The organism is Pseudomonas sp. AK-TSAG1-1, assembly GCF_056821665.1.
Map to the genome: position 1 here is coordinate 286375 of NZ_CM165965.1, position 56402 is coordinate 342776.

At 60.7% G+C, this 56402-nt stretch carries 52 protein-coding genes (1 of these 52 running past the window's edge); 25 read left to right on the top strand and 27 right to left on the bottom strand.

Annotation, left to right across the window (positions count from 1 at the left end; genetic code table 11):
- The 9 genes from AC1UK9_RS01230 to AC1UK9_RS01270 all read left to right on the top strand — a co-directional run.
- Positions 1-341 carry the final stretch of a MotA/TolQ/ExbB proton channel family protein gene (locus AC1UK9_RS01230; protein ID WP_025111020.1) on the top strand. The gene continues 385 nt to the left of window position 1, outside the view, so 341 of the gene's 726 nt are visible here — the last part of the coding sequence; its start codon lies beyond the left edge, outside the window; it ends in the stop codon at positions 339-341.
- Between the two features lies 1 nt (position 342).
- On the top strand, positions 343-744 hold the full coding sequence (locus AC1UK9_RS01235) for an ExbD/TolR family protein (RefSeq protein ID WP_003220570.1): 402 nt from the start codon (positions 343-345) through the stop codon (positions 742-744).
- 291 nt (positions 745-1035) lie between these two features.
- The gene (locus tag AC1UK9_RS01240) at positions 1036-1617 is read left to right on the top strand and encodes an alpha/beta hydrolase (RefSeq protein WP_473014138.1); all 582 of its coding nucleotides are present in this window, start codon (positions 1036-1038) and stop codon (positions 1615-1617) included.
- Between the two features lie 59 nt (positions 1618-1676).
- Positions 1677-2609: a sigma 54-interacting transcriptional regulator gene (locus AC1UK9_RS01245; protein WP_482579080.1), complete on the top strand. Its 933-nt coding sequence runs from the start codon at positions 1677-1679 to the stop codon at positions 2607-2609.
- Positions 2610-2776: 167 nt separating this feature from the next.
- Positions 2777-3574: a MetQ/NlpA family ABC transporter substrate-binding protein gene (locus AC1UK9_RS01250; protein ID WP_025111017.1), complete on the top strand. Its 798-nt coding sequence runs from the start codon at positions 2777-2779 to the stop codon at positions 3572-3574.
- A 524-nt stretch (positions 3575-4098) separates the two neighbouring features.
- Positions 4099-4764, top strand: a complete 666-nt coding sequence (locus tag AC1UK9_RS01255) for an amino acid ABC transporter permease (RefSeq protein ID WP_473014139.1) — start codon at positions 4099-4101, stop codon at positions 4762-4764.
- On the top strand, positions 4745-5404 hold the full coding sequence (locus AC1UK9_RS01260) for an amino acid ABC transporter permease (RefSeq protein ID WP_473014140.1): 660 nt from the start codon (positions 4745-4747) through the stop codon (positions 5402-5404). Before AC1UK9_RS01255 ends, AC1UK9_RS01260 begins: the two co-directional genes overlap by 20 nt.
- The gene (locus AC1UK9_RS01265; RefSeq protein ID WP_482579081.1) at positions 5401-6183 is read left to right on the top strand and encodes an amino acid ABC transporter ATP-binding protein; all 783 of its coding nucleotides are present in this window, start codon (positions 5401-5403) and stop codon (positions 6181-6183) included. Before AC1UK9_RS01260 ends, AC1UK9_RS01265 begins: the two co-directional genes overlap by 4 nt.
- Positions 6180-7061, top strand: a complete 882-nt coding sequence (locus AC1UK9_RS01270) for a transporter substrate-binding domain-containing protein (RefSeq protein ID WP_025111013.1) — start codon at positions 6180-6182, stop codon at positions 7059-7061. The genes AC1UK9_RS01265 and AC1UK9_RS01270 overlap by 4 nt, the downstream gene beginning before the upstream one ends.
- A 111-nt stretch (positions 7062-7172) precedes the next feature.
- On the opposite strand, the gene AC1UK9_RS01275 is transcribed toward AC1UK9_RS01270, so the two are convergent.
- On the bottom strand, positions 7173-8333 hold the full coding sequence (locus AC1UK9_RS01275) for an AAA family ATPase (protein ID WP_482579082.1): 1161 nt from the start codon (positions 8331-8333) through the stop codon (positions 7173-7175).
- 179 nt (positions 8334-8512) lie between these two features.
- Here AC1UK9_RS01275 and AC1UK9_RS01280 point away from each other — a divergent pair, with 179 nt between their 5' ends.
- From AC1UK9_RS01280 to AC1UK9_RS01290, 3 genes are read left to right on the top strand one after another with little or no spacing between them, the layout of a single operon-like run.
- Positions 8513-9616, top strand: coding sequence for an efflux RND transporter periplasmic adaptor subunit (locus AC1UK9_RS01280; RefSeq protein ID WP_025111011.1), 1104 nt, complete (start codon positions 8513-8515; stop codon positions 9614-9616).
- Positions 9613-10677: an efflux RND transporter periplasmic adaptor subunit gene (locus tag AC1UK9_RS01285; protein WP_025111010.1), complete on the top strand. Its 1065-nt coding sequence runs from the start codon at positions 9613-9615 to the stop codon at positions 10675-10677. The genes AC1UK9_RS01280 and AC1UK9_RS01285 overlap by 4 nt, the downstream gene beginning before the upstream one ends.
- Positions 10674-13727, top strand: a complete 3054-nt coding sequence (locus tag AC1UK9_RS01290; RefSeq protein WP_473014142.1) for an efflux RND transporter permease subunit — start codon at positions 10674-10676, stop codon at positions 13725-13727. Before AC1UK9_RS01285 ends, AC1UK9_RS01290 begins: the two co-directional genes overlap by 4 nt.
- 78 nt (positions 13728-13805) lie before the next feature.
- On the opposite strand, the gene AC1UK9_RS01295 is transcribed toward AC1UK9_RS01290, so the two are convergent.
- The 12 genes from AC1UK9_RS01295 to AC1UK9_RS01350 all read right to left on the bottom strand — a co-directional run bounded on the left by AC1UK9_RS01295 (position 13806) and on the right by AC1UK9_RS01350 (position 26069).
- Entirely contained in the window at positions 13806-14435 is a 630-nt protein-coding gene (locus tag AC1UK9_RS01295; RefSeq protein ID WP_473014143.1) for a class I SAM-dependent methyltransferase, read from the bottom strand.
- Between the two features lie 172 nt (positions 14436-14607).
- Positions 14608-15252 (bottom strand): methionine ABC transporter permease, encoded by a 645-nt coding sequence (locus AC1UK9_RS01300; RefSeq protein ID WP_025111007.1) that lies wholly within the window; start codon positions 15250-15252, stop codon positions 14608-14610.
- On the bottom strand, positions 15242-16363 hold the full coding sequence (locus AC1UK9_RS01305) for a methionine ABC transporter ATP-binding protein (protein ID WP_482579083.1): 1122 nt from the start codon (positions 16361-16363) through the stop codon (positions 15242-15244). Before AC1UK9_RS01305 ends, AC1UK9_RS01300 begins: the two co-directional genes overlap by 11 nt.
- 2 nt (positions 16364-16365) lie before the next feature.
- Positions 16366-17175 (bottom strand): MetQ/NlpA family ABC transporter substrate-binding protein, encoded by an 810-nt coding sequence (locus tag AC1UK9_RS01310; protein WP_473014145.1) that lies wholly within the window; start codon positions 17173-17175, stop codon positions 16366-16368.
- A gap of 105 nt (positions 17176-17280) precedes the next feature.
- A complete protein-coding gene (locus tag AC1UK9_RS01315) occupies positions 17281-18633 on the bottom strand; it encodes an LLM class flavin-dependent oxidoreductase (RefSeq protein WP_473014146.1) in 1353 nt (450 codons plus the stop codon).
- The gene (locus AC1UK9_RS01320) at positions 18633-19826 is read right to left on the bottom strand and encodes an SfnB family sulfur acquisition oxidoreductase (protein ID WP_482579085.1); all 1194 of its coding nucleotides are present in this window, start codon (positions 19824-19826) and stop codon (positions 18633-18635) included. The genes AC1UK9_RS01315 and AC1UK9_RS01320 overlap by 1 nt, the downstream gene beginning before the upstream one ends.
- Before the next feature lie 36 nt (positions 19827-19862).
- On the bottom strand, positions 19863-21104 hold the full coding sequence (locus AC1UK9_RS01325) for an SfnB family sulfur acquisition oxidoreductase (RefSeq protein ID WP_025111002.1): 1242 nt from the start codon (positions 21102-21104) through the stop codon (positions 19863-19865).
- 233 nt (positions 21105-21337) lie between these two features.
- On the bottom strand, positions 21338-22102 hold the full coding sequence (locus AC1UK9_RS01330; RefSeq protein ID WP_473014149.1) for a hypothetical protein: 765 nt from the start codon (positions 22100-22102) through the stop codon (positions 21338-21340).
- A 463-nt stretch (positions 22103-22565) separates the two neighbouring features.
- Positions 22566-23315 carry an L-cystine ABC transporter ATP-binding protein TcyN gene (gene tcyN / locus AC1UK9_RS01335; RefSeq protein WP_025111000.1) on the bottom strand — a complete coding sequence of 250 codons (750 nt, stop codon included), beginning with the start codon at positions 23313-23315 and terminating at the stop codon, positions 22566-22568.
- A gap of 4 nt (positions 23316-23319) precedes the next feature.
- On the bottom strand, positions 23320-23985 hold the full coding sequence (gene tcyL / locus AC1UK9_RS01340; RefSeq protein WP_025110999.1) for a cystine ABC transporter permease: 666 nt from the start codon (positions 23983-23985) through the stop codon (positions 23320-23322).
- Entirely contained in the window at positions 23985-24785 is an 801-nt protein-coding gene (tcyJ, locus tag AC1UK9_RS01345) for a cystine ABC transporter substrate-binding protein (protein WP_025110998.1), read from the bottom strand. The genes tcyL and tcyJ overlap by 1 nt, the downstream gene beginning before the upstream one ends.
- A 291-nt stretch (positions 24786-25076) precedes the next feature.
- Positions 25077-26069 (bottom strand): D-cysteine desulfhydrase, encoded by a 993-nt coding sequence (locus AC1UK9_RS01350; protein ID WP_482579088.1) that lies wholly within the window; start codon positions 26067-26069, stop codon positions 25077-25079.
- Between the two features lie 189 nt (positions 26070-26258).
- On the opposite strand from AC1UK9_RS01350, the gene epsC reads away from it, so the two are divergent.
- Together epsC and betT are read left to right on the top strand one after the other, a co-directional pair.
- Entirely contained in the window at positions 26259-27185 is a 927-nt protein-coding gene (gene epsC / locus AC1UK9_RS01355; RefSeq protein ID WP_482579090.1) for a serine O-acetyltransferase EpsC, read from the top strand.
- Positions 27186-27597: 412 nt separating this feature from the next.
- Positions 27598-29559 (top strand): choline transporter BetT, encoded by a 1962-nt coding sequence (gene betT, locus AC1UK9_RS01360; RefSeq protein WP_177327341.1) that lies wholly within the window; start codon positions 27598-27600, stop codon positions 29557-29559.
- A gap of 24 nt (positions 29560-29583) precedes the next feature.
- Here betT and AC1UK9_RS01365 read toward each other — a convergent pair whose 3' ends face one another.
- Positions 29584-29844, bottom strand: coding sequence for a hypothetical protein (locus AC1UK9_RS01365; RefSeq protein WP_025110994.1), 261 nt, complete (start codon positions 29842-29844; stop codon positions 29584-29586).
- Positions 29845-30241: 397 nt separating this feature from the next.
- On the opposite strand from AC1UK9_RS01365, the gene AC1UK9_RS01370 reads away from it, so the two are divergent.
- Positions 30242-30424: a type II toxin-antitoxin system HicA family toxin gene (locus AC1UK9_RS01370; RefSeq protein WP_482579092.1), complete on the top strand. Its 183-nt coding sequence runs from the start codon at positions 30242-30244 to the stop codon at positions 30422-30424.
- Positions 30421-30885: a type II toxin-antitoxin system HicB family antitoxin gene (locus AC1UK9_RS01375; RefSeq protein WP_025110993.1), complete on the top strand. Its 465-nt coding sequence runs from the start codon at positions 30421-30423 to the stop codon at positions 30883-30885. Before AC1UK9_RS01370 ends, AC1UK9_RS01375 begins: the two co-directional genes overlap by 4 nt.
- 93 nt (positions 30886-30978) lie before the next feature.
- Here AC1UK9_RS01375 and AC1UK9_RS01380 read toward each other — a convergent pair whose 3' ends face one another.
- Positions 30979-32016, bottom strand: coding sequence for a LacI family DNA-binding transcriptional regulator (locus tag AC1UK9_RS01380; protein WP_482579094.1), 1038 nt, complete (start codon positions 32014-32016; stop codon positions 30979-30981).
- Positions 32017-32221: 205 nt separating this feature from the next.
- Between AC1UK9_RS01380 and AC1UK9_RS01385 the strand changes: the two genes are divergently transcribed.
- The 3 genes from AC1UK9_RS01385 (at position 32222) to mgrA (ending at position 36915) form a co-directional block, all read left to right on the top strand.
- A complete protein-coding gene (locus tag AC1UK9_RS01385; RefSeq protein WP_473014153.1) occupies positions 32222-34447 on the top strand; it encodes a TonB-dependent receptor in 2226 nt (741 codons plus the stop codon).
- A gap of 1 nt (position 34448) precedes the next feature.
- Positions 34449-35768 (top strand): LLM class flavin-dependent oxidoreductase, encoded by a 1320-nt coding sequence (locus AC1UK9_RS01390; RefSeq protein WP_473014154.1) that lies wholly within the window; start codon positions 34449-34451, stop codon positions 35766-35768.
- Between the two features lie 109 nt (positions 35769-35877).
- On the top strand, positions 35878-36915 hold the full coding sequence (gene mgrA, locus AC1UK9_RS01395) for an L-glyceraldehyde 3-phosphate reductase (protein ID WP_135294741.1): 1038 nt from the start codon (positions 35878-35880) through the stop codon (positions 36913-36915).
- A gap of 117 nt (positions 36916-37032) precedes the next feature.
- On the opposite strand, the gene tauD is transcribed toward mgrA, so the two are convergent.
- The 7 genes from tauD to AC1UK9_RS01430 form a co-directional block, all read right to left on the bottom strand.
- Complete coding sequence (gene tauD, locus AC1UK9_RS01400; RefSeq protein WP_482579097.1) at positions 37033-37875, bottom strand: taurine dioxygenase; 843 nt, start codon at positions 37873-37875, stop codon at positions 37033-37035.
- Positions 37876-38018: 143 nt separating this feature from the next.
- Positions 38019-38852, bottom strand: coding sequence for a taurine ABC transporter permease TauC (gene tauC / locus AC1UK9_RS01405; RefSeq protein ID WP_025110987.1), 834 nt, complete (start codon positions 38850-38852; stop codon positions 38019-38021).
- A complete protein-coding gene (gene tauB, locus AC1UK9_RS01410) occupies positions 38849-39643 on the bottom strand; it encodes a taurine ABC transporter ATP-binding subunit (protein ID WP_025110986.1) in 795 nt (264 codons plus the stop codon). Before tauB ends, tauC begins: the two co-directional genes overlap by 4 nt.
- Positions 39644-39659: 16 nt before the next feature.
- Entirely contained in the window at positions 39660-40637 is a 978-nt protein-coding gene (gene tauA, locus AC1UK9_RS01415) for a taurine ABC transporter substrate-binding protein (protein ID WP_473014157.1), read from the bottom strand.
- 218 nt (positions 40638-40855) lie between these two features.
- Positions 40856-42439 (bottom strand): glutamate--cysteine ligase, encoded by a 1584-nt coding sequence (gene gshA / locus AC1UK9_RS01420; protein WP_482579099.1) that lies wholly within the window; start codon positions 42437-42439, stop codon positions 40856-40858.
- A 318-nt stretch (positions 42440-42757) separates the two neighbouring features.
- Entirely contained in the window at positions 42758-43141 is a 384-nt protein-coding gene (locus AC1UK9_RS01425) for a PaaI family thioesterase (protein ID WP_473014159.1), read from the bottom strand.
- Positions 43141-45465 (bottom strand): Tex family protein, encoded by a 2325-nt coding sequence (locus AC1UK9_RS01430; RefSeq protein ID WP_025110983.1) that lies wholly within the window; start codon positions 45463-45465, stop codon positions 43141-43143. The genes AC1UK9_RS01425 and AC1UK9_RS01430 overlap by 1 nt, the downstream gene beginning before the upstream one ends.
- 358 nt (positions 45466-45823) lie before the next feature.
- Between AC1UK9_RS01430 and ompR the strand changes: the two genes are divergently transcribed.
- Together ompR and AC1UK9_RS01440 are read left to right on the top strand one after the other, a co-directional pair.
- A complete protein-coding gene (ompR, locus tag AC1UK9_RS01435; protein ID WP_007964700.1) occupies positions 45824-46564 on the top strand; it encodes an osmolarity response regulator transcription factor OmpR in 741 nt (246 codons plus the stop codon).
- 114 nt (positions 46565-46678) lie between these two features.
- Positions 46679-47992 carry an ATP-binding protein gene (locus AC1UK9_RS01440; RefSeq protein ID WP_003220639.1) on the top strand — a complete coding sequence of 438 codons (1314 nt, stop codon included), beginning with the start codon at positions 46679-46681 and terminating at the stop codon, positions 47990-47992.
- Positions 47993-48121: 129 nt separating this feature from the next.
- On the opposite strand, the gene rimK is transcribed toward AC1UK9_RS01440, so the two are convergent.
- Both rimK and rimB read right to left on the bottom strand, forming a co-directional pair.
- Positions 48122-49027: a 30S ribosomal protein S6--L-glutamate ligase gene (gene rimK, locus AC1UK9_RS01445; protein ID WP_007949201.1), complete on the bottom strand. Its 906-nt coding sequence runs from the start codon at positions 49025-49027 to the stop codon at positions 48122-48124.
- Positions 49024-49503 carry a retropepsin-like aspartic endopeptidase RimB gene (rimB, locus tag AC1UK9_RS01450; RefSeq protein ID WP_003220644.1) on the bottom strand — a complete coding sequence of 160 codons (480 nt, stop codon included), beginning with the start codon at positions 49501-49503 and terminating at the stop codon, positions 49024-49026. The genes rimK and rimB overlap by 4 nt, the downstream gene beginning before the upstream one ends.
- A gap of 217 nt (positions 49504-49720) precedes the next feature.
- Between rimB and AC1UK9_RS01455 the strand changes: the two genes are divergently transcribed.
- On the top strand, positions 49721-50128 hold the full coding sequence (locus tag AC1UK9_RS01455) for an RNA-binding S4 domain-containing protein (RefSeq protein WP_025110981.1): 408 nt from the start codon (positions 49721-49723) through the stop codon (positions 50126-50128).
- Positions 50129-50279: 151 nt separating this feature from the next.
- Here AC1UK9_RS01455 and AC1UK9_RS01460 read toward each other — a convergent pair whose 3' ends face one another.
- The gene (locus tag AC1UK9_RS01460) at positions 50280-51080 is read right to left on the bottom strand and encodes a phosphatase PAP2 family protein (protein WP_473014161.1); all 801 of its coding nucleotides are present in this window, start codon (positions 51078-51080) and stop codon (positions 50280-50282) included.
- Between the two features lie 104 nt (positions 51081-51184).
- Here AC1UK9_RS01460 and hslO point away from each other — a divergent pair, with 104 nt between their 5' ends.
- Together hslO and AC1UK9_RS01470 are read left to right on the top strand one after the other, a co-directional pair.
- Positions 51185-52087 (top strand): Hsp33 family molecular chaperone HslO, encoded by a 903-nt coding sequence (hslO, locus tag AC1UK9_RS01465; RefSeq protein ID WP_025110979.1) that lies wholly within the window; start codon positions 51185-51187, stop codon positions 52085-52087.
- A 181-nt stretch (positions 52088-52268) separates the two neighbouring features.
- On the top strand, positions 52269-53810 hold the full coding sequence (locus AC1UK9_RS01470) for a phosphoenolpyruvate carboxykinase (protein ID WP_025110978.1): 1542 nt from the start codon (positions 52269-52271) through the stop codon (positions 53808-53810).
- Positions 53811-54089: 279 nt separating this feature from the next.
- On the opposite strand, the gene AC1UK9_RS01475 is transcribed toward AC1UK9_RS01470, so the two are convergent.
- Together AC1UK9_RS01475 and AC1UK9_RS01480 are read right to left on the bottom strand one after the other, a co-directional pair.
- On the bottom strand, positions 54090-55217 hold the full coding sequence (locus AC1UK9_RS01475; RefSeq protein ID WP_482579104.1) for a lipase family protein: 1128 nt from the start codon (positions 55215-55217) through the stop codon (positions 54090-54092).
- Between the two features lie 95 nt (positions 55218-55312).
- Positions 55313-55600 carry a hypothetical protein gene (locus tag AC1UK9_RS01480; RefSeq protein ID WP_482579106.1) on the bottom strand — a complete coding sequence of 96 codons (288 nt, stop codon included), beginning with the start codon at positions 55598-55600 and terminating at the stop codon, positions 55313-55315.
- 290 nt (positions 55601-55890) lie between these two features.
- Here AC1UK9_RS01480 and AC1UK9_RS01485 point away from each other — a divergent pair, with 290 nt between their 5' ends.
- Positions 55891-56394 carry a polysaccharide deacetylase gene (locus tag AC1UK9_RS01485; RefSeq protein WP_482579108.1) on the top strand — a complete coding sequence of 168 codons (504 nt, stop codon included), beginning with the start codon at positions 55891-55893 and terminating at the stop codon, positions 56392-56394.
- Positions 56395-56402: the final 8 nt, after the last annotated feature.

Consider the following 56402-nt stretch of genomic DNA (forward strand, 5'->3'; position numbering starts at 1 on the left):
GCAGTACCTCGCCGTTCATAGGTCTGTTCGGCACGGTGTGGGGGATCATGGAAGCGTTGAAAGGCATCAGTGCAGCCGGCTCGGCGAGCCTGGAAACCGTGGCCGGCCCGATTGGCGCGGCACTGGTCGCCACGGGTGTGGGGATCGCCGTCGCGGTGCCGGCGGTGCTGGTTTACAACTACTTTTTGCGGCGTCTGAAACTGACCGCCGCGGATCTGGATGACTTCGCCCACGACTTCTACAGCCTGGCGCAGAAGAGTGCGTTCCGCGTGCTGATCCACCCGACTGCAAACAAGGTGGCGGCACCTGGCAACGCGGCAAAAGTGAAGGAGGCGTCCTGATATGGCCTTCTCCACGCAAGACAGCGACGAGGTGCTGAGCGAGATCAACGTGACGCCGTTGGTGGATGTGATGCTGGTGCTGCTGGTGGTGTTCATCGTCACCGCGCCGCTGCTGACCAACGCGATTCCGATCAACCTGCCCAAGACCGAAGCGGTAGCACCGGTGGAGCAGAAAGATCCGCTGGTGGTGAGCATCGACGGCGCCGGCAAACTGTTTATCAACAAGGATGAAATTCAGCCGGATCTGCTGGAATTCAATCTTAAGTCAGCCAAGGCGAAAGACCCGGAAGTGCGTGTGCAACTGCAGGCCGACGATGGCGTGAACTACGGCGAAGTGGCACGGGCCATGGCTTCGATTGAACGGGCGGGGATTACCAAGCTGTCGGTGATCACTGCGCGGTGAAAAGATTTTCGTTTTTCCGGGGCCGTCTCCTTGGCAGGGTGCGGCCCTTTTTTTATCCCGCAAAAAGACCTTCACCACCCAGCGACTGTGGGAGCGAGCCTGCTCGCGAAGGCGTTTTGTCAGTTGCAGTCAAATTGACTGATCCGCCGCTTTCGCGAGCAAGCCCGCTCCCACAGGTTGGGCGTTACATATGCATTATGAGTCTTAACAAATAGCTTCTTATTCCTTAACGAATATAAATCCCGTCCCTATACTCGATCAGGAACAGACACGACGCAGGAGAGCTCCCCCATGCGCAACGAATCAATCCGCTATCTGATTGTGCCGGGCTGGCAAGGATCGCCAGAAGATCATTGGCAAACCCACTGGCAAAACAGCCTGCCCAACAGTGCTCGGGTGGAGCAGGCCGACTGGCTGACGCCGCGCCGTGAGGACTGGGTTGCCGCGCTGGCCGAGGCGATTGCCGCCGACAGCGCGCCAGTGATCCTGATCGCCCACAGCCTGGGTTGCGTCACCGTTGCGCATTGGGCTGCCACCGCGCCCGTGCAATACCTGCGTCAGGTGCGCGGTGCGTTGCTGGTCGCGCCGGCAGATGTCGAGCGCCCGACCTGCGTGCCGGCGCTGCGCAATTTCGCACCGATCCCGAGCGATCTGCTGCCGTTCCCCAGCCAGGTCGTGGCCTCCGACAACGACGCCGCCGTCAGCGCCCCGCGCGCGTTGGAACTGGCGCGTCACTGGGGCGCCGAGGCGGGGATTCTTGCCGGGGCCGGGCACATCAACGTCAAGTCCGGGCATCAGCGTTGGGAGCAGGGGTTCGCTTATCTCTATCGCCTGCAAAACCGCCTGGAACACCACGCCCGGCGTCGCGCTTGAGTTGTATTTTTTCTTTTTGATCGCCCCCGTCTCCCGGCGGTTCTGGGCGGGAGTCTGCCATGAGTGTTGAAACGTTCGGTCAGCCGTTGCTGACCTTTCCCGATGCGGAAAAAAGTCCCCTGAGCATCCGCGCCAAGGCGCTGGTCTTCGTCGATCCACGTTCGCGCCAGTTGCGCGAGGAGCTGGAGCACCTGGCGCCGCGAGCAATCTCGGTGTTGATCCGTGGCGAGACCGGTACCGGTAAAGAGTTGCTCGCCCGCCACATCCACCGCGCCAGTGATCGCAGCGGGCTGTTCGTCTCGGTCAATTGCGGCGCGATCAGCCCGACTTACGCCGATGCCGAACTGTTTGGCTATGCTGCCGGCAGTTACACAGGCTCGGCCAGCAGCCGCGCCGGCTGGTTCGGTTCGGCCAACGGCGGCACCCTGTATCTGGACGAGATTGGCGACCTGCCGCTGCCGATCCAGATAAAATTGCTAGCCGCCCTGGAAAACCACGAAGTCACCCGCGTTGGCGCCCATCAGCCGAGCCCGGTGGATGTGCGGCTGGTGGCGGCGACCAGTATCGATCTGGCGCAAGCGGTGGACGCAGGGAAATTCCACGAACGGCTTTACCATTACCTCAGCGAAGGGCAACTGGAACTGCCGGCGCTGCGTGAGCGGATCGGCGACATCCTGTCGCTGGCCGAATATTTCCTCGGCATCTACAGCCAGCGCCTCGACCTGCCTGTGCCGTTGATCAGCGAGGCGGCGCAACACCTGCTGGAGCGCCACAGCTGGCCGGGCAATACCCGCGAGCTGGAAAACGTCATTCACTTTGCATTGTTGGTCAGCACCGGCGATGAAATCCTCCCGGAACACCTGAACCTGCCCGAAGCGTCTGGCCCGCACCTGCAGATCGAACGACTGGTGGCGCAGACCCACATCGGCGGCAGCGTTGATGAGCGTAAGGCCTTGAAAGATTTGCTGATTGAATTAAGCCAACGGTTGTAGCTGTTTTGATCTGTATGAACAAAATGGAATATCAACGTGAATAAACGTTATTGTCCGGGAATAAAAAATCCCGGTATTGTCCGCTTCACGCCAGAGATAGCACTTCACTGGCACTCGTATTAATAGCCGTCGCCATCCGCGATCGTGATTCTCGATAAGGACACTGCATGAAAAAGGTTCTGTTGTTTACCGCATTGGCGGCTGCTCTGACTGCTGGTCTGGCCCAGGCTGGCGAGAAACTGGTGGTCGCGGCGACCCCGGTACCGCACGCTGAAATTCTTGAGCTGATCAAACCGACCCTCGCCAAAGAAGGCGTGGATCTGGAAATCAAAGTCTTCACTGACTACGTGCAGCCAAACGTACAGGTGGGCGAGAAGCGTCTGGACGCCAACTACTTCCAGACCCTGCCGTACCTGAACAGCTTCAACCAGGGCAAATACAAGGATGACAAATCCAAGTATCTGGTGACCGTGCAGGGCGTCCACGTTGAACCGTTCGGTGGCTACTCGAAAAAGTACAAAACCCTGGCTGAACTGCCGGACGGCGCCACCATCGCCATCCCGAACGAAGGCAGCAACAGCGGTCGTGCCCTGATCCTGCTGCAGAAGGCTGGCCTGATCGAGCTCAAAGACCCGAAAAACGCTCTTGCCACCCCGAAAGACATCGCCAAGAACCCGCACAACTTCAAGTTCAAGGAACTGGAATCGGCGCTGCTGCCACGCGTTCTGAACGAAGTTGACCTGGACATGATCAACACCAACTACGCGCTGGAAGCCAAGCTGAACCCGACCAAGGATGCGCTGGTGATCGAAGGCGCTGACTCGCCTTACGTGAACTTCCTGGTGGCCCGTGAGGACAACAAGAACAGCGACGCGATCCAGAAACTGGCCAAAGCCCTGACCAGCCCTGAAGTCAAAGCGTTCATCGAGAAGAAGTACAACGGCGCGGTATTGCCGGCGTTCTGATTCGACGCTTGAACCACCCCTTCAAGGTATGAAAACGCCGATGGCCAGTGATGGTCATCGGCGTTTTTGTACTTGTTCGATTTGGGGCATATGAATGCTTTTGTGGTGAGGGGGCAAGCCCCCTCGCCACACCTGTGCCTCGCTCCAGGCTCAGGCCACTTGAGTCTTCAAGGCCCGGCGCAACGCCACGAGCAATTTCACGATGTCCTGCGGATCCAGTCGCTGCGGCACTTTTACGTCCATGTTGTCTTCCTTGTAATGGTCTGGCCGGGAGAGTCTGGCCAAAAGCTGTTCGTCCTTGGAGGGCTTTCATGCAAAAAAGATCCTTCCTACAGCGCAGGGGAAAATAGCCTTCTTATTCCTTCCCGGCAAACCCACAAGATAGTTTTTTGGGTGATATCAATATGCTTTATCGGTATTTAAATTCTTGTTTTTATACCTATAAAGTCAGCACCTGCCGGACAGTTACCCGCTGTCCATGGACTGCATGACCGTCGCTTACCGAGCGGCGTCCAGGATGCTTCATGACTTTCGATTACGCATTTATCCTCAGCACGCTGCCGGCGTTTCTCAAAGCCGTGGGCGTGACGCTGCAGGTCGGATTCATTGCCATTGGCACTTCACTGCTGGTGGCGCTGCTCAACGCGACGATTCTGGTGTTTCGCACGCCTTACCTGCAGCGCGCCGTCGGCCTGTATGTGGAGCTGGCGCGCAACACGCCGCTGCTGATCCAGCTGTTCTTCGTCTACTTCGCCTTGCCGGCCCTCGGTATCAAGGTTTCCGGCTTCACCGCCGCAATCGTCACCATGACCTTTCTCGGCGGCGCCTACCTCACCGAAGTGCTGCGTGCGGGCGTCGATGCCGTGCCGCAGGCACAACTGGAGTCGGGGCGCTCCATCGGTCTGTCGCACGGCCAGTTGCTGCGCTACGTGATCCTGCCGCAAGCGGGGATCCTCAGCCTGCCGTCGCTGTTCGCCAATTTCATTTTCCTGCTCAAGGAAACCACCGTGGTCTCGGCGGTCGCGGTGCCGGAAATCCTCTACACCACCAAGAGCTACATCGCGCTCTACTACAAAACCTACGAAATGCTCGCCGTGCTGACGCTGATCTGTGTGCTGTTGTTCTTGCCGCTGTCGCTGCTGCTCAGCCGTCTGGAAAGGAGGCTCCAGCATGGCCAGTTCGGGTCTTGAACTGCTCTGGGTGTCGCTGCCGCAACTGGCAAAAGGCGCTGGGCAAACCCTGTCGATCTCGTTCCTGAGCATCGCCATCAGCACCGTTGGCGGCGTGCTCTATGGCGTGCTGCGTACGCTCAATGTGACGTGGTTGAACGCGATCCTGCGGGTCTATCTGGAGTTGTTCCGGGCGATTCCGGTGCTGGTCTGGCTGTACCTGCTGTTTTTCGGTCTGCCGATTTTCTTCGGCCTGAGCCTGCCGAGTTTCTGGTGTGCGGTGCTGGTGCTGTCGCTGTGGGGCGCCAGTGAGGTGGGTGAGGTGGCGCGCGGTGCGCTGCATTCTTTGCCGCGCGGGCAGCGTGAAGCGGGGCTGTCGATCGGCCTGAACGTTGCGCAGCTCTACGGCTACGTGCTGCTGCCGCAAGCGCTGAAACGCATGACGCCACCGACCATCAACGTCTACACGCGAATCATCAAGACCAGTTCGCTGGCGGTGCTGATCGGCGTGGTCGATGTGATCAAGGTCGGACAGCAGATCATCGAGCGCACCTACGAATCAGTGCTGATCTACGGCGCACTGTTCCTGTTTTTCTTCTTTATCTGCTACCCGCTGTCGGCCGCCTCGCGCGTGCTGGAGCGGCGCTGGACGCAAGCATGAGCGCATTGATCGAGTTTCAGGCCTTCAACAAATTCTACGGCGAGCAGCAGGTGCTCAAGGGCATTGACCTGCAAGTGCGCAGCGGCGAAGTGATCGTCATTCTCGGCCCCAGCGGCTGCGGCAAAAGCACCTTGCTGCGCTGCCTCAACGGCCTGGAGCAGGCGCACGGTGGCAGCCTGAAATTTGTCGGTCGTGAACTGTTGGACAAGGCCACTGACTGGCGTGAAGTGCGCCAGCAGATCGGCATGGTGTTCCAGAGTTATCACCTGTTCCCGCACATGAGCGTGCTCGACAACCTGCTGCTCGGCCCGCTCAAAGTGCAGAAACGCCAGCGCCGCGAGGCGCAGCAACAAGCCGAAGCCTTGCTTGAACGCGTGGGCCTGGCGGACAAGCGCGACGCCTATCCACGCCAGCTCTCCGGCGGCCAGCAGCAACGTATCGCCATCGTCCGTTCGCTGTGCATGAACCCGCGAGTGATGCTCTTCGATGAAGTCACTGCGGCCCTCGACCCGGAGATGGTCAAGGAAGTGCTGCAAGTGATTCAGGGCCTGGCCCGCGAGGGCATGACCCTGCTGATCGTCACCCACGAAATGGCCTTCGCTCGCGCGGTGGCCGATCGCATCGTGTTCATGGATGCCGGGCGCATCCTTGAACAGAACCCGCCCGAGATTTTCTTTACGAACCCGCAGACCGCACGCGCGCAGCAGTTCCTGGAGAAGTTCTCCTTCGTTGCAACACTGCCCGAAACGAATCCGACAAAGGAACTGGAACTGCTATGAAAACTGCCAAGTCATCCCTGTTTTTACTGCCACTGCTCGGCCTTGCGCTGCTCGCCGGCTGCAACAAATCGGAAGAACCGGCCAAGCCGAAAGTCGCCAGTGAAAGTACCGCGCCGGCCGGTTATCTGGACAAGATCAAGGCCCGCGACAAATTGATCGTCGGCGTGTTTACCGACAAGCCGCCGTTTGGTTTCGTCGATGAGGCAGGGCGCTATGTCGGCTTCGACACCGACATCGGTCGGCGCTTCGCCAAGGACTTGCTGGGCGATGAAAACAAAGTCGAGTTTGTTGCCGTGGAGCCGGCGAGCCGCATTCCATTCCTGCAAAGTGACAAGGTCGACCTGATCCTCGCCAACATGACCGTGACCCCGGAGCGCAAGGAAGCGGTGGAATTCACCAACCCGAACCTCAAGGTCGCGGTGCAGGCGTTGGTGCCGCAAAGCAGCTCAGTGAAAAACCTTGATGACCTGGCAACTCGCACCACCATTGTCACCACCGGTACTACGGCGGACATCTGGCTGACCAAGAATCATCCGGACTGGAAACTGCTGAAATTCGAGAAAAACTCCGAGTCCCTGCAAGCCCTGGCCAACGGCCGTGGCGATGCCTACGCGCAGGACAACCTGGTGTTGTTCAGCTGGGCCAAGCAGAACCCGGGCTACCGCGTGCTGGATGAAAAACTCGGCGCCGAAGCACCGATTGCACCGGCAGTGAAGAAAGGCAACGTCGAGTTGCGGGACTGGGTGAATACCGAGTTGGCGAAGCTGGGTGAAGAGAAATATCTGCTCAAGCTGTACGACCAATATGTGCGCAAAGAGCTGAGCGATGACACCAAACCCGAGAGCGTGATTGTCGAAGGCGGCAAGTGGCAGGGATGATTCATTGACTCAGCGGTGACGCTGAAATTGCCTTCGCGAGCAAGCCCGCTCCCACAGGAGTACGAGACCAACTGTGGGAGCGAGCCTGCTCGCGAATCTGTGTCGCGCCGCTCAATCCGGCCAGTTCCACGCCGGTTCATCCAGCACCCGCTGCCCGACAATCCCGGTCTGCCCCAGCGTCTTCTCCAGCACGATGCAATTGCATTCAGGATCTTCCTGCAACGCTGATATCAACCTGCGCGCGTGCGACACCACCCAAACCTGACACTCCTGTGAGGCACGAATGATCAACCGCGCCAGCGCCGGCAGCAGATCCGGGTGCAGGCTGGTTTCCGGTTCGTTCAGCACCATCAACGTCGGTGGCCGCGGCGTCAGCAAGGCCGCGACCAGCAGCAGATAACGCAACGTCCCGTCCGATAGCTCCGCCGCCGACAATGGCCGCAGCAGTCCTTCCTGAAAGAACTCGATGGCAAAGCGTCCGCCGGCCAGAGGCGCGATGTTCAGCCGTGCGCCGGGAAACGCATCGCTGATCGCCGCCTGCAACGCCTCGGGGTCGCCGATTTCATTGATGGTCTGCAAAGCAGCGGCGAGGTCGCGACCGTCGTGGTGCAGCACTGGCGTGCGGGTGCCCAGTTGCGGCTGGCGCACCGGGGCGTCCGCGTCGCTGCGAAAGTGATCGTAGAAGCGCCAGCGGCGGATGAACTCGCGCATCTGAAACACTTCCGGTGAACTGCGCAGGCTACCGACCTGATCGAACAGGCTGTCGAAGTTCGGCGTGTGCTGCGCCAGCACGTCCCAGCCGCGGCCTTCGCGAGCGCGGATCATCGGGCCGTGGCGATCCACCAGCAGGCTGGCCGGGCGATAGAACGGGCCGGCCCAGATGCATTCTTTCTTGATCTCCGGGTCGAGGGAGAAGAACGAACGGCTCGGTTCCGGCAAACCGAGGGCGATCGCGTAGCTGAAGTCTTCCCCGGCAAAACCCAGACGCAGACGTTTGACGCCCTGACGCACCGTCGGCTCGACCGCCACTTCGCCGCTGCGCATGCGTCGGCTGATGGTTTCCGGGCCGGCCCAGAACGTCGAATCCAGCCCGCCTTCGCGGGCCAGCGCATTCACCACGCCGCCCTGAGCGGTCTCTGCCAGCAGGCGCAAGGCCCGGTAGAGATTGGACTTGCCGCTGCCGTTGGGGCCGGTGATCAGGTTCAGCCGGCCCAGTGGAATCACCAGTTTGTTGATCGAGCGGTAATTGGCCACCGCCAGTGTCTTGAGCATGACTGCATCCTTGTACCGGAACGGCCGTTTGCCGTGCGTCTGGTTGGGTGGCGGGTGTGTTTGCCGGCCCCGGAAATCATTGTTGAAAAATGCGTTATTCCCGCGAGCGAACGTTGAACCCTGTTCTAAGCTCACAGTCGTATCGTCACTTGCACGTTCGTACACAGGAAGGAGTCTGCATGGCGAGTCCCGGATTGAAAACAGTTGTCGTGCTGAGCCTGCTCACGTTGCTGACCGCTTGCGGCAAGAAAGAAGCGCCGGCGGAGTATCTGCCACGGGTTTTTGTGCAAGAGGTCAAGCCAGCCGACTACGCCGCTGCGGTGACCCTCACCGGTGATGTGCAGGCGCGGGTGCAGACCGAACTGTCGTTCCGGGTCGGTGGCAAGATCATCCAGCGCATGGTCGATGTCGGCGACCGGGTCAGCGCCAAACAGGTGCTGGCCAAACTCGATCCCAAGGATCTGCAGACCAACGTCGATTCTGCTCAAGCCCAGGTTATCGCCGAACAGGCGCGGGTCAAACAGAGTGCGGCGGCGTTCGTGCGCCAGCAGAAATTGCTGCCCAAAAGCTACACCAGCCAGAGCGAATACGATTCCGCGCAAGCCGCATTGCGCAGCAGCCAGAGCGCCCTGAGTGCGGCGCAGGCGCAATTGGCCAACGCCAAGGACCAGTTGAGCTACACCGCGCTGATCGCTGATGCTCCCGGGGTGATCACCCAGCGGCAGGCCGAAGTCGGTCAAGTGGTGCAGGCCACCGCGCCGATTTTCTCGCTGGCCCGCGATGGCGACCGTGACGCCGTGTTCAACGTTTACGAATCGCTGCTGGCCGAGCGTCCTTCGGATCGCTCGATTGTCGTCAGCCTGCTCGATAATCCCGCCATCAAGACCACCGGCACGGTGCGTGAAATCACCCCGGCGGTGTCGGCGCAGTCCGGCACGGTGCAAGTCAAAGTCAGCCTCGACAGCCTGCCGCAGGGCATGCAGCTGGGCTCAGTGGTCAGCGCGACCGCCAAGGGCAGCGGCAAGTCGGCGGTGGAATTGCCGTGGTCGGCACTGACCAAAAACATCAGCGATCCGGCCGTGTGGATGGTCGACGACAAGGGTGAAGCGCAGCTGCACAACGTCACCGTCAGTCGCTATCTGATCGGCAAGGTCATCATCAGCGACGGCCTCAAGGGCGGGGAAAAAGTCATTGTCGCCGGTGGGCAGTTGCTGCACCCGGGCATGAAAGTCGAGATTGCCGAAAACACCTATAAAGATCTGCAGTCGGGAGCACAGCCATGAAGCGTCTGGGGCTGTTATCCATCGGTGTGCTGCTGGCCGCCTGCTCGAAAAGCGAGCCACCACCGGAGCCGGTACGGCCGGTGCTGTCGATCAAGGTACAAGCGCTGAACGAGGAAACCCTCGGGCGTTTCGCCGGCAGCATTCAGGCGCGTTACGAGAGCAACACCGGGTTCCGCGTCGGCGGGCGCATCGCCAGCCGTAACGTCGATGTCGGCGCCGAGGTGCAAAAGGGCACGCTGCTTGCCACCCTCGACCCGTCCGATCAACAGAACCAGTTGCGTTCGGCCCAGGGCGATCTGGCCAAGGTCCAGGCGCAACTGATCAACGCCCAGGCCAACGCCCGGCGGCAGCAGGCGCTGTTCGATCGCGGGGTTGGCGCGCAGGCGAACCTGGACATCGCCAACACCGACCTGAAAACCACTCAGGCCTCGCTCGATCAGGCGCGGGCAGCGGTCAATCAAAGCAAGGATCAACTCGGTTACACCGAACTGCGCTCCGACCACAAAGCAGTCGTGACCGCGTGGAACGCCGAAGCCGGGCAAGTGGTGACGGCCGGTCAACAGGTGGTGACTCTGGCGCAACCGGACATCAAGGAAGCGGTGATCGATCTGCCGGACACGCTGGTCGATCAGATCCCTTCCGACGTGGTGTTTCTGGTGGCCGGGCAACTCGATCCGAGCATCAATACCACGGCGACCATTCGCGAAATCGAACCACAGGCCCAAAGCGCCACGCGCACCCGCCGCGCGCGGTTGACGCTGGCCAATACCCCCGATGGCTTTCGACTCGGCACGGCAATCAGTGTGACCCTCAGCTCGGCGATCAAGCCGCGGATCGAATTGCCTGCTACCGCCCTGCAGGAAGCCGACGGCAAGACCCGCATCTGGGTGATCGATACACAGAGCAAGACCGTAGCCCCGCGTGATGTCAGCGTTATCAGCCGCACTGACGGCACCGTGGTGCTGGCCGGCGGGGTCAAGTCCGGCGAGCGGGTGGTCAGTGCAGGCGTCAACAGTCTCAAACCCGGACAAGCCGTGAAACTCGACGAGGACAGTCAATGAAAGGCTCTTTCAACCTATCCGAATGGGCCCTCAAGCATCAGTCGTTCGTCTGGTATCTGATGTTCGTCGCGTTGTTGATGGGGGTGTTTTCGTACTTCAATCTGGGGCGCGAAGAAGACCCCTCGTTCACCATCAAGACCATGGTAATCCAGACCAAATGGCCGGGCGCGACCCAGGAGGAAACCCTCAAACAGGTCACCGACCGCATCGAGAAAAAACTTGAGGAACTCGATTCCCTCGATTACGTGAAAAGTTACACGCGTCCCGGCGAATCGACGGTGTACGTGTACCTGCGCGACACCACCAGTGCCAAGGACATCCCGGAAATCTGGTACCAGGTGCGCAAGAAGATCGACGACATTCGCGGCCAGTTTCCCCAGGGCATTCAAGGCCCCGGGTTCAACGACGAGTTCGGCGATGTGTACGGTTCGGTCTACGCGTTTACCGCCGACGGCCTGACCATGCGCCAGTTGCGCGACTACGTGGAGCAGGCACGCGCCGAGATCCGCAACGTACCGGGGTTGGGCAAGATCGAGATGATCGGCCAGCAGGACGAAGTGATCTACCTGAACTTCTCCACCCGCAAACTCGCCGCCCTGGGCATCGACCAGCGCCAAGTGGTGCAGAGCCTGCAATCGCAGAACGCCGTGACTCCGGCGGGGGTCATCGAGGCCGGTCCGGAGCGCATTTCGGTGCGCACCTCGGGGCAGTTCGCTTCGGAAAAAGACCTGGCCGAGGTCAATCTCAAGCTCAATGACCGTTTTTACCGGTTAGCGGACATCGCTGACATCAGTCGCGGTTACGTCGACCCCGCCACGCCGGAATTTCGTTTCGACGGCAAGCCGGCAATCGGTCTGGCGATTGCCATGCAGAAGGGCGGCAACGTTCAGGAGTTCGGCAAGGCGTTGCACGCGCGTATCGACCAGGTTACCGCTGACCTGCCGGTGGGCGTCGGCGTGCACACCGTGTCCGATCAGGCGGTGGTGGTGGAAGAGGCGGTCGGCGGTTTCACCAGTGCGCTGTTCGAAGCGGTGGTGATCGTGCTGGTGGTCAGCTTTATCAGCCTCGGCGTGCGTGCCGGGTTGGTAGTGGCATGCTCGATTCCGCTGGTGCTGGCGATGGTGTTCTTGTTCATGGAATACAGTGGCATCACCATGCAGCGGATTTCCCTCGGCGCGCTGATCATCGCCCTCGGCCTGCTGGTGGACGACGCGATGATCACCGTGGAGATGATGGTCACGCGCCTGGAAATGGGCGAGAGCAAGGAGCAGGCGGCCACGTTCGCCTACACCTCCACGGCGTTCCCGATGCTCACCGGTACGCTGGTGACCGTGGCCGGTTTCGTGCCCATCGGCCTCAACGCCAGCTCCGCCGGCGAGTACACCTTCACCCTTTTTGCGGTGATCGCAGTGGCGATGCTGGTGTCGTGGGTGGTGGCGGTGTTCTTTGCCCCGGTCATCGGCGTGCACATTCTCAGCACCAACGTGAAACCCCATGAAGCCGAGCCGGGCCGTGTCGGTCGGGCTTTCAACGGCGGTTTGCTGTGGTGCATGCGCAATCGCTGGTGGGCCATCGGCATCACCGTGCTGCTGTTTGTGCTGGCGGTGTTCTGCATGCGTTTTGTGCAGAACCAGTTCTTCCCGTCGTCGGATCGCCCAGAAATCCTCGTCGACCTGAACCTGCCGCAAAACGCCTCCATCGACGAAACCCGCAAGGCTGTCGACAAGCTCGAAGCCACGCTCAAGGGTGACCCGGACATCGTGCGCTGGAGCACTTACATCGGTCAGGGCGCGATCCGTTTCTACTTGCCTCTCGACCAGCAACTGCAGAACCCGTACTACGCGCAACTGGTGATCGTCAGCAAGAACTTCGAGGCCCGCGAGGCCCTGAGCCAGCGCCTGCGTGAGCGCTTGCACAAGGACTTCGTCGGCATCGGCAGTTACGTGCAAGCACTGGAAATGGGCCCGCCGGTAGGCCGTCCGATCCAGTACCGGGTCAGCGGCAAGGACATCGATCAGGTGCGCAAACACGCCATCGACCTGGCGACCGAACTGGACAAGAACGAGCACATCGGCGAGATCATTTACGACTGGAACGAGCCGGGCAAAGTCCTGCGCATCGACATCGCGCAGGACAAGGCGCGCCAGCTCGGGCTGTCGTCCGAAGACGTGGCGAAACTGATGAACAGCATCGTCAGTGGTTCGCCGCTGACCCAGGTCAACGATGACATCTACCTGATCAACGTGGTCGGCCGCGCGGTGAGCTCCGAACGCGGTACGCCGGAAACCCTGCAGAACCTGCAGATCGTCACGCCCAACGGCACGTCGATCCCGCTGCTGGCGTTCGCCACCGTGCGTTATGAGCTGGAGCAGCCGCTGGTGTGGCGTCGCGACCGCTTGCCGACCATCACCATCAAGGCCTCGGTGCGTGACGAGATTCAGCCGACCGACCTGGTGAAAATCCTCAAGCCGTCGATTGACGCTTTCGCCGCCAAGCTACCAGTGGGCTACAAGGTCGCCACTGGCGGTACGGTCGAGGAAAGCGGCAAGGCCCAGGGGCCGATTGCCAAGGTGCTGCCATTGATGCTGTTTTTGATGGCGACCTTCCTGATGATCCAGTTGCACAGCGTGCAGAAAATGTTCCTGGTGGCGAGTGTCGCGCCGCTGGGGCTGATCGGCGTGGTGCTGGCGCTGGTGCCGACAGGCACGCCGATGGGGTTCGTGGCGATCCTCGGGATTCTGGCGCTGATCGGCATCATCATCCGTAACTCGGTGATTCTCGTGACGCAGATCGATGAGTTCGAGCGCAACGGCTCCGCGCCGTGGGATGCGGTGGTGGAGGCGACCGAGCACCGGCGCCGGCCGATCCTGCTGACGGCGGCGGCGGCGAGCATGGGCATGATCCCGATTGCCCGGGAAGTGTTCTGGGGGCCGATGGCGTACGCGATGATTGGCGGGATCGTAGTGGCGACGCTGCTGACACTGCTGTTTTTGCCGGCGCTGTATGTGGCCTGGTACAAGATTCGCGAGCCGCAGAAAGAGACCCGCTAAAAGCGAGCAGGCTCACTCCTGCAGGGAGAGTCACTCCAACTGTGGGAGCGGGCTTGCTCGCGAAGGCGTCAGAACGGTCTACGCAACTTTACGCCAAACGCTGGCCAACCAAGGTTGTTGCTCCCGCGGCAACCCGGCCGGCCGGTAGTAATGCTCAAGCTCGACAAACCCCGCCGCCGTCAGCAACCCGCGCCACGCCTCCAGGTCGTGATACGAGCCATACCGTGGCCCGTTCCAGCCCTCACGGTTATCCCCACGCGGATTGGAACTGAACAACACCCCGCCCGGTTTCAGCGTGCCGTGCAGTTGCTTGAGCACTCGCGGCAACTCCTGCAGCGGCACATGAAACAGCACCGCATTGGCGAAGATGCCGTCGAAGCGCTCGGCCGGCAGATCGAGTTTCAGAAAGTCCTGGCACCACACTTCGCAGCCGCTGTCTGCCCGCGCCATCTGCGCAAATTTTTCTGCGCCATCGAGGCCGATCGCGACGTGGCCCATGCGGGTGAACGTTTGCAGATCGCGGCCGGGGCCGCAGCCGAAATCGAGAACCGTGAACGGCGCCGTGCCGTGGATGTGCCGCAGCAGCGCGTCGATGTTCTGGCTGACATCGTGATCGCGGGTGCCTTCGCGAAAGTCTTCGGCCACCGAGTTGTAATGGCCGAGGGTGGTGGCGGTGATCTGTTGCAGATCGGTGGGGGTTTGCTTCATGGTCGAGGGCTGCGCGGGCAATGAGGATTTGCCGAATATACGCCATCAGGTCCGGGGCTGCTGCGCAGCCATTCGCGAGCAGGCTCGCTCCCACAGGGGAACGCATTCCAAATGTGGGAGCGAGCCTGCTCGCGAAAGCGGTTTCAAAAGCGTCGAATGAGCCCTGCTGAAATCAGCGCTTGTTCAAGCCACGCGCCAAGCGATCGCCACCCAATTGAATCACCGCCACCAACGCCACCAGCAACACAATCACCGTCAGCATGATCTGGCTGTCAAACCGCTGATAGCCATAGCGGTAAGCAATGTCGCCCAAGCCACCGGCACCAATCGCCCCGGCCATGGCTGACGAGTTGATCATCGTCACCAGCGTAATCGTGAACCCGCCGACAATCCCCGGCAGCGCTTCAGGCAGCAGCACATGCCAGACGATGTGCCAGCGTCGGCAACCCATGGCTTGCGCGGCCTCGATCAGACCGTGGTCTACCTCGCGCAGACTGACCTCGGCAATCCGCGCAAAAAATGGCGTCGCGGCGATCGTCAGCGGTACCACTGCCGCCCAGACACCGTACGTGGTGCCGACAATCAGTCGGGTGAACGGAATCAGCGCGACCATCAGAATCAGGAACGGGATCGAACGAAACAGGTTCACGAACGCGCCCAGCGCTTTGTTGAGCACTGGCGCTTGATAGATCCCGCCCTTGTCGCTGGTGACCAGAATCACCGCCATCGGAATCCCCACCAGCAAGGCGATCAGCGACGACACGCCGACCATCAGAAAGGTGTCGATGAAACCCTGCAGCAAACGATCAAACCACATAACCCAACACCTCCACCCGTTGCGCCCATTGCCCGGCGCGCTCGCGCAATTGTTCGGCACTCGCCGCCGAGCCGCTTACGGCCAGCAGCAGTTGCCCGAGCGCATGACCTTGTATCCGTTCCACACCGCCCTGCAGCAACTTCACCCGGCCGCCGAGCGCTGCAAAAAGTGCCGCCAGATCCGGCTCGTCACTGGCACTGCCGGTGAACTGCAAGCGCAGTACCACCGCCGCCTCGGAGGAGGGCGGTAAGGCATGCAAACGGCTTTGCAGCTCTTCGGGCAAGGCGTGTTGCAGCGGCGCGAGCAAGGTCTGGCTGACTTCGTGCTGCGGGTTGCCGAACACTTCCCAGACCGGGCCTTGCTCGACGATCCGCCCGTGTTCCAGCACCACCACGCGGTCGCAGATTTCGCGGATCACCGCCATTTCGTGGGTGATCAGCACGATGGTCAGGTTCAGACGCTGGTTGATTTCGCGCAGCAGGCCGAGGATCGACTGGGTGGTCTCCGGATCCAGCGCCGACGTGGCTTCGTCACACAGCAGAATATCCGGGTCATGCACCAGCGCGCGGGCGATGCCGACACGCTGTTTCTGCCCACCGGACAGTTGCGCCGGATAAGCCTTGTGCTTGGCTTGCAGGCCGACCAGTTCCAGCAGTTCGCGGACTTTTTTGTCGCGCTGCACTTTCGGCACGCCAGCGACTTTCAACGGCAGTTCGACGTTCTGCCAAACCGTCTTGGCCGACATCAGGTTGAAGTGCTGGAAGATCATGCCGATGCGTCGGCGCAGGGCGACCAGGCGGTCTTCATCGAACTCGCCGATGTCGACCTGATCGATCAGCACCCGCCCCGCAGTCGGTTGCTCCAGACGATTGATCGTGCGGATCAGCGACGACTTGCCGGCGCCGCTGCGGCCGATGATGCCGAACACCTCGCCGTGCCGGATGGCCAGGTCGATGCCTTGCAGCGCCGCGACCGGGCCTTGCCGGCCGTCGTAGGTTTTACCCAGGCCGATGAAGCGTACGTGGGCGCGATTCAACTCGGGGTGCAGTTCGGTTCTTTCAGCATTCTTGGGCTCTGGAGTCTCCAGTCGCCGTTGGATCGCGGCCGTCATCCTCAGCTTTCCCAACCGGCCTGGTACAGCTTGCCGTGGGCCTTGTCCAGCGCCGCGCGAACGGCCGGCGAATGCTGATAGATGTCGACGAACTTGATCAGACGCGGATCGTCCTTGCTCTTCGGCTGGATCACGAACTGGATCACGTATTCCTTGTGGTCGAGACCGTCGAACAGCAGTGCGGAGCCGGCATCGAAGGTCTTCGCCAGACGGATGTAGGCCGGGTAGCCCTGGACCAGATCGGCGTCGTCATAGGCGCGCACCAGTTGCACGGCTTCGACCTGGAGGATTTTGATCTTCTTCGGGTTGGCGATGATGTCGTCTTCGGTAGCCTTGTAGCCGACGCCCGGTTTCAGCGTGATCAGCCCGGCCTTGGCCAGCAGTTGCAGGCCGCGCCCGCTGTTGATCGGGTCGTTGGCGATGGCGACGCTGGCACCCTCGGGCAGCTCGTCGAAGCTTTTGTATTTTTTCGAGTAGAGACCGACGTTGTTGATGATCCCCGGGGCAAATGGCACCAGGTCAAAACCGGCGGCGGCCTTGGCGTTTTCGAGGAACGGGATGTGCTGGAAGTAGTTCACGTCGATGTCGCCGGCAGCGAGGCTGACGTTCGGCGCGATCCAGTCGGTGAACTCCACCAGCTCGACTTTCAGGCCTTGTCTGGAAGCCTCTTCGACGGCGGCTTCCAGCGGAATGGCGAACGCGGCGGTGGTGCCGATTTTCAGTGGAGCGTCGGCGGCGAATACCGCCGAACTGAACAGGCCGAAGGCCAGGGCCAGTGCTTTGACTGGGTGGGTCAGGAATTTCTGGGTCATGGTGTGGTTTCCAGTCAGTGCAAAAAATTGTGGTGTCTGGTCGGGCCTCTTCGCGAGCAGGGGATGCGCATTCCAAATGTGGGAGCGAGCCTGCTCGCGAAGCTTTTAACGCCGGTACGAAGAACCGGTGTGTTGCTGCGGAAGCTGCGCCTCGGCGTGAAACAGCTTTTCGCGCAAGCTGCCGCTGTCATACGCCGTCTTGTACGATCCACGCCGCTGCAATTCCGGAATCACCCGTTCAATGAAATCGACATAGCTTTCCGGGGTAACGATGCGGGTCAGGTTGAAGCCATCGAGGCCGGTTTCGGCGATCCACGACTCCAGTTCGTCAGCCACTTGCTCGGCTGAGCCGACCACGGTGATGTAGCGGCCGCCGAGGGCGTGCTGGTCGAGCAATTTGCGCCGGGTCCAGTCGTTGTTCTGCAGGTTTTTGGTGGCGGACTGGATGGCGTTGCTCTTGACGTACTGGATCGGTTCGTCGATTTCGTACTGGGAAAAGTCGATGCCGGTGGACGCGGAAAAGTGCGCGACGCCAGCCTCGGCACTGGCGTAGCTCAGGTACTCGGCGTGCTTGGCCCATGCGGCTTCTTCAGTGGCGCCGACAATCACGTTGAGGCCCATGAACACCTTGATATCCTCGGGGTTGCGCCCGGCCTCGACGGCGCTGGCGCGCACCTTGTCGACCTGAGCCCTGGTCGACGGTTTGTTCTGGCCGCTGATGAATACGCATTCGGCGTGACGCCCGGCGAACAGCAGGCCGCGATCGGAGCTGCCGGCCTGGAACAGCACCGGCGTACGCTGCGGTGACGGCTCGCAGAGGTGATAACCCTCGACTTGATAGAACTCGCCCTTGTGCTCGACCTTGTGCACTTTCTCCGGTTGCGCATAGATCCGCTGCTCACGGTCATTGAGCACTGCGCCGTTTTCCCAACTGCCCTCCCAGAGTTTGTAGAGCACCTCCAGGTACTCGTCGGCCTGATCGTAGCGACGGTCATGCTCGACCTGCTCACTCAGGCCCATGGCCTTGGCGGCGCTGTCGAGGTAACCGGTGACGATGTTCCAGCCCACGCGGCCACGGCTCAAATGATCGAGCGTCGACATGCGCCGGGCGAACAGATACGGCGGTTCGTAGGTGAGGTTGGCGGTCAAGCCGAAACCGAGGTTCCTGGTTACGGCAGCCATGGCCGAGACCAGCAGCAGCGGATCGTTGACTGGTAACTGGATCGACTCTTTCAGCGTGACATCCACCGAGTTCTGATAGACGTCGTACACGCCGACGATGTCGGCAATGAACAGCCCGTCGAACAGTCCGCGTTCCAGCAACTGCGCCAGTTCGGTCCAGTATTCAAGGGTGTTGTAACGAGTGGAGGTGTCGCGCGGATGCGTCCACAAGCCATGGTTGATGTGCCCGATGCAGTTCATGTTGAACGCGTTGAGCAGAATTTTTTTCTTCGCCATCAGATGGTCCCCCGCAGCGGCGGGTTTTCATCGTTGAGGTAGTAATTGCCCACCGCGTGATACTTCCAGCGCACCGGGTCGTGTAGGGTGTGCACGCGGGCGTTGCGCCAGTGGCGGTCGAGGCCGTGCTCGATCAACGTGGCCTGGCTGCCGGCCAGCTCGAACAGCGTGCTGCCGGCGGCCAGGGATATCTCGGTGCTGATCGCCCGCGCTTCGGCGACGGCGATCGAGGCGGCGGCGACGGTTTCGGCATTCAGTTCGGCTTGTGCGGTGTCGAGGAATTCGCCGGCGCGTTCGAGCAGGGCTTCGGTGGCGTGCAGGCGGATGCTCAAGTGGCCGAAGCTCTTCAAGGTCAGCGGATCTTCGGTGGCCTTGTCGTTGCCGGAGTCGATCCACGGGCGGGTCTTGCTGCGCACGAAGTGCAAGGCATCTTCATACGCGGCGCGGGCGATGCCGGTATCGATGGCGGCGTGAAGGATCTGCGCCAGCGGACCGACCGTGGTCGGACGCTCGAAGGCACTCTGGAACGGGATCACGTCTGCGGCGGCGACATACACGTCTTCGAACACCACCGAACCGCTGCCGGTGGTGCGCTGGCCGAAGCCGCTCCAGTCGTCGATCACGGTCAGGCCTCGGCTGTCACGCGGGACGAACGCCAGTTGTTGCACGCCGCTTTCATCGATCACCGAGGTCGGGATGCGTTGCGCGTAGATCGCTCCGGTTGCATAAAACTTGCGACCGTTGATGCGGTAGCCATCGCCGTCACGCTTGAGGCTGGTGACACGGTCGTGGGCGGTTTTGGTGCCCAGTTCCGCCAGGGCGTTGCCGAAGCGCTGGCCGGCCAGCACCTCGGCGTACAGGCGTTGTTTCTGCTCGTGGCTGCCGTTCACTCGCAGCACTTCGAGGGCGTAAAAATGGTTCTGCGGAATCTGCCCCAGCGAGCCGTCGGCCTGAGCGATCAGGGCGATGACTTTGGCCAGGGTCACGTTGGACACACCGGCGCCGCCGTACTCCTTGGGCACGCTGATGCCCCACAGGCCGGAGCGGGAAAACACGTCGAGCTCGGGCAGCGGCAGGCGCCGTTCACGGTCGCGTACAGCGCTGTCGCGTTTGAAATCTTCGGCCAGGTCGCTGGCGACGATCAGGGCTTGCTCGTCGCTGGTGATGACCGCGACGGAATGGGAAAAGGTCATAGGTTTTCTCCAGGCTCTTGAGAAAGTGTGCGGTCGTCAGATCCAGGAGTGACGGGCCGGCAACGTGCCGTTGAGGCGATAGGCGCCGACCGCGTGATATTTCCAGCGCACCGGGTCGTGCAAGGTGTGCACCCGGGCGTTGCGCCAGTGACGGTCGAGGTTGAATTCGGCGAGGGTCGCGCGGCTGCCGGCCAGTTCGAAAAGTTTTTCGCTGGCCTGCAGCGAAATCTCGGTGGTCAGCACTTTGGCTTCGGCTACGGCAATCGAGGCGCGGGCGGCGGAGTCGGCGGTCAGCGGCGCGGCGTGTACCTGATCGAGTACTTGCCCGGCCTTGCGCAGCAGTGCTTCGGCAGCGTGCAGCTCGATTTTCAGTTTGCCGATGTCGGCGATCACGTAGAGGTCATCGCTGGCGCGTTCGACCTTGGCGTCGACCCATGGCCGCGCGCGGGTTTTGACGAACTCGATGGCATCGTCGATAGCGCCACGGGCGATGCCGGCGTCGATGGCGGCCTGAATCAGCTGCGACACCGCACCTTGGGTATTCGGGGTTTCGTTGATCTTCCAGTTGTCGACCACCAGGCTCGACTCGACCCGCACGTTGTTCAGCAAAATGGTGCCGCTGGCGGTGGTGCGCTGGCCGAAGCCCGACCAGTCATCAACGATGCGCAATCCCGGCGTGCCACGGCGCACGAAGGCCAGCACTTGCTTGCCGTCGTCGTTGAGCGCCTTGACGGCGACCCAGTGCGCGAACAGCGCGCCGGTGGAGTAGAACTTCTGGCCGTTGATCACGTAATCATCACCATCCGCGGTGATGCGCGCTTTCAATTCCAGGGTGTTTTTGGTGCCGCGCTCAGGGCCCGCGTTGCCGATGCGCCAGCCTTGCAGAACGCTCTGGAACAGCTGCTGTTTCTGCGCTTGCGTGGCACTGCCAAGCACCAGGTTGATAATGCCGAACTGATTCTGCGGGATCTGTCCCAGCGCTGGGTCAGCGGCGGAAATGATCGCAAACACCTCGGCCAGGGTGACGAACGAAACCTGTGGGCCACCGTACTCACGCGGGATGGCAATGCTGCCCAGGCCGCTACGAGTGAACTGTTCGATTTCCGACCATGGCAGCTTGCGCTGACGGTCGCGCCTGGCGGCCTGCACGCGGGCGACTTGCGCCAGCTCATGGGCGGCCCTGATGGCTTGGGCGTCGTTGCGCAACACCTGCGCGGGCAACAACAGTGGGGCGATGTCCAGATCCGACTGGACGTTTGCGTCTGCCAGACTGGACATCAATGCCGCTCCTTGGCTGCACGCAATGCCCTGGCGATCTGCACTGGGGTGATTGTGTTCCGGACCATACTACCTACCTCACATCTCATGAAAAACGCCGCAAAAGTGCGGCGAACGAAAGAATGTCCGGTGGTCCGGTTCATATACCCTAAGCGCGTATAAATATTAAATAAACTAACTTTTAGGAATATGCATAGAAGGGTGTGTGGCCCGTTTGGTTAACAGTCCCATGGTCAGCTTCCGGTTGATTCGGCCACCTTCAACTCCGGCCGCAGCGGCACCTTCAGATACGGGTTCACACAGCCAATCTTCAACGTCCGTGGCGGTGCCCAGCGGGAGTTGTTACCCACCCAGTCGATGACGCAATAGGTCACGTCCAGGCGCAGATCTTCTCCGCCCTCGACGATGATCGCTGGGGGTACCCAGACATTGATCGGCTGGCCGACATCTGCAGCGGTGATCCTCGGCAGGTCCATGCGCACATCACCCCAGCGCAAGGTGATTTCGTCGTCCTCGGCCATGTTCAGGTAGGGCTCGATGGTCAGCGGAACGCCGCGCTTGATCTGATTCGGGTTCACCCCCTGACGGCGGATGGTGTCGGGCAGCGTGACCGGTGCCAGTTGCTGATTCTCGTCAGCGCATAATGTCGAGGGCTGGCCGCCCGGGCAGTCGAGCTTGACCTGAACTCGGGTTGCCGCGGACAGCGCTGGGCCCTGTCCGACCTGCATGACCCGGTAATGAAGGCGTGCGGTGCCACTGCTGATGAAGCTCTCCGGAATCCGCAGACTGACCGAGGCACCGAGGTCTGCGCTGGTCAAAACCCGGGAGGCGACGTAGCAGTTGTTCCAGAACAGTTCGATCAGATCACCGGCGTCCATGCCGGGGTAGGGCAGGACGTCGATCAGCAAATGCGCGGCAGCGGCCAGGTTGATGGCGTTTTTTTGCGCGGATGCCAGGGTCGGCGCTGCCAGTTCGGGGGTAGGCGAAGTGCGGGTCATCGGGTTCTCTCCTTGAAGTCTTGCGGCGAATTCCGTTTCTTGAAAAAACAAAAGGTGTGATGAATCGGTAATACAACCGTGAACTTTTGTTCAGGCTGAGTATGGAATGATTCAACTAAGTGGTGCCGGTTGGCGACTAGATAAGAGTGTGCGGTAAAGCGTGTCAATGGCCGGGCTTAGTTAATCCGTGAATTACGAATTAATCAGACGCTTCCTACGCTTGAGAGGCAAGCTGCCTAACTGAATTGACGAATGGAACTACGGTTTTTCCGGATATTCAGTGTTTTTCGACAAGCCTGTTTAAACCGTTGTGCAGGCGATCAGGTACGCCCTGGATGGCGCGCATCTGTTGCAGAACATATATAAGTGTGTTTGAACGACTTGTTGTGAGGGGGCGTGTCGCGGCAGGGGAGATACATGTAACTTCCATCCATGGAAGTTAAATGGTCGTGCGTAAAGTTTATCAGGCGTGATTCAGAAACTTGCTGAGAAACTGTCTGGTGCGTTCTTCTTTAGGGTTGGCAAACAGCGCCTTGGCTTCGCCTTGTTCAACGATCACGCCTTTGTCGAAAAACACCACACGGTTGGCCACGTCGCGGGCAAAACCCATCTCGTGGGTAACGATGACCATGGTGCGTTTTTCTTCGGCGAGGCCGCGAATGGTTGCCAGTACTTCGCCGACCAGCTCCGGGTCGAGGGCCGAAGTCGGCTCGTCGAACAGGATCACTTCCGGTTCCATCGCCAGCGCCCGGGCAATCGCCACGCGCTGTTGCTGACCACCGGACAGACGACGCGGATAAGCGTCCTCCTTGCCTGCCAGACCGACCTTTGCCATGAGCTTCTTGCCCAAGGCAATGGCTTGCTCGCGCGGCATCTTCTTGACCACGATCGGGCCTTCGATGACGTTTTCCAGCGCGGTGCGATGAGGGAACAGATTGAAGTTCTGGAACACGAAGCCGACGTGCTGGCGCAGATTGCGCACCAGCGCTTGCTGTTGGTTCAGCGGGCGACTGGTATCGATTTCGATATCGCCGACCTTGATCCGGCCACTGGTGGGTTGTTCAAGGAAGTTCAGGCAGCGCAGAAACGTGGTTTTACCCGAACCGCTGGGGCCGATGATGGCCACGACCTCGCCTTCTTTCACCTCAAGATCAATGCCCTTGAGCACCTCTTGACCCTTGAACTGCTTTGTCAGTTTTTCCACGACAATCATGGGGTCAGGACTCCTGGTCGTGCCGATTGACCCGCTCTTCCAACTTGTTCTGGAAGTGCGAAAGCACTGTGGCCAGAATCCAGTAGATCAGCGCGGCGGCAAGATACATGGTGAAGACTTCGAAAGTCCGGGCGGTAATCAGCTGCGCCTGACGGAACAGTTCCGGCACCTGAATGGTGGCGGCCAGTGCCGTGTCCTTGACCAGCGAAATGAAGCTGTTGCCCAGTGGCGGCAACGCCGTGCGCATCGCTTGCGGCAGGATCGCCCGGCGCAAGGTTTGCGCGCGGGTCATACCGATGCTCGCAGCCGCTTCCCACTGGCCACGCTCGATCGAACCGATCGCGGCGCGCAGGATTTCACAGGCATAAGCGGCCATGTTCAGCGAGAAGCCGATCAGGGCCGCCGGCAGCGGATCGAGTTCCAGACCCATCTGCGGCAAGCCGTAATAGATCACGAACAGCTGGACCAGTAACGGCGTGCCGCGAAAGAACGACACGTAGATGCGGGCCAGCCAGCTGACCGATTTGAACCGCGACAGGCGCATCAGCGCCAGGCCAAAGCCCAGCAGCAAGCCGAAGAACATGCCGCCGAGGCTGAGGATGACCGTGTAGTACGCGCCCTTGAGCAGAAAGGGCGCGGAGTCCAGTGCGAGTTGGAAAGCTTCTTCCATTATTTAGTGACGTCAGCGTTGAAGTATTTCTTGGACAGCTTCTCGAGGGTCCCGTCGGCACGCAGCTCGTCGAGGGCCTTGTTCAAAGCTGCCAGCAATTCAGGCTCGCCTTTGCGCAGGGCAATACCGGATTCCTGACGGGAGAAGGCTTGACCGGCTGCCACGGTTTTCGGGGCTTTCTTGGCGTATTCAAGTGCGGCCAGACGGTCGATCAGGATGGCGTCGGTACGGCCATTGTTCAGGTCGGCGAACTTGGTCGGATCATCGTCGTAGGTGCGCACGTCAGCGCCCGGAACGTTGGCGCGGACCCATTGTTCGTAGTTGGTGCCCAGACCCACACCGACTTTCTTGCCGGACAGGTCGGCAGCGGTCTTGATGTTCAACGCGGCTTCCTTGCTCTTCAGCACCAGCGCCTGAATCCCGGAGATGGTGTACGGCTCGGAGAAGTCATACTTCTTCTTGCGCTCGTCGGAGATGGTCACCTGATTGACTACAACGTCCAGACGCTTGGATTCCAGCGCGGCGAGAATACCGTCCCATTTGGTCGGTTGAATCTTGGCTTTGACGCCCAGCTTCTGCGCGAGTGCTTCGGAGAGTTCGACTTCGAAGCCGGACAGTTTGCCGTTCTCGTCAACGAAGCTGAACGGTGGGTAAGTGCCTTCCAGGCCGACGTTGATAACGCCTTTGTCCTTGATCTGCTGCAACTGCTCACCGGCAGTCGCCTGGCTGATCAGGCCGGCGCTCAGTGCAAGGCCCAGCGAACCTACCAGCAGATTGCGACGTAGTGCGGAAAAATTCATGACAAGCCCCTGTGTTTTCTTATGGAAGACGCTTAAGGAAAGTTGGCGAATTCGGGATTTGAACGACTGCGTTATCGTGCCCTAAAGCAGCTTATGCGTCTTGCGCGAAATTCGCCTGCGGCGAGACTATAAGATGTCTGCTTTAGACTTGAAAATACTTAATGATAGAAATGTTATTCCATTGTGGAATATGCGTTGTGTGCGGAAAAGATCGCAACCTGCGGCAGCGCCTGCTGTGGAATGTATACCCCTGTAGAAGAGGCCGCAGGCCGCGATCTTTTGATCTTCCCGTTACAGAAAATCCCTATAGGCAAACAACGCGGGCGCCCCGCCGGTATGCAGGAAAATGATCGGCCCTTCATCAAAGCGCTGACGGCCGATCCCGTCGAGCAACCCTGCCATGGCCTTGCCGGTGTACACCGGATCAAGCAGCACCGCGTCCTGACTCGCCAGCAGTTTCACCGCTGCCAGTGTCCCGGCATTCGGTTCGCCATAGCGCGGGCCGAAGTATTCGTCCCACAACTCGACCTTGAAGTTCACGGGTAATTTCACGCCCAACAGGTCCGCCGTGCGTTCGGCCAACCCTTGCACTTTCGGGCGCTGATCTTCTTCGCTGCGCGAGACGGTCACGCCGATTACCGGCAGTTGCGGCAGGGCTTCGCTCAGGGCAAGTGCCAGGCCGCTGTGGGTCCCGGCGCTGCCCGAGGCCAGCACCACGGCGGCGAAATCGAGGCCGGTGTCCTTGATCTGCTCGGCCAACTCCAGACCGGCACGCACGTAGCCCAACGCACCGAGGGCATTGGAGCCACCAATCGGCACCAGGTACGGCTTCTTGCCGTTGCTGCGCAGGCGCACGGCGAGGGCGGCAAGTTGTTCGTCGGCGTTATCGAGGTTGTCGACCAGTTCGACCTTGGTGTCGAACAGGTCCAGCAGCAGGCGATTGCCGTTGCCGGTGTAATTGCTGTCGTCGGTGCCCAGCGGATTTTCCAGCAGCGCCACGCAGCCGAGGCCGAGCTTGGCCGCCAGTGCGGCGGTCTGGCGGACGTGGTTCGATTGCAAGGCGCCGGCGGTGATCAGCGTGTCGGCGCCTTGAGCGAGGGCGTCGGCAGCGAGGTATTCGAGTTTGCGCAGCTTGTTGCCGCCCATCGCCAGCGGCGTCAGGTCATCGCGCTTGATGTACACCTCGCGACCGAGCCAGGCGGACAGACGTTCGAGTTTTTCCAGCGGCGTGGGTTGTCCGAGCAGGTCGAGACGGTTAAAGCGTTCCAGCTGTTGTTTGATCATGAGCCCGTACTGGCGGAGAAAGATGAAAGGACTATAGGCACGCGGTTTTCTTGGGGCAACCGTCAATCGCTTATAGCCAAATGTGCTTAGGCCAGCACTATCGGTTCTTAATTCGCCCTCGCGGGCATGCCGTAAAGTAGTCGCCGTTAACGCGGCCAGACCGTCCGGCCGCCCTGAGGAGTCTTTACCGTGAGCGAGCGTTCCAGCCATTGGCAACTGCAGACCATCGTCAGCCAACTGCGCACTGCGCGGGATCAGTGGCGTGCACAAAATGGCCGGGCCACCGGCGAGCAGGGCGGGCGCGAGTTGCCGTCCCGCGCGGCGATGGCGGAGATTCTCGAGGCCTTGTGTGGCGCGTTGTTCCCGATGCGTCTGGGGCCGGTGGATTTGCGTGAGGAAAGTGAAGACTTCTATGTCGGTCACACCCTCGACACGGCGCTGAATGCCTTGCTGGCGCAGGCCAGACTTGAGTTGCGCTACGTCGCCCGGCACAGCGCGCAGGACAACGGCGACGTCGAGAAGCAGGCGATCCGCATCATCCAGGACTTCGCCCTGGCGTTGCCGGGCCTGCGCAGCCTGCTCGACACCGACGTGTTGGCGGCCTACCACGGTGACCCCGCGGCGCGCAGCGTCGATGAAGTGCTGCTGTGCTATCCGGGGATTCTGGCGGTGATCCACCATCGTCTGGCGCACCATCTGTATCGCGCCGGGCTGCCATTGCTGGCGCGGATCAGCGCAGAAATCGCGCATTCGGCGACGGGCATCGATATTCACCCGGGCGCGCAGATCGGTCGCAGCTTCTTCATCGACCACGGTACCGGTGTGGTGATCGGCGAGACCACGATCATCGGTGAGCGCGTGCGCATCTATCAGACCGTGACCCTGGGCGCCAAGCGCTTCCCGGCAGACGAGGACGGGCAGTTGCAGAAGGGTCATCCACGCCATCCGATTGTCGAAGACGACGTGGTGATTTATGCCGGGGCGACGATTCTCGGGCGGATCACCATCGGCCAGGGGTCGACCATCGGCGGCAATGTCTGGCTGACGCGCAGCGTGCCGGCGGGGAGCAACCTGACTCAGGCCAATCTGCAGCATGATGACGGGACGCAGAAGTAAGGCGCTGAATCTGCGTTGCTGTAGCGGGCCGCTTCGCGAGCAGGCTCGCTCCCACAGGGGACGGGTGTCGATCACAGATCCAATGTGGGAGCGAGCCTGCTCGCGAATGGTTTTCAGGTCGAATCGAGATAATGGCATTCAGCCAATTGTGCAGTGAACGAATTGCCTCTGATCCGCGTCATACCCCCTCCTTGGGCTACTGTAGGAAAACTACCGCCTAGCCCTGCGATTAGTCCTTACCACCCTATCCATGTTTAACTTGAACGTTCATTCAAGTTAAACCGGTGGTTCGCTGCCCGCTCACAACAGGAGGCTTGCCTTTGCTGAGTCCGATCATTTCAGCCACGTTTCAACCCCACGAGGTGCACCGTCCATGAGTGCATCGTCCACCCCCGCCAGCGGTCTGGTACGCATGAATCCGCCGGTGTTCTACTTCGCCGCGACGGTCATTCTGCTGTTTGGTCTCGTTGTCATCGCCATGCCGGAGCAGGCTGGAGCCTGGTTGCTGGCTGCACAAAACTGGGCGGCCAATACGGTCGGCTGGTACTACATGCTCGCGATGACGCTGTATCTGGTCTTCGTGGTGGTCACCGCGTTATCGGGCTACGGCAAGATAAAACTCGGTGCCGACCACGACGAGCCCGAATTCAGTTACTTGTCCTGGGCCGGCATGCTGTTCGCTGCCGGGATCAGCATCACCCTGTTTTTCTTCTGCGTGTCCGAGCCACTGACGCATCTGGCCCAACCGCCACAAGGCGAAGCCGGCACCGCCGACGCGGCGCGCCAGGCGATGCAGATCCTGTTTCTGCACTGGGGCCTGCACGGCTGGGGCGTGTTCGCCTTCGTCGGCATGGCCCTGGCCTATTTTGCCTACCGGCATAACCTGCCGCTGGCCCTGCGTTCGGCGCTGTATCCGCTGATCGGCAAACGCATCAACGGCCCCATCGGTTACGCGGTGGATGGCTTCGGCATCATTGCCACGGTGTTCGGCCTCGGTGCGGACATGGGCTTCGGCGTGCTGCACCTCAACTCCGGCCTGGATTACCTGTTCGGTATCGCCCACACCCAGTGGATTCAGGTCGGCCTGATCACATTGATGATGGGCGCGGCGATCATCGTCGCCGTGTCGGGTGTGGATAAGGGCGTGCGAGTGATGTCAGACATCAACATGCTGCTGGCCTGTGCGCTGCTGCTGTTCGTGTTGTTCGCCGGCCCCACCCAGCACCTGCTCAACACCTTGATCCAGAACCTCGGCGACTACCTCGGCGCCTTGCCGATGAAGAGTTTCGACCTCTACGCCTACGACAAACCGAGCGACTGGCTCGGTGGCTGGACGGTGTTCTATTGGGCCTGGTGGATCGCGTGGTCGCCGTTCGTGGGCCTGTTCATTGCGCGGATTTCCCGTGGCCGGACCATCCGTGAATTTGTCTTCGGCGTGTTGCTGATCCCGCTCGGTTTCACCCTGGCGTGGATGTCGATCTTCGGCAACAGTGCCATCGATCAGGTGCTCAACCACGGCATGTCGGCGCTGGGCATGTCGGCCCTCGACAATCCGTCGATGAGCCTTTATCTGCTGCTGGAAACCTATCCATGGAGCAAGACCGTCATCGCCGTGACGGTGTTCATCAGCTTCGTGTTCTTCGTCACCTCGGCCGACTCCGGCACCGTGGTGCTCTCGACCCTCTCGGCCAAGGGTGGCAACCCGGACGAAGACGGGCCGAAATGGCTGCGGGTGTTCTGGGGCGCGATGACCGCGCTGGTGACCAGTGCGCTGCTGTTCTCCGGCAGTATCGATGCGCTGAAGTCGGCGGTGGTGCTGACCTCGTTGCCGTTCTCGCTGATTTTGTTGCTGATGATGTGGGGCCTGCACAAGGCGTTCTATCTGGAGTCGCAGAAACAGATCGCGCAACTGCATTCGCTGGCCCCGGTGTCCGGTTCACGTCGTGGCAAGGGTGGCTGGCGTCAGCGCCTGAGTCAGGCCGTGCATTTCCCGTCACGCGACGAGGTGTATCGCTTCATGGACACCACCGTGCGTCCGGCAATCGAAGAGGTGACGGCGGTATTCGTCGAAAAAGGCCTGAACGTGGTCACCCAGCCGGACCCGGCGCATGACAGCGTCAGCCTGGAAATCGGCCATGGCGAGTTGCATCCGTTTATCTACCAGGTGCAGATGCGCGGCTATTTCACGCCGTCGTTTGCGCGCGGTGGCATGGGTTCCAAGCAACTCAACAACCGCCGCTACTACCGCGCTGAAGTGCATTTGAGCGAGGGCAGTCAGGACTACGATCTGGTGGGCTACACCAAGGAACAGATCATCAACGACATCCTCGACCAGTACGAACGCCACATGCAGTTCCTGCATCTGGTGCGTTGATCGGCCGCTGGGCGACGGGACGTTTTACGACTCGGCGCTCAGCACCATGAACAACACCATCGCCGCCATCGGCACCCCGAACACCGCACTGCCCACCGCAATTTCCGACCCCAGCGGCTGCCCGGCATGCACCACTCCCACCGCGCCATTGATCACCGTCAACGCCAGCCACAGCGCGGCGAAGCTGTAGGCCAAAGTCTGCCGGCTGAAGCCGATTCGCTCGCCGATGTAGAGCATCAGGGCGAGCAGCACCAGGCCGAAGAAGATGATGATGGCGGTATGCATGGGTGTGCCTGCTGGATATGCGGTGCTTGATCGGCCGTCTTCGCGGGCAAGCCCGCTCCCACAGGTTTTTGTGTTGAATACAGAGTCTGTAAACGACGCGAAACCCTGTGGGAGCGGGCTTGCCCGCGAAGGGGCCATCTCGGTTTCATTTAGAGCATAGCTAAGTCAGCCCGCCTCAATACACGCAGGACTTTCGTCATCTGACATATTTCGCGACTCGTTCAAATGTATCTGGTCGGCGAGGCACTTTCTCGCTGGCCCGCACCTGCCATCGGTCTGACCAAAAACGGCGGACATGTTCCGTCAGCTAATATTTGTCTGAGTGTGTATCGTGTGTATAAATCAAGTGTCCACGCCCTAAAGTGACCAGCTCTTGCTGTCGAACAGGGCGAAGGCAATGCGTAGTCGGGAAATGATCAGGATGATCGAGGACGACGGTTGGTATCTGGTTGCAGTGAAGGGCAGTCACCATCAATACAGGCATCCGCACAAGTCGGGACGGCTGACGGTCAAGCATCCGGATTCGGACCTTCCCAAAGGGACGATCAACAGCATTTTGAAACAAGCGGGATTGAAATGAAGCCCGTCACTGGAAATGAAAGTCCTTTTATGGACACGTCAGAGGAAGGATTCACGTCTATGAAGTTCCCGGTCGTTCTGCACAAGGATGCCGACTCAGACTACGGAGTGATTGTCCCGGATGTACCAGGGTGCTTCTCCGCAGGTACTACGGTAGCCGAAGCTTTTGAAAACACTCAGGAGGCTCTGGCCCTGCACTATGAGGGACTGGTCGCTGATGGTGCACCGTTGCCCCGAGTTCAGGACATTGATGCTCATCTTGATAATCCGGATTACGCGGGTGGGATCTGGGGTGTTGTCGACTTTGATATCACGCCCTATTTCGGCAAATCGGTACGCTTCAACGCCACGCTGCCCGAACAACTGCTCGAGCGTATCGATCAGACAGTCCGGCGTGATCAGCGCTACAGCTCCCGTTCCGGGTTTCTGGCGGCTGCTGCTTTGCGCGAATTGTCGGCATAACGAAGAACCTGCGCTGGCGCAGACTGCGATCTTTTGATTCTGGCTTTGAGCGAAAGATCGCAGCGTTCGATAGCTCCTACAGTGGTTTTAGAATCAGGTGCTCTCGCGCTCGATCACTTCGCATTGCAGTAAATTCAGGCGCTGCACCTCATTGCTCGGCAATACGCCAAGGCTTTCCAGCACCCGCGTTGCTGCCAGCACGCCAATCTCCAGTGCCGGCGGTTTGATCGTGCTCAGGCTGGGCAGCAGCATCTCGGCGAACGGGTAATCGCCGAAGCCGAGCACGGCGCAGTCTTCGGGGATGTTGAGGCCGGCGCGTTGCCCGGCGAGCAGGGCGCCGGCGGCGAGGTTGTCGTTGGCGAAGATGATGGCGTCAGGGCGCGGCGAGGCGTTCATCAGCGCTTCCATCGCTTGCTTGCCCGCCTCGAACGGGGCGCGATCGGCGTCCGGTGCGAACACCCAGGGCTCCAGACCGAGTTCACGCACGGTCGCGGCGTAACCGTCACGGCGCTCCAGTGCGCTGAAGTCGCCGGGTGCGCTGTTCTGCACAAATGCGATTCGCCGATAGCCCTTGTCGTGTAGAAAACGGGCGGCGCTGACACCTACCTCGAAGTGCGAAAAACCGATCTGCATCGGCTCGCGCTCCGGCTGGTAATCCCAGGTTTCGATCACCGGGATATCTGCTTCGGCCAGCATTTTTTCCGTGCCCGCGCTGTGAAAGTGACTGGTGACCACCAGCGCCGCCGGCGACCAGCCGAGGAAGGCCCGCACCGCGTTTTCTTCCTGTTCAGTGCTGAAGTAACTCGAGGCCAGCAGCAACTGATAACCGTGGCGGCTGAGGGTGTCGCTGAAGCCTTGAATGGTGTTGGCAAAGATCGGCCCGGAGATGTTCGGGATCACCATGCCGACGATTTTTCCCCGTGCTGAAGCCAGCCCGCCGGCCACCAGGTTCGGCACGTAGCCCAACTCGGCCACCACCGCCGCGATCCGTTCGCGGCGCTCGGGCGAGACCGATTCCGGTTGATTGAAATAACGCGATACGGTGATCGCCGATACGCCAGCCTGGCGTGCTACCGCATTGAGGGTCACACGTCCGGCGCCACGGCGTTTGCGGGGCTTTTCCTGGCTCAAGTCTCGATCCTTGTTAAAAACAAAAACGCATATAAAAGTAATTTTTCAGTATTTGACGGTCTATGCCCGGCTTGCCAATACTGGCGATGTTAGCGCTAACAATGCGCGTTGTCTGCTACTCGCTCGAGCGAATGCCCAAGACATCGATTCAGGCGCTGTCGTCGCAGAACGGCAGCGATTCAGGGCCAATTTCGAGCGGGCAAACATGCACAACATTCCTGGGGCGACACCTAAACTGGCGCAATCGATTTGCGCTGCCGGCTGGATTTTTACCGGGCTGGCGGCGTTGCCGCTGGCCGACGCTTTTGCAGCTGACAGCAGCGATCAGGAGCCGACCCTCAAGTCGGTGACGGTCACCGCCACCCGCCGCGAAGAGTCGCTGCAAAAGGTCCCGGTGGCGGTCTCGGTGATCGACGGTGAACAGCTGGAGCGCGACAACCGCAATGGTGTGGCAAGCATCGTCCAGCAAGTACCGTCGCTGAATTTCCGCACCGGCGCGTCGAACAAGGACACCTCGTTGTTCGTGCGTGGCGTCGGCACGATTTCTACCTCACCCGGTGTCGAACCCACAGTGGCCACGGTGATTGACGGCGTGGTCTATGCGCGTCCCGGCCAGTCGACCCTCGATCTGTTGGATCTGGAGCGTGTCGAAGTACTGCGCGGCCCTCAGGGCACTCTGTTCGGCAAGAACGCCTCGGCCGGTGTGCTCAACATCACCAGCAAGGCGCCGACCAACGAGACCCACGGTTACATCGATCAGTCGTACTACAGCGGCAACGAAAGCCGCACTCGCTTCGGCATCGGCGGCAGCCTGATTCCGGACACGCTCAAGGGTTCGATCAGCACCTTGTTCGGTACTTACGACGGCAATGTCGACAACAAACACAACGGCCAGGAGGTCAACGGTTACAACCACCGCGGCGTGCGCGGCAAACTCGAATTCACCCCGAACGATGACGTCACCTTCACCCTGATCGCCGACTACATGCAGTCCCACGACGACGGCCCCAACGGCGTGGTCAGCAAGTCGCTGACGCCGGCCTTCGCCAACGCGCTGAGCCCGGTTTACGCCAGCAGCCATAACCGCGACATCAACACCGACACCCGCACTCACGTCGAGGACACCAACAAAGGCCTGTCCGGCCAGCTCGACTGGCAATTGGGCGATTACACCCTGACGTCGATCACCGCGTGGCGCGGCTGGGACAACACGCAGTATCAGGACGGCGATCGGCTGAGCACGATCACTGCAGCGTTCCCCGGCACCGCCGACAAGGGCGATCTGGCCTTCGACCAGTATTCGCAGGAGCTGCGTCTGGCCTCGCCGAAAGGCCAATTCCTCGAATATGTCGGCGGCCTGTTCTACATGCACGGCAAGGATGACGAGACCTATCAGCGCACCTTGACCACCACCACACGCACCGACCGTGGCGTCGCCGATTACAGCACCACCAGCGACAGCTACGCCGCGTTCGGCGAAGCCACGCTGAACTTCACCTCGGACTTTCGTGGTATCGCCGGCCTGCGCTACACCCACGACGAACTGGAATACGATCACCGCCGCATCTCGACGTCGGCGACCACGGTCAGCGGCATTCAACCGGCGACCAGCAGCTCCGGTTCGGTGGACGAGGACGGCTGGTCCGGCCGCCTCGGTGTCCAGTACGACCTCAGCGATGCAGTCACCACCTATCTGACCTACTCGCGCGGCTACAAAGGCCCGGCCTACAACGTGTTCTTCAACATGCAGCCGCGTGACACCGAGGCGCTCAAACCGGAAACCTCCAACACCTGGGAAGCGGGGATCAAGGCCACGAGCTGGAACAACCGGCTGACCACCAACCTCGCGGTGTTCCACAGCGACTACGACAACTATCAGGCGAACTTTTTCGACACCGTCGCCGGGCAAGTGGTGACGCGCCTGATCAACGCCGGCAGCGTCAGCACCGAAGGCGTCGAACTCGATTACGCCTTGCAGGCGACCCGGCAACTGAAGTTCTCCGGGGCGCTGGCCTACACCCGCGCACGCATCGATCAATTCAGTTGCCCGGCGGGCGCTGCGGCGTCGTGCAACGTCAATGGCAAGCCGCTGCCGTTCAGCCCGGACTGGAAAAGCTACGTGCGCGCCGACTACAGCATTCCGTTGGACAACGGTCTGGATATCGAACTTGGCACCGACTACAGCTGGCAAAGCGAAGTGCAGTACGACATCAGCCAGAACGCCGACACCAAGCAAGGCGCCTACGGCATCTGGAACGCCAGCGTCGCTCTTGCCGATTACACCAACGGCTGGCGCGTGGCACTGCTGGGCAAGAACCTCGCGGACAAGTCCTATTCGCCATTGCTGGCCAGTGGCGGCAACTACATCTACCGCGCCGTGCCACGGGATGACGAGCGCTACTTTGGCGTGCAACTGCGCAAGGATTTCTGAGATGAGCAGACAGTTGAAACTGGGCGCGTTTCTCATGGCCACCGGGCACCACGTCGCCGCGTGGCGTCACCCGCAGGTGCCAGCCAATGCCGGTCTGGATTTCGCCCACTACAAGCGTCTGGCGCAGATTGTCGAGGCAGCAAAATTCGACACGCTGTTCATCGCCGATAGTGTGGCCGCGCCGACCCAGGACATCGCCAGCCGCATGGCGCGCTCCGATCACTTCGAACCACTGACCTTGCTCTCGGCGTTGAGTGCGGTCACCGAACACATCGGCCTGATCGCCACGGCGACCACCAGCTACAACGAGCCTTACCACGTAGCGCGCAAATTCGCCTCGCTCGATCACCTGTCCGGTGGGCGCGCCGGGTGGAATCTGGTGACCTCGGACAACGCCGCCGAAGCGCTGAATTTTGGTCGCGAGGAGCACATCGGCCACGCCGACCGCTACCGCCGCGCCCGTGAGTTTCATCAGGTGGTCACCGGGCTTTGGGACAGTTGGGAGGACGATGCCTTCGTGCGTGACAAGGCCAGCGGCGCGTATTACGACCCGTCGAAGCTGCACGTGCTGGATCACGTCGGCGAGCACTTTCGGGTGAAAGGCCCGCTGAACGTGGCGCGCTCACCGCAGGGGCAACCGGTGGTCGTGCAGGCGGGTTCTTCCGAAACCGGGCGGGAATTGGCAGCGCAGACCGCTGAAGTGGTGTTCACCGCGCAAACCTCGCTGGCCAGTGCTCAGGCGTTTTACGCCGACCTCAAGGGCCGCCTGCCGAAATACGGGCGCAGTGCCGATTCGCTGAAAATCATGCCAGGGGTGTTTGTCGTCGTCGGGCAGACGGAGGCCGCAGCGCAGGAAAAATGTGAAACGTTTCAGCAATTGGTCGAACCGGAGGTTGGCGTCGCCTTGCTTGGGCGTATGCTGGGCAACTTCGACTTGTCGAAGTACCCGCTGGACGGACCGTTGCCCGAGTTGCCGCTGACCGACAGCGGCCAGCAGAGCCGGCAGAAATTGCTGACTGAACTGGCGGGACGGGAGAATCTTTCGCTCGCCGAGTTGGGGCGCAAGATTGCCGGCGGGCGTGGGCATTACAGCCTGATCGGCACCCCGGTGCAGATCGCTGACCGCTTGCAGGAATGGTTCGAACAGGGCGCGGCGGATGGCTTCAACGTGCTGGTGCCGCACCTGCCCGGTGGGCTCGAAGACTTCGCCCATGGCGTGGTCCCGGAACTGCAGCGGCGTGGGCTGTTCAGAACCGAGTATGAGGGTCGGACATTGCGCGAGAACCTGGGTCTCGCCCGGCCTGGCAACAGATTTGTGTAACACCCTTCGCGGGCAGGCTCGCTCCCACATGGGCGTGCATTCCAAATGTGGGAGCGAGACTGCTCGCGAAGAAGTCGACACCCATTGAAGACAGACAAGAGAGGATTCGATGACTTACACCGCTGCCGAAAACCGCTACGACTCCATCCCTTACCGCCGCGTCGGCCGCAGTGGTCTAGTGTTACCCGCGCTGTCGCTGGGCCTGTGGCACAACTTTGGCGACAGCACGCCGATCGACACCCAGCGCGCCTTGCTGCGTACCGCGTTCGACCTGGGCATCAACCACTTCGACCTCGCCAACAACTACGGCCCGCCGTACGGCAGCGCCGAGATCAATTTCGGTCGCCTGCTGCGTGAAGACTTCAAACAGTACCGCGATGAGCTGATCATCTCCAGCAAGGCCGGCTGGGACATGTGGCCCGGCCCTTATGGCCAGGGCGGCGGCTCGCGCAAATACGTGTTGGCCAGCCTCGATCAGAGCCTGCAGCGCCTGGGCCTGGACTATGTGGATATCTTTTATTCGCACCGCTTCGACCCGGACACCCCGCTGGAAGAAACCGCCAGCGCCCTCGCCACTGCGGTGCAGCAGGGCAAGGCGTTGTACATCGGTATCTCGTCGTATTCCGGGGTGAAAACCCGCGAGATCGCTGCGCTGCTCAAAGAGTGGAAAGTGCCGCTGCTGATTCATCAGCCGGCGTACAACCTGCTCAATCGCTGGGTGGAAAAGGACCTGCTCGACACCACCGATGAGCTCGGCACTGGCGTGATTGCGTTCACCCCGTTGGCGCAAGGTCTGCTGACCGACAAGTACCTCAACGGCGTACCGGCGGATGCGCGGGTCAATCGTCCGGGTGGCGGTTCGCTGCAGGCTTCGCACTTGTCCGAAGCGAACATTGCGCACGTGCGCGCGTTGAACGAGATTGCCAAGCGTCGCGGCCAGAGCCTGGCGCAACTGGCATTGGCCTGGACCCTGCGTGATCCACGGGTGACCTCGGCGCTGATCGGCGCGAGCCGGCCGGAGCAGATTGTCGAGAACGTCGGGGCGTTGAAGAACCTGAGCTTCAGTGCTGAAGAGTTGGCGGAGATTGACCGGTTTGCCCAAGAGGGCGGGATCAATCTGTGGGAGAAGCCTTCGACGGCGGAGTAACGTTCAAGCTGCAAAAAAGCTTTCGCGAGCAGGCTCGCTCCCACAGGGAAACGCGTTCCAATGTGGGAGCGAGCCTGCTCGCGAAGGGGCCGCTTCAGTTACTGAAGATCTCGATACTCAGCGAAAGAAAGGCACATCCCCCAACACCGTAGCCCGCTGCATCACCCGCCGCGCCGGCCGGTAATCATCCACCGCGTAATGCTGGGTCACGCGGTTGTCCCAGAACGCAATGTCGTCTTTCTGCCAGCGCCAGCGAATGGTGAATTCCGGCCGCGTCGCGTGGGCGAACAGAAACTTCAGTATCGCTTCGCTTTCGGTTTCCGACAGCTCGTTGATCTTCGACGTGAAGCCTTCGTTGACGAACAACGAGCGGCGTCCGCTCACCGGGTGGGTGCGGATCACCGGATGCGACAGCGGCGGATTCTTGCGCCGTGCCTCTTCCCATTGCGCCAGTGCGTCGGGCGTGTTGCCGTAGCGTTCCAGCGGAAACGAACGGGTGAAATCATGGGTTGCGGTCAGCCCTTCGAGCAAGGTTTTCACAGGCGCCGACAGGGCCTCATACGCAGCAATCCCGCTGGCCCACAAGGTGTCGCCGCCAAACTCCGGCAGCAGCTTGGCGCTGAGTACCGCGCCCATCGCCGGGGTCGGCAGGAAGGTCACGTCGGTGTGCCAGATTGCGTTGTCGCGCACGTCGGTGACAGCGGTGTCGAGGATCAGCACTTCAGGCTGCTCCGGCACATTGGGGTAGATCGGGTGAATGTGCAGGTCGCCGAAGTACGCCGCAAAACGCGCCTGTTGTGGCGGCTCGATCGGCTGGTTGCGGAAGAACAGCACTTGATACTTGAGCAGTGCCTGCTCGATGGCGTCGCGCTGTTCCAGGTTCAGCGGCTGGCTGATATCGACGCCACTGATCTGTGCGCCGAGGGCCGAGCTTAAGGGGGTGATGGTCAGGCTGCTCATGATGGTTCTCTAGAATTCGGGGTGTGATGCTTTTGTGGGAGCGAGCCTGCTCGCGAATGCTGCGTGTCAGGCGACAGTGCAGTGACTGCTCCGACGCTTTCGCGAGCAGGCTCGCTCCCACAGGTGTGTTCACATCAAATTTGTCAGTGCGCCTGGCCGTGCCACGGCACCAGTTTGCGCTGCAGGGCGCGCAGGCCCATTTCCATGGCAAAGGCGATCAGGGCAATCACCAGAATCCCCAGCACCACCACATCGGTGACGAGGAACTGCGCGGCCGACTGCACCATGAAGCCCAAACCGCTGGTGGCAGCGATCAGTTCAGCGGCGACCAATGTCGACCAGCCAACACCCAGACCAATGCGCACACCGGTGAGAATGTCCGGCAGGGCGCTGGGCAAAATCACATGGCGGATCAGTTGAGCGCGAGTGGCGCCCAACGACTGCGCGGCGCGCAGTTTGGCCGGATCTACGGTGCGAACGCCGGTGGCGGTAGCAATGGCAATCGGCGCGAAAATCGCCAGGTAGATCAGCAGCACTTTCGACAACTCGCCGATGCCGCACCAGATCACGATCAGCGGCAGATAGGCCAGGGGCGGAATCGGCCGATAGAACTCGATCAGCGGATCGAGCACACCACGGGCGATACGGTTGGCGCCGATGGCGATACCCACCGGCACCGCCGTCAGAATCGCAAAACCAAGGCCCAGGCCAATGCGGCTCAAGCTCGCGCCCAAGTGCTGCCACAGGGTCGAGTCCATATAGCCCGTGGTCGCCAGCAACCAGCCTTTTTGCAGCACGGCGGACGGCGGTGGCAAGAACAGGGGTTCGATCAGGCCGGTGGCTGTTACGGCCCACCAGATCACCAGCAAAGCGAGCAAGGTCAGCAGGCTGATCCAGCGCGTGCTAAGGCTGCGGCGCACAGGAATCACCACCGATGGGGTTTTTACCGCCGGGGCGGAAACGTCGTAACTGCTCATGCGCGCTCCTGCCGCTGAACGGCGCTGCGTTGCGAGAACACTTTGCTCAGCACGTGCTCGCGGGTTTCGATAAAACGCGGGTCGGATTTGATTGCCCGTGCCGACTCGCCGGCGGCGTAACGCTGACCGAAATCCAGGTGCAGGCGCTCGACGATCTGCCCCGGATTCGGCGCGAGCAAAATCAGGTCAGTGGCGAGGAACACCGCTTCTTCAATGTCATGGGTAATCAGGAAAACCGGCTTGGCGGTGCGCTGCCAGACTTGCAGCAACAGCTCCTGCATCTGTTCGCGGGTGAACGCGTCGAGGGCGCCGAAGGGTTCGTCCATCAGCAGCACGCGCGGGTCGGCAGCGAGGGCGCGGGCCAGGCCAACGCGCTGTTTCTGGCCGCCGGAGAGCTGCCAGATACGACGGCTTTCAAAACCGGAAAGATCGACCAGCGCAAGCATTTCGCGGGCGATCCTCTCGCGTTTCTCCTTGGCGACACCGGCCAGTTCCAGACCAAACGCCACGTTGGCCAATACGTCCTGCCATGGCAACAAAGCATCGTCCTGGAACACCACGCCACGTTCGGCGCTCGGGCCTTTGACCGGCACGCCGTCGAGGGTGATGCGCCCGGCGCTGGGTTCGACGAAGCCGGCAATCAGGTTCAACAGCGAAGTCTTGCCACTGCCGGACGGGCCGAGGGCGACCAGCAACTGCTGAGGCCCGAGGGTCAGGGAAATGTCCGCCAGCACCGGTGCAGGGCTGCCGGGATACTGTGCGCTGATGCGCTCCAGCTGTAGCAAGGCCATCGCGGTTAACTCCCGATCAGTTGGTGATGTATTTGGCGCTGACGTACGGCGCGTAGTCCGGCAGTACGGCTTCGACCTTGCCTTGCTCCTTGAGGAACGCGGCGGTGTCGGTGATGGCCTTGGTGGTCGGCGCGCCGAGGGTGATCACTTGATCAGCCGCCAGCGGGTAGACGTTGCCTTGCAGCAGCAAAGGAATGTCGTTGGCCTTGGCGCCTGAGAGCTTCACCAGTTTGTCGACGTTGGATTGGTCGGCGAGCCAGGCTTTCGGGTCTTTGCGGTAATCGGCGTAGGCGTCGAGGGTGACCTTGGCGAACGCGGTGACGATGTCCGGGTGCTTCTCGGCGAAGTCCTTGCGCACGATCCACGCATCGAAAGTCGGTGCACCGAACTTGGCCAGCTCGCCGGAGGTGATCAGCACCTTGCCGTTCTCCTTGGCCACGCCGAGTGCCGGATCCCACACGTAAGTGGCGTCGATGTCACCGCGTTTCCAAGCGGCGATGATCGCTGGGGGCGCGAGGTTGAGCACGGTGACTTTCGACGGGTCGATGTTCCAGTGCTTCAGCGCCGCGAGCAGGCTGTAGTGACCGGTAGACACGAACGGCACGGCGATTTTCTTGCCGACCAGATCCTGCGGAGTGTTGATCCCGGAACCGTCGCGAGCGACCAGTGCTTCGGCGGCGCCGATCTGGGTAGCGATGAGGAAGGTTTCCACCGGAACCTTGCGGGTGATCGCGGCGGTCAGCGGGCTCGAACCCAGGTAACCGATCTGCACGTCACCGGAGGCGATGGCGGCAATGATGTCGGCGCCGTTGTCGAACTTGCGCCAGCTGATGTCGGCCTTGGTGGCTTTTTCGTAAGCGCCGTCGGCCTGTGCGACTTTCGCCGGGTCAACGGTGGTCTGGTACGCGACGGTGAGGTCGGCGGCCTGCGCCAGAAAGCTCGCAGCAGCCAGAGAGGCCACGGCCAACAGGCGAAGCGGGACATTCAGTTTCATTGAAGAGCTCCATATCAGGCGACCGAGGATCGGCGTGAAAGGAGACTAAATGATCTAAGAAACTAAAAATAAATAACTTTTTAGACTTAGCTTATGAGCGGAAAAATCTAAGCCTAGCCGCTGTGCGGTCATTCGCGAGCAGGCTCGCTCCCACAGGAGATTGCAATCCAATGTGGGAGCGAGCCTGCTCGCGAAAAGGTTCGAAGAACCTTCTGATGTCAGTTGCTGATCGCCAGAATACTCGCCTGATACGACCCGACAAACACATCGAAATCGCCAACCTCGTTCTGCTCCAGCTCAGCCTGTTGCGCCAGCGAAGACCGCGCCAGTTCTTCAAACTTCGCCTGTTCCTCAGCTGCCAACGGCTCGTTGCGGAAGAACTCGGCATGCGCCTGGCTCTGACGCAACGAGAACTGCGCAAAGCTTTCCTTATGCTCAGCCATCGCCGCCAGCACCTGCGCGGATGGCGTCAGGGACGGGTCGCTGACCTTGGCCAGTTGTGCATCCAGCGCCTTGCTGTGTGCATCGCCGCCATGGCTCTGATCCAGCAGTGCTGCCAGTGGCGCAATTTGCTCCAGCAGTTCTGCCGCCCAGGCTTTCATTTCGACCGGCTGACCGTCACGCTGCAATTGCAGGCCCGGCCGGCGACCTTCCTTGACCACGCTGAGGAAGTTCGAGGTGGCATTGCCGCACGAAGTGTTGGTCAGCAGCGGGCTGTCATTCAGCGCGCAGTACAGCAGGAACGCGTCGAGGAAGCGCGACTCGGTGACGTCGATCCCCATTGGCAGGAACGGATTGATGTCCAGGCAGCGCACTTCGACGTACTGGATGCCACGGGCCATCAGGGCCTGGATCGGCCGCTCGCCGGTGTAGGTCACGCGTTTCGGGCGGATGTTGGAGTAGTACTCGTTTTCGATCTGCAGGATGTTGGTGTTGAGTTGCACCCACTCGCCATCCTTGTGCGTGCCGACTTCAACGTACGGCGCGTACGGTGTAGCCACGGCTTTGCGCAGGCTGTCGGTGTAGCTCGCCAGATCGTTGTAGCACGGCGTCAGACCGGCCTGGGCGTTGCTCTGGTAACCGAGGTCGCTCATGCGCAGGCTGGTGGCGTACGGCAGGTACAGGGTGTCCGGATCCAGTTGTTCCAGCTGGTGCGAACGGCCACGCAGGAAACCTGCGTCCAGCGCCGGCGAGGCACCGAACAGGTACATCAGCAGCCAGCTGTAGCGACGGAAGTTGCGGATCAGCGCGATGTAGGACGACGACTGGAAGTCGCGGTCGGTGCCGACGAAACCCTCGGCTTCGCGCAGCAGCGGCCAGAGCTTTTCCGGCAGGGAAAAGTTGTAGTGAATCCCGGCGATGCACTGCATGGTCTTGCCGTACCGCAGGGCCAGGCCCTTACGGTAGACGTACTTGAGCTGACCGATGTTGGAGGTGCCGTAATAGGCGATCGGGATGTCTTCCTCGGCCGGCAACGGGCACGGCATCGATGGACTCCACAGGTACTCGTCGCCGAGCTTGCTGTAGGCAAAGCGATGAATCTTGTCCAGGCTCGCCAGGGTGTCAGCCGGGTCGGGCAGGGCGGGCGTGATGAATTCCAGCAGCGACTCGGAATAGTCAGTGGTGATCTGTTCGTTGGTCAGCGCGGAACCCAAGGCTTCGGGGTGCGGCGTTTGCGCCAGACGACCTTCGCTGGTCACGCGCAGGCATTCACGTTCGATACCGTGGAGGCACTGTTCGAGCAGAGAGAGGTTGGCGCGCTCGCCGAGCAGAGCCAGGCGGCGGTTGAGAAGTTCGCTCAATTTGGATTCCTTCACGCGTCAGTCGCCCCAATATGGGGGTGGGCAGGACGGTCTACAAGGGTGAAGTTGAAACTGGCGTTTTCGCCTGGTTTTTTGGGCTCACGAAGCCCCTTTCGAACCGCCGACTTCAATCCCTGAATCTGGCAGATGCACGCGAAGATCATGCCGTTCCTGTGGGAGCGGGCTTGCTCGCGAAGGCGTCGTGTCAGGCGACCTGATGCTGCCTGACACTCCCTCTTCGCGAGCAAGCCCGCTCCCACAGAAAAGCTCGACGCTGCGATCACAGCGCCGAAATTAACTCAAATTGATGACGACAAGCTACAGGACAGCGAACGTGCCTTGCGCTTTTGCGACCAGTTTGTCGCCCTGCATCACGTCGGCTTCGACCACCAGCGTGCGGCGGCCCGGGTGGATCACCCGCGCCGTGCACAGCACCTCGCCGTCGGAAACGGCGCGGATGTAGTTGATCTTGCACTCGATGGTCGCGCTCTGCTGATCGAAGCCGTGGGAGCTGGAACAGGCCAGCCCCATGGCGATGTCGACCAGACTGAACAGCGCGCCACCGTGCAATTTGCCGCCGCGGTTGCGCAGTTCCGGTTCCAGCACCAGGGCGACTTGCGCCACCCCGGTTTCCAGGCTGTGCAGGCGGCAACCCAACAGCTTGAAAAACGCGCTCTCGACGAGCCCGGCCGGAATCTCCATCAGCGTTTCTTCAACTGCTTGGCGTTGGCGAACAGCGAGGCCATCGCATTGTTCACCGGCGCTGCGGTTGCGGTTTCCTTGCGTGGCGTGTTGTTCGATGGCTGGCGCTGGGCCGAGCCCGGACGCGAGCCACGGGCACCGTCGATCTTCTCGCCCGGGGTGTCGCCCATGCGCATCGACAGGCCGACGCGTTTGCGCGGGATGTCGACTTCCATGACCTTCACTTTCACCACGTCACCGGCTTTCACGGCTTCGCGCGGGTCCTTGATGAACTTCTCCGACAGCGCCGAGATGTGCACCAGACCGTCCTGATGCACGCCGATGTCGACGAATGCGCCGAACGCGGTCACGTTGGTGACGACACCTTCGAGGATCATCCCCAGTTGCAGGTCTTTGAGGTCTTCGACGCCTTCCTGGAACTCGGCGGTCTTGAACTCCGGACGCGGGTCGCGGCCCGGTTTCTCCAGTTCCTGGATGATGTCGGTGACGGTTGGCAGGCCGAAGGTCTCGTCGGTGAATTTCTTCGGATCCAGACGTTTGAGGAACCCGGCATCGCCGATCAACGAGCGAATGTCGCGGTCGGTTTCAGCGGCAATGCGTTGCACCAGCGGATAGGCTTCCGGGTGAACGGCCGAGGAATCCAGCGGGTTGTCGCCGTTCATCACACGCAGGAAGCCTGCAGCCTGTTCGAAGGTTTTCTCACCCAGACGCGCGACTTTCTTCAGTGCTGCACGGGTTTTGAACGCGCCGTGTTCGTCGCGGTGAGCGACGATGTTTTGCGCCAGCGTTGCGTTGAGGCCGGAGATCCGCGCCAACAGCGCCACGGACGCGGTGTTCACATCGACGCCGACGGCGTTCACGCAGTCCTCGACCACGGCATCCAGGCCACGCGCCAGTTTCAGTTGCGAGACGTCGTGCTGGTACTGACCGACACCGATGGATTTCGGATCGATTTTCACCAGTTCAGCCAGTGGATCCTGCAGGCGACGAGCAATGGACACCGCGCCACGGATCGACACGTCCAGGTCCGGGAATTCCTTGGCCGCCAGTTCGGATGCCGAGTACACCGATGCGCCGGCCTCGGAAACCATGACCTTGGTCATCTTCATCGCTGGATATTTTTTGATCAGTTCGATCGCCAGTTTGTCGGTTTCGCGGCTGGCGGTGCCGTTGCCGATGGCGATCAGGTCAACCGAGTGCTTGGCGCACAGGGCGGCCAGGATGGCGATGGTCTGATCCCACTTGTTGTGTGGCACGTGCGGGTAAACCGTGGCGTGATCCAGCAGTTTGCCGGTGGAATCGACCACCGCGACCTTGCAGCCGGTACGCAAGCCCGGGTCGAGGCCCAGGGTCGCGCGCGGGCCGGCCGGAGCGGCCAGCAGCAGGTCGTGCAGGTTGTGGGCAAAGACGTTGATCGCCTCGGTTTCGGCGCCGTCGCGCAGTTCGCCGAGGAGGTCGGTTTCCAGGTGGGTGTAGAGCTTGACCTTCCAGGTCCAGCGCACCACTTCGCCGAGCCATTTGTCCGCCGGGCGGTTCTGGTTCTGGATGCCGAATTGCTGGCCGATCATGCCCTCGCACGGGTGCATGGTACCCGGCAGTTCGTCGCCGACTTTCAGCGCGGAGCTGAGGATGCCTTCGTTGCGGCCACGGAAAATGGCGAGCGCGCGGTGCGACGGCATGCTTTTCAGCGGTTCGTCGTGTTCGAAGTAGTCGCGGAACTTGGCGCCTTCTTCTTCCTTGCCGGCGATCACGCGGGCACTGATGGTCGCTTCCTGCTTGAGGTAGTTACGCAGTTTTTCCAGCAGGCTGGCGTCTTCGGCGAAACGTTCCATCAGGATGTACTTGGCGCCTTCGAGCGCAGCTTTCACATCGGCCACGCCTTTTTCGGCGTCGACGAAGCGTGCGGCTTCGGCTTCAGGAGCCAGGTTCGGGTCATTGAACAGACCGTCGGCCAGTTCGCCGAGGCCAGCTTCCAGGGCGATCTGGCCCTTGGTGCGGCGCTTCTGCTTGTACGGCAGGTACAAGTCTTCGAGGCGGGTCTTGGTGTCGGCGAGCTTGATGTCGCGCTCAAGGGCCGGAGTGAGTTTGCCTTGCTCCTCGATGCTGGCGAGGATGCTGATGCGCCGTTCGTCGAGTTCTCGCAGGTAGCGCAGACGCTCTTCCAGATGACGCAGCTGGGTGTCATCAAGGCTGCCGGTGACTTCTTTCCGGTAACGGGCGATGAAGGGAACGGTAGAGCCTTCATCGAGTAGCGCGACGGCCGCTTCGACCTGTTGCGGGCGTACGCCGAGTTCCTCGGCGATGCGGCTGTTGATGCTGTCCATAAAACCACCTGACATATTGTGAAAGCAGGCTCGCAGGCACGGAAATAAAGGCCCGGAGTCTGGTTGAGCGGCTAGAAAATTGCCGCTGCCTGGGTCAAAAGGCACCCCATTGACCCGTGAAATCGAACAATTACTGCGCAGCTCCGGAAAAAATCGCGGCCACCTGCGGTAACGATTCAGACGTTGCCTGGCACAAAACGCCGCGCATTATAACCAGCGTTCTGTCATTCGGGGGTGTAGCAGTCTGTAGGCATAAACCCCGGTTTTCTGGCAGTGAAGGAAAAATCTGCTAACAATGCACACGGTGCGTATAACGGCAGCTACGCCATAATGCGCGCCGAGCTAAAAGGAGCATCCAATGAGCAGCACTGCAAACAATGCTGAAGGCGAAAAAATTCTTATTGTTGACGACGATCCGGGGCTGAGCAGCCTGCTGGAACGCTTTTTCGTCAGCAAGGGCTACCGCGCCCGTGCCGTACCGAACACCGAGCAAATGGACCGTCTGCTGTCGCGTGAAGTGTTCAACCTGGTCGTCCTCGACCTGATGTTGCCGGGCGAAGACGGTCTGACCGCGTGCCGTCGCCTGCGGGCCGCAAACAACCAGATCCCGATCATCATGCTCACCGCCAAGGGCGATGAGATGAGCCGCATCAAGGGCCTGGAACTGGGCGCCGATGACTACCTGGCCAAGCCGTTCAACCCGGACGAGTTGATGGCCCGGGTCAAGGCTGTTCTGCGTCGCCAGGCCGCTCCGGTGCCGGGTGCGCCGGGCAGCGAAGACGAAAACGTCACCTTCGGTGACTACGTGCTGTCGCTGGCGACCCGCGAACTGAAGCGTGGCGACGAAGTGCACATGCTCACCACCGGTGAGTTTGCGGTACTCAAGGCCTTGGTGATGAATGCGCGTCAGCCGCTGACCCGCGACAAACTGATGAACCTGGCCCGTGGCCGCGAGTGGGATGCGCTGGAGCGTTCCATCGACGTGCAGATTTCCCGTCTGCGCCGGATGATCGAACCCGATCCGTCGAAACCGCGCTACATCCAGACTGTCTGGGGCGTGGGCTACGTGTTCGTACCGGATGGCGCCGCTACCAAGTGATCGGCGATTTGTAGGAGCGGGTCTGCGCAGGTCGGGTTGATCGACCCTCTACGCAGACTCGCAATCCGCAATATGCGAGCATGGCTCGCTCCTGCAAGTGTTTAACGGTTATCGATGAAAACCCCCGTCTGGTTCCCCCAAAGTTTTTTCTCCCGCACCCTTTGGCTGGTGCTAATCGTCGTGCTGTTTTCCAAGGCGCTGACCCTGGTTTATCTGTTGATGAACGAGGACGTGCTGGTGGATCGCCAATACAGCCACGGCGTCGCCCTGACGCTGCGCGCCTATTGGGCTGCCGATGAAGAAAACCGCGCGAAGATCGCCGATGCTGCAACCCTCATCCGGGTGGTCGGCGCCGGTGTGCCGGAAGGCGAGCAGCACTGGCCGTACAGTGAAATCTATCAGCGGCAGATGCAGGCGGAGCTGGGGGCCGATACTGAAGTGCGTTTGCGCATGCACTCGCCGCCGGCGCTGTGGGTGCGTGCGCCAAGCCTCGGTGATGGCTGGCTGAAAGTACCGCTGTACCCGCATCCGCTGCGGGGCCAGAAAATCTGGAACGTGCTCGGCTGGTTCCTCGCCATCGGCTTGCTGTCTACCGCCTCGGCGTGGATTTTCGTCAGTCAGCTCAACCAGCCGTTGAAACGCTTGGTGTATGCCGCGCGGCAACTCGGCCAAGGCCGCAGCGTGCGCCTGCCGATCAGCGACACACCGAGCGAGATGACCGAGGTCTATCGCGCCTTCAACCAGATGGCTGAAGACGTCGAACAGGCCGGTCGCGAGCGCGAGCTGATGCTGGCGGGGGTGTCCCATGACTTGCGTACGCCGCTGACCCGCTTGCGCCTGTCGCTGGAGCTGATGGGCGATCGCAATGACCTGACCGATGACATGGTGCGCGACATTGAAGACATGGACGCGATTCTCGACCAGTTCCTCGCGTTCATTCGTGACGGTCGCGACGAGTCGGTGGAAGAGGTGGACCTGAGTGATCTGGTGCGTGAGGTGGCAGCGCCGTACAACCAGAACGAAGAGAAAGTGCGCCTGCGTCTGGAGCCGATCCAGCCATTTCCACTGCGTCGGGTGTCGATGAAGCGGTTGCTGAACAACCTGATCGGCAACGCCTTGAATCATGCCGGCAGCGGGGTCGAGGTTGCGGCCTATGTGTCCGGTGACACCAGCGCGCCCTATGTGGTGCTGAGTGTGATGGACCGTGGCGCGGGGATCGATCCTTCGGAGCTTGAGGCGATCTTCAACCCGTTTACCCGTGGTGATCGTGCGCGGGGCGGCAAGGGCACAGGTTTAGGGTTGGCGATCGTGAAGCGGATTGCTTCCATGCATGGCGGCAATGTTGAACTGCGCAACCGCTCCGGCGGCGGATTGGAAGCGCGGGTACGGTTGCCGCTTGGGTTGATGCTTCCGCGAGATGCGGTTTAACAGCTGAAATTTTCGCTGAGGCTGATGGCCCCATCGCGAGCAAGCCCGCTCCCACAGTTGGAATGCATTCCCCTGTGGGAGCGGGCTTGCTCGCGAAGGCGGCCTCCCTGGCGCCACATCTCTAACGGATTAGCCCTTGCCTTTGGTCCGGGTCATGTTCGGCCCGCCATTCTTCTCCAGGTGCTCGATGATGATCCCCGCCACGTTCTTGCCGGTGGTGGTCTCGATCCCTTCCAGTCCCGGCGACGAGTTCACTTCCATTACCAGCGGCCCGTGATTGGAACGCAGGATATCCACACCTGCCACCGCCAGGCCCATGACCTTGGCCGCACGCAATGCCGTCATGCGTTCTTCCGGGGTGATCTTGATCAGGCTGGCGCTGCCGCCGCGATGCAGGTTGGAGCGGAACTCACCCGGTTTGGCCTGACGCTTCATCGCCGCGATCACCTTGTCGCCGACCACGAAGCAACGGATATCCGCACCGCCAGCTTCCTTGATGTATTCCTGGACCATGATGTTCTGCTTCAGGCCCATGAACGCCTCGATCACCGACTCCGCCGCCGTTGCGGTTTCGCACAGTACGACGCCGATGCCCTGGGTGCCTTCCAGTACCTTGATCACCAGCGGCGCACCGTTGACCATGTCGATCAGGTCGGGAATGTCGTCCGGTGAGTGGGCGAACCCGGTTACCGGCAGACCGATGCCGCGACGCGACAACAGTTGCAGCGAACGCAGTTTGTCTCGCGAACGGGCGATGGCCACCGATTCGTTGAGCGGAAACACCCCCATCATTTCGAACTGGCGCAACACCGCGCAACCATAGAACGTCACCGACGCGCCGATCCTCGGGATCACCGCATCGAAGCCTTCCAGTGGCTTGCCGCGATAGTGGATCTGCGGCTTGTGGCTGGCGATGTTCATGTAGGCGCGCAAGGTGTCGATCACTACCATTTCATGCCCGCGTTCGGTGCCGGCTTCGACCAGGCGACGGGTGGAATACAGACGCGGATTCCGCGACAGCACAGCGATCTTCATGCAACACCTGTGGAGGAGGTAGATACCGGGAACACCGGCTTGTCTTGTACATATTTGATGCCCGGATTGACCACCAGCTGGCCATCGATCAGGGCTTTGGAACCGAGCAACAGGCGATAACGCATGGACTTGCGGCAGGCGAGGGTGAACTCGACCGCCCACACCCGATCACCGAGGGCCAGGGTGGTGCTGATCACGTAGCGCACCTGAGCCTGGCCGTTGGAGCTTTTAATGGTCTTGCGCGTGACCAGCGGTGCTTCGCAGCGCCGGTGACGCAACTGCACCACCGTGCCCAGGTGCGCGGTAAAGCGCACCCACTTCTCGCCGTCGCGCTCGAACGGCTCGATGTCGGTGGCGTGCAGGCTGGAGGTGCTCGCGCCGGTGTCGATTTTCGCCCGCAGGCCCGCGACTCCCAGATCAGGGAGCGCCACCCACTCGCGCAGACCAACAACGGTCAAATGGTCAAATGTCTTCAAAAAAGTGCTCAACCGTGGCAACCGCTCAGCCCGCACGGGGCCGGTTTCGCGGTATTCACGCAGAATAAGGGTTAAAAGGCGACAGATATCTACAGCCCGGATCGCCGACGCCTCAAGCAGGTGTCGGGTGGTGCGCATTGTAATCCGGGATGGTGCAATTCATGGCACGACAGAAACGGTAGTACAGTTCACCAATATTTCAGAATGAGGAAATTCCATGGCACAAAAAAGCGAAGAGGACGACAAGGTCCGTCTCGACAAGTGGTTGTGGGCGGCGCGTTTCTATAAAACCCGGGCCTTGGCCAAAGCGGCCATCGAGAGTGGCAAGGTGCATTGCCGAGGGGAGCGCTGCAAGCCTGGCAAAGAGCCACGCATTGGTGATGAGTTCGAGATTCGCACCGGGTTTGAAGCGCGCACGGTGAAGGTTGAAGCCTTGTCGATCGTGCGTCGCGGCGCACCCGAGGCGCAGGCGCTGTACACCGAGACCGAGGCCAGTGTTGCCAAACGTGAAGCGGCCGCAGCGATGCGCAAGGCCGGGGCGTTGGGCGTGAGCACCGACGGCAAGCCGAGCAAGAAGCAGCGGCGGGATCTGTTCAAGTTTCGTGGCAGCAGTAACGAGGCGTGAGAGCGACGTTTCTGCGTTGTTCAGGCCGGCCCCTTCGCGAGCAAGCCCGCTCCCACAGTGGATCCGGTTCCTTCAGCAGGAAAACGGTCAAGGGTGGGAGCGGGCTTGCTTGCGAATCGAGTGCGCAGCACTCGCCGGAGTCAACGTGGTATCAGGCGCTACGCACCACACTCATCCGCGAAACCATCGGCAACTTGCCCAGTAGCGCAAAGATCGGAGCGGTCGCTTTCAGCCAGAAATTCGCCGCGTGATAAGCAAACGGCGTGTAATAACCCCAGCCCAGCGCCCACACCGCCAGCAGCATGCCGCCGATGTAGTCGTCCTGGCCCCAATGCGCGCCGGCCACCAGACGCGGCAGCATGAACAGCAACGCCAGGCCCCAGACGGCGAGGAACTGACCGACTGTGCGACTGAACACGCCCATGAACAGCGCCCAGATCAACAGCACCGAAGCATGGTCACCGGGGAAACTCTGGCTCGAGCGATCCTTCAGCTCCCAGGCCTTTTCCAGGTGCGGGAAGTAGTCGCTGAGGTGCACCGCGCCTTCAAGTACCATCGACGGGCTGCTGTGCTGCCAGTCCATGTAGTCGGCGAATTTGGAAAACAATGCGCGGATGATCACCATCAGCAGCAGAATCGAGAAAAAACCGAAGAACGCGCGGCGTACGTCAATCGCCTTGAACACCCAGTCGCCCTTGATCAGCAGCGTCAGCAGGATCAACCCGACGACGATGTCGAAGGGACGCAGACTTGCAATTGCCCAGATGTGGAGCCATATGGGGTTGCTGGCCAGCGGTGCATTGAGTGAGCGGAATAGCCACTCGTCGAAAATCACACACAGCATCTGACCCGTAGGCCATAACCAGAAAGCCAGTAGCGCCAATGGCACTACGTTACACAGAACCAGCCGGCCGAGGTTCCACCTTGATTGGAACAAACCCGGATTGTTCATAAAATGCCTCCCGTGGCTGAACATTTCGCACCAAATGGGTGCGGAGAAGCGCGGGATTTTCATCTTTTGTAACCATTTTGTCATCAATTCAGATACCCAGACCTATGACCGATCTCCCGGATACCGACTACACCCAACGCTTCATCTTCGATGACAGCGACACTCGCGGCGAACTGGTTGCGCTGGAACGCAGCTACGCCGAAGTCCTCGCCAAGCACCCGTACCCGGAGCCGGTCGCGCAATTGCTGGGCGAACTGATGGCGGCGGCCTCGTTGCTGGTGGGCACCCTGAAGTTCGACGGCTTGCTGATTCTGCAGGCGCGCTCCGAAGGCCCGATCCCGATGCTGATGATCGAGTGCTCGAGCGAACGTGAAATCCGTGGCCTGGCGCGTTATCACGCGGATCAGATCGCAGCCGATGCAACCCTCGCCGACCTGATGCCGAACGGCGTGCTGGCCCTGACCGTCGACCCGACTGTCGGCCAGCGCTATCAGGGCATCGTCGACCTTGATGGCGAAAACCTGTCCGAGTGCTTCACCAACTACTTCGTCATGTCGCAACAGGTCGGCACGCGTTTCTGGCTCTACGCCGATGGTCGACGTGCCCGTGGCCTGCTGCTGCAACAGCTGCCGGCCGATCGCCTGAAAGACGAAGAAGAACGCGCCGCCAGTTGGCAGCACATCACCGCGCTCGGCAGCACGCTGACCGCCGACGAGTTGTTGAGCCTGGACAACGAAACCGTGTTGCACCGCCTCTACCATGAAGAGCAAGTGCGCCTGTTCGATGTGCAGAACCTGCGCTTCCGTTGCAGTTGCTCGCGGGAACGCTCGGGCAACGCGCTGGTCAGCCTGGGTCTGGAAGACGCGCAGGCGCTGGTGGCCGAACAAGGTGGCAAAATCGAGATCGATTGCCAGTTCTGCAACGAACGCTACCTGTTCGATGCAGCCGATATCGCTCAATTGTTCGCTGGCGCGGGTGTCGACACGCCGTCAGATACCCGGCACTAAAACGGTTCAGCGCAGGTAAATTCACTGCTCAACGACGGAATATCGCCGTTACGACGGGAGGACCCTACTCTTTTTGGGCTTTTCTGGCATAATCCGGCCCACTTTTTTCGCGGTAGTAGTGCACGACTTTCTACTACAAAACGTTTGGAGCACACTCGGCCACTGGCCGACGGGGAACCTCATGACGCAAGCCAATAACGCCGTGTACACCGATCTGAGTGTTGATGATCTGGTAAAAGAAGCCTTGAACCGCGGTGAAGGCGAGCTTGCCGATACCGGCGCTCTGGTAGTCCGCACCGGTCATCGCACCGGCCGTTCGCCAGTCGACCGTTTCATCGTTGAAGAGCCTTCCACCCAGGCCGCTATCGCCTGGGGCCCGATCAACCGCAAGTTCCCGGCCGACAAGTTCGACGCGCTGTGGGCTCGTGTCGAGGCGTTCAACAACGCGCAAGAGCACTTTGTTTCCCACGTGCATGTAGGCGCGGCTGAAGATCACTACCTGGCCGTGAAAATGACCACCCAGACTGCCTGGCAGAACCTGTTCGGTCGTTGCCTGTTCATCAACCCGGCCCAGTACAACCCGGCTGGTCGTGAAGAGTGGCAAGTGCTCAACGTTGCCAACTTCGAGTGCGTGCCTGAGCGTGACGGCACCAACTCCGATGGTTGCGTGATCCTCAACTTTGCCCAGAAGAAAGTGCTGATCGCTGGCATGCGTTACGCCGGTGAAATGAAGAAAGCCATGTTCTCCGTGCAGAACTTCCTGCTGCCGGCCGCTGACGTGCTGCCTATGCACTGCGCTGCCAACATCGGCGAAGAAGGCGACGTGACCCTGTTCTTCGGTCTGTCGGGTACCGGTAAAACCACTCTGTCGGCCGATGAAAGCCGTTACCTGATCGGTGACGACGAACACGGCTGGGGCGAAGGCGTGGTGTTCAACATCGAAGGCGGTTGCTATGCCAAGTGCATCGACCTGTCCGAGAAGAACGAGCCGGTCATCTGGAAAGCCATCAAGCACGGCGCAGTGCTGGAAAACGTGGTCATCGACGACGCCAAGCACGCCGACTACGCCGATGTCAGCCTGACCCAGAACAGCCGCGCGGCCTACCCGCTGGAGCACGTTGCCAAGCGTTCCGAGAAGAACCTGGGCGGCGAGCCAAACGCAGTGATTTTCCTGACGTGCGACCTGACCGGTGTACTGCCGCCAGTGTCGATCCTCAACGAAGAACAAGCGGCCTACCACTTCCTGTCCGGCTACACCGCGCTGGTGGGCTCGACTGAAATGGGTTCGGGCAGCGGCATCAAGTCGACCTTCTCCACCTGCTTCGGCGCGCCGTTCTTCCCGCGTCCGGCTGGCGAATACGCAGAGCTGCTGATCAAGCGCATCCGCGGCTTCGGCTCCAAGGTCTACCTGGTCAACACCGGCTGGACCGGCGGCGGCTACGGCGTCGGCAAACGCTTCAACATCCCGACTACCCGCGCCGTGATCGCAGCGATCCAGAGCGGCGCGCTGATCGGTGCCGCCACCGAGCACCTGGACACCATCAACCTCGACGTGCCACTGGCCGTACCGGGCGTTGAAACCAACCTGCTCAACCCACGCAACACCTGGGCTGACAAAGCTGCGTACGACGAGGCTGCCAAGGCATTGGCCGGTCTGTTCATCGAGAACTTCAAGAAGTTCGAAGTGAGCGACGCGATCAAGGCTGCGGGTCCGAAGTTGTAAGATCGGTTTGCAGCAATGAAAAAGCCGCCCCTAGGGGCGGCTTTTTTGTGGGCGTCCAGACACAGCCACCATTAAGCGTGCAGACATTTGAATTGCCGGCAGCATACAACGGACGCGTTTATGTCCCATTGGGTGACCAAGCCCGAGCCGCTGATTAGCAGCGTCAGTTAGCGGGTGGTGATAGGCGACAAGTTGTCTGTACTTGCAGGAACGGGACGAACATCCGATAGGCAATTGCTGTAGGTTTTTTCGCGTTACACCGATCAACACCCACCGTCTTCAACGAATATGCCGATACGCCGCCAGATCCAGCACGCTGGTGGTCAGCCCGGTATCCGGTGCATAGATCGCGCCCTTTACCGACGAGAACGGCACGCCTTTGCTACCCAGCGATACGTAGCGCTCGCCTTGATCCAGTTCGGTGAACCAGGTGTAGGAGGACTTTTCCATGGCCTTGTATTTCGCCGCGTCCTTGACCATTGCGTCGGCGCATTGCTTCAGGGAGGCATCGGTCAGGTTCAGGGTTTTGGTCAGCGAAGTGCCCCAGCGCTTGAGGCAGGTTTCGGCGAAGTGGCGCACGAACTGGCCGGGCTCGGCGAGCATTTTCGGGCCGGTGACGCCATCGGTGGAGGCGTTGCCGACCAGGGTGGCGTGGCGACCGGGGATCGGGAAGATGTGAGTCCGGGTGCCAGTGGCGGTTTGCGGGATGACGCAGCTGAAGCCTTTCGAGCGTTCATCGCGGGCGTAGAAGCCGATGTACTCTTTGACGTTGGTGTTGAGTTTGACTCGATGTTCCTGGAAGTTGCCGATGCCGGGGACCGGATCAATGGCGAAGATATTCACCGGTATGCTCTTTAACGCACTGTCGTTGAACATGGCGTTGGCCAACATGTGGCAGCTGATACCGCCGCGGCTCCAGCCGACCAAGTTGACTTTGGTCGGAATAATACCGTCCTTGCGGAAGGTTTTAATGATCTGCTCCTGCAACTTCTGTTGGGTCACGCTGCGTTCGCCGTAGTTGTAGTTGCGCCAGAACCAGGAACCCTCGGCTTTTACATCTTCAATGGGAATGCCGGCGGCTTTGAGTCGGTTGTATTCTGCTTCAGTCAGTTGCTTGCGTTGCCAGTCGCACTTGCCTTTGATGATGTTCATCGCGTGCAGTACGTTTTCTTCCCAGCCCTTGCCGAACAGCGTGCCGCTCATGCCGTAGTCGGCGGATTTGGTGAACAGCTCGTCGGCCTGCAGGTTGCTGGTGCCGGGGCCATCGACCACGATCCATTCGGCGAATTCACGGCCGGCATGGTGCGAGGCGAGGGTGGACACCAGTTCACCATCCCAATAGTTGGCGTTGCTGGTATCGAACTTGGTGGAGCCGGTGCCGCAAAAGAAAATAGTTAATGTTGTCATGAGGTTGCTCTTTATTGATGTAAGAGCAAGCAGGCTAGTTTTTAATGTTGTTGGTTTGTAGTGTTTAGTTGTTGCTTTATTTGTGGTTGTGCTTTTTATACGGGGTTTGTTAGTTGCAGTCTTGCTACGTCAAGAAGTTCGCAGCCGTCTTGGGTCAATAGATACAGTGCATTGACAATGTTGGGGATGTCTTTGACGTCGGCTTGTTTGAAACACAAACAGTAAAGAGTCTCCAGCAAGTCGCTGGCGGCGCGCAGACGCTGATGGGCGGCGTCGAGCAGATCGCCATGGCTGGCCTGAGTATCGATGGTCAGCACCGGATGATCGCTGTAGTTGCTTTTGAGGGGGTGATAACGAGGGGCCTGCGGGTCGTGCATGTTCATGGTGAGACGTGTCCTGTACGAAGTCGCTCCAGTGGTTTCAGCCGCGCTGGCCACTATAGAAGTGCCAGGCAAGTCGTCACAAGAGCGCCACGATGGACAGAGTTCGTAGGGGTTTTACCGGGCATCAGGCATCTGCCCTACAAGGTTTCGCTGCTTTTTCACGGTGAAACCCTTAGCGCAGAAATTTCCCACGGGATTCGCAGGCGTTTCTTGGGAAACCTCTGTATGGTGCGCGCCAGAATCCGTAGGGCGTTTCCAAATGTCCGATACGCGCTTAAAGGGAATTGAGTATGCAGTGGCTACGAATGGCCTTGATTTTGTTGCTGTGGGTCAGTGGTTGCCGGTTGACCCTGGCGTCTGATGGGGGCAGTGGATGGATATTCGCCGACCTTGAACGCACCGGCTGGCCCGATGCGCTCTCGAGCCAGCCCGGTATCGATACTGCCTCGCGTGCCGAGGTGTTGATGTTCGGCAAGGCCTTGCTGGCCAGTGAAGCGCTGGACGAGGTGGGACTCGAGCAGCGGCTGGGTGTGCCTCATGTGCAGCTCAAGTCGATCAGGCAGGTGCGTGAAGGTCTGTGGGATCGTTTGTTGAGTACTTATCGTAACGCCAGCCAGGACTGTGACGGGCAACCGTTCTGTCCTCGCGTGCGCAGTGTCGCGGAGTTGCGGCAGTTGGCGGCGGCCTTCACCGGTGACATCAGTCCGGCCCATGCCTTGTGGGCGAGCAAGAGCCAGGGTGTGCACGAGCAGGTGCTCAACGAGCAACTGCGGGTGGCAGTTCTGCGGCCCTGAGTGGTGTG

What these genes read in the sequence shown, in the direction of transcription:
- AC1UK9_RS01235 (WP_003220570.1), top strand. Translation starts at nt 343, where the DNA reads ATGGCCTTCTCCACGCAAGACAGCGACGAGGTGCTGAGCGAGATCAAC.
- AC1UK9_RS01240 (WP_473014138.1), top strand. Translation starts at nt 1,036, where the DNA reads ATGCGCAACGAATCAATCCGCTATCTGATTGTGCCGGGCTGGCAAGGA.
- AC1UK9_RS01245 (WP_482579080.1), top strand. Translation starts at nt 1,677, where the DNA reads ATGAGTGTTGAAACGTTCGGTCAGCCGTTGCTGACCTTTCCCGATGCG.
- AC1UK9_RS01250 (WP_025111017.1), top strand. Translation starts at nt 2,777, where the DNA reads ATGAAAAAGGTTCTGTTGTTTACCGCATTGGCGGCTGCTCTGACTGCT.
- AC1UK9_RS01255 (WP_473014139.1), top strand. Translation starts at nt 4,099, where the DNA reads ATGACTTTCGATTACGCATTTATCCTCAGCACGCTGCCGGCGTTTCTC.
- AC1UK9_RS01260 (WP_473014140.1), top strand. Translation starts at nt 4,745, where the DNA reads ATGGCCAGTTCGGGTCTTGAACTGCTCTGGGTGTCGCTGCCGCAACTG.
- AC1UK9_RS01265 (WP_482579081.1), top strand. Translation starts at nt 5,401, where the DNA reads ATGAGCGCATTGATCGAGTTTCAGGCCTTCAACAAATTCTACGGCGAG.
- AC1UK9_RS01270 (WP_025111013.1), top strand. Translation starts at nt 6,180, where the DNA reads ATGAAAACTGCCAAGTCATCCCTGTTTTTACTGCCACTGCTCGGCCTT.
- AC1UK9_RS01275 (WP_482579082.1), bottom strand. Translation starts at nt 8,333, where the DNA reads ATGCTCAAGACACTGGCGGTGGCCAATTACCGCTCGATCAACAAACTG.
- AC1UK9_RS01280 (WP_025111011.1), top strand. Translation starts at nt 8,513, where the DNA reads ATGGCGAGTCCCGGATTGAAAACAGTTGTCGTGCTGAGCCTGCTCACG.
- AC1UK9_RS01285 (WP_025111010.1), top strand. Translation starts at nt 9,613, where the DNA reads ATGAAGCGTCTGGGGCTGTTATCCATCGGTGTGCTGCTGGCCGCCTGC.
- AC1UK9_RS01290 (WP_473014142.1), top strand. Translation starts at nt 10,674, where the DNA reads ATGAAAGGCTCTTTCAACCTATCCGAATGGGCCCTCAAGCATCAGTCG.
- AC1UK9_RS01295 (WP_473014143.1), bottom strand. Translation starts at nt 14,435, where the DNA reads ATGAAGCAAACCCCCACCGATCTGCAACAGATCACCGCCACCACCCTC.
- AC1UK9_RS01300 (WP_025111007.1), bottom strand. Translation starts at nt 15,252, where the DNA reads ATGTGGTTTGATCGTTTGCTGCAGGGTTTCATCGACACCTTTCTGATG.
- AC1UK9_RS01305 (WP_482579083.1), bottom strand. Translation starts at nt 16,363, where the DNA reads ATGACGGCCGCGATCCAACGGCGACTGGAGACTCCAGAGCCCAAGAAT.
- AC1UK9_RS01310 (WP_473014145.1), bottom strand. Translation starts at nt 17,175, where the DNA reads ATGACCCAGAAATTCCTGACCCACCCAGTCAAAGCACTGGCCCTGGCC.
- AC1UK9_RS01315 (WP_473014146.1), bottom strand. Translation starts at nt 18,633, where the DNA reads ATGGCGAAGAAAAAAATTCTGCTCAACGCGTTCAACATGAACTGCATC.
- AC1UK9_RS01320 (WP_482579085.1), bottom strand. Translation starts at nt 19,826, where the DNA reads ATGACCTTTTCCCATTCCGTCGCGGTCATCACCAGCGACGAGCAAGCC.
- AC1UK9_RS01325 (WP_025111002.1), bottom strand. Translation starts at nt 21,104, where the DNA reads ATGTCCAGTCTGGCAGACGCAAACGTCCAGTCGGATCTGGACATCGCC.
- AC1UK9_RS01330 (WP_473014149.1), bottom strand. Translation starts at nt 22,102, where the DNA reads ATGACCCGCACTTCGCCTACCCCCGAACTGGCAGCGCCGACCCTGGCA.
- tcyN (WP_025111000.1), bottom strand. Translation starts at nt 23,315, where the DNA reads ATGATTGTCGTGGAAAAACTGACAAAGCAGTTCAAGGGTCAAGAGGTG.
- tcyL (WP_025110999.1), bottom strand. Translation starts at nt 23,985, where the DNA reads ATGGAAGAAGCTTTCCAACTCGCACTGGACTCCGCGCCCTTTCTGCTC.
- tcyJ (WP_025110998.1), bottom strand. Translation starts at nt 24,785, where the DNA reads ATGAATTTTTCCGCACTACGTCGCAATCTGCTGGTAGGTTCGCTGGGC.
- AC1UK9_RS01350 (WP_482579088.1), bottom strand. Translation starts at nt 26,069, where the DNA reads ATGATCAAACAACAGCTGGAACGCTTTAACCGTCTCGACCTGCTCGGA.
- betT (WP_177327341.1), top strand. Translation starts at nt 27,598, where the DNA reads ATGAATCCGCCGGTGTTCTACTTCGCCGCGACGGTCATTCTGCTGTTT.
- AC1UK9_RS01365 (WP_025110994.1), bottom strand. Translation starts at nt 29,844, where the DNA reads ATGCATACCGCCATCATCATCTTCTTCGGCCTGGTGCTGCTCGCCCTG.
- AC1UK9_RS01370 (WP_482579092.1), top strand. Translation starts at nt 30,242, where the DNA reads ATGCGTAGTCGGGAAATGATCAGGATGATCGAGGACGACGGTTGGTAT.
- AC1UK9_RS01375 (WP_025110993.1), top strand. Translation starts at nt 30,421, where the DNA reads ATGAAGCCCGTCACTGGAAATGAAAGTCCTTTTATGGACACGTCAGAG.
- AC1UK9_RS01385 (WP_473014153.1), top strand. Translation starts at nt 32,222, where the DNA reads ATGCACAACATTCCTGGGGCGACACCTAAACTGGCGCAATCGATTTGC.
- AC1UK9_RS01390 (WP_473014154.1), top strand. Translation starts at nt 34,449, where the DNA reads ATGAGCAGACAGTTGAAACTGGGCGCGTTTCTCATGGCCACCGGGCAC.
- mgrA (WP_135294741.1), top strand. Translation starts at nt 35,878, where the DNA reads ATGACTTACACCGCTGCCGAAAACCGCTACGACTCCATCCCTTACCGC.
- tauD (WP_482579097.1), bottom strand. Translation starts at nt 37,875, where the DNA reads ATGAGCAGCCTGACCATCACCCCCTTAAGCTCGGCCCTCGGCGCACAG.
- tauC (WP_025110987.1), bottom strand. Translation starts at nt 38,852, where the DNA reads ATGAGCAGTTACGACGTTTCCGCCCCGGCGGTAAAAACCCCATCGGTG.
- tauB (WP_025110986.1), bottom strand. Translation starts at nt 39,643, where the DNA reads ATGGCCTTGCTACAGCTGGAGCGCATCAGCGCACAGTATCCCGGCAGC.
- tauA (WP_473014157.1), bottom strand. Translation starts at nt 40,637, where the DNA reads ATGAAACTGAATGTCCCGCTTCGCCTGTTGGCCGTGGCCTCTCTGGCT.
- AC1UK9_RS01425 (WP_473014159.1), bottom strand. Translation starts at nt 43,141, where the DNA reads ATGGAGATTCCGGCCGGGCTCGTCGAGAGCGCGTTTTTCAAGCTGTTG.
- AC1UK9_RS01430 (WP_025110983.1), bottom strand. Translation starts at nt 45,465, where the DNA reads ATGGACAGCATCAACAGCCGCATCGCCGAGGAACTCGGCGTACGCCCG.
- ompR (WP_007964700.1), top strand. Translation starts at nt 45,824, where the DNA reads ATGAGCAGCACTGCAAACAATGCTGAAGGCGAAAAAATTCTTATTGTT.
- AC1UK9_RS01440 (WP_003220639.1), top strand. Translation starts at nt 46,679, where the DNA reads ATGAAAACCCCCGTCTGGTTCCCCCAAAGTTTTTTCTCCCGCACCCTT.
- rimK (WP_007949201.1), bottom strand. Translation starts at nt 49,027, where the DNA reads ATGAAGATCGCTGTGCTGTCGCGGAATCCGCGTCTGTATTCCACCCGT.
- AC1UK9_RS01455 (WP_025110981.1), top strand. Translation starts at nt 49,721, where the DNA reads ATGGCACAAAAAAGCGAAGAGGACGACAAGGTCCGTCTCGACAAGTGG.
- AC1UK9_RS01460 (WP_473014161.1), bottom strand. Translation starts at nt 51,080, where the DNA reads ATGAACAATCCGGGTTTGTTCCAATCAAGGTGGAACCTCGGCCGGCTG.
- hslO (WP_025110979.1), top strand. Translation starts at nt 51,185, where the DNA reads ATGACCGATCTCCCGGATACCGACTACACCCAACGCTTCATCTTCGAT.
- AC1UK9_RS01470 (WP_025110978.1), top strand. Translation starts at nt 52,269, where the DNA reads ATGACGCAAGCCAATAACGCCGTGTACACCGATCTGAGTGTTGATGAT.
- AC1UK9_RS01475 (WP_482579104.1), bottom strand. Translation starts at nt 55,217, where the DNA reads ATGACAACATTAACTATTTTCTTTTGCGGCACCGGCTCCACCAAGTTC.
- AC1UK9_RS01480 (WP_482579106.1), bottom strand. Translation starts at nt 55,600, where the DNA reads ATGAACATGCACGACCCGCAGGCCCCTCGTTATCACCCCCTCAAAAGC.
- AC1UK9_RS01485 (WP_482579108.1), top strand. Translation starts at nt 55,891, where the DNA reads ATGCAGTGGCTACGAATGGCCTTGATTTTGTTGCTGTGGGTCAGTGGT.